Here is a 57,183-nt window from a genome sequence, read left to right on the forward strand (position 1 = left end):
GTCGAGATCGAGGCGACCGGCATGACCGTACGCGCATCCGACTACGGCAGCTTCACCCGTGCGCTGCCCCGGATCGCCCTGGCCGAGGGCATCCGGATCCGCCACCTGCTGCCGTCCGACGAGTCCCTGGAGAGCGTCTTCTCCTACCTGCTGGAGGCATGATGTCCACGGTCGCCTACATCACCGCCCGCGGCCTGCTCGGCCGCCGCCGGGTGCTCATCCTGCTGCCGCTTCCGTTACTGCTGGTGGGACTCGCGCTCATCTGTCGGGCGTACGACGTAGACCCGTCGCAATGGGGCCAGCCGGTAGTGGTCGGCCTGGGCCTGGCGGTGATGCTTCCGGTCATCGCCCTGATCATCGGCACCGGCGTCCTGGGCTCCGAGGTCGACGACGGCACGATCGTGCACATCCTCACCAAGCCGCTGCCTCGCCGCGACATCATCCTGGCCAAGCTGCTCGTAGCGGCCGGGGTCAGCACGGTCGCCTCGGCCGTACCCCTGTTCGTGGTCGGGCTCCTGGCCGACGGCGTCCAGTTCGGCCTGGCCCTGGCAACGGCCGCCGCGGCCGGCGCGGTCGCCTACTCGGCCCTGTTCCTGCTGCTGAGCCTGCTGACCCGCCGCCCGGTCCTGCTGGGCCTGGTCTACATCCTGGTGTGGGAGGGCCTGCTGGGCCGCTTCGTGAGCGGCACCCGAGTCCTCTCGATCCAGCAGTACATCATCACCATCGCCGACAAAATGGCCCCCACCGACATGCTCCCCGGCAAGGTCTCCCTGACCGTAGCCATCGTGATGAGCCTGATCTTCGCCATCGGCGGAACCCTCTACGCCATCAACCGCCTGGCCTCCTTCAGCATGGCCGGCGAAACCAGCTGATCGACGATCATCCCGCGGTCGAGGGTTCCACCGGAGCCCTCGACCGCATTCCCATGACTAGTGTCATGCGACTAGACTCCCCGCTGTGGGCGACGCATTCGGGCGGGACGACCCGCCCGACAACGCCCCCGGCATGATCGGCCTTGACGACGCTGTCCAGGCCGCCACGAGGCCGCGAACGACGCGCTCGTCGATCCCAACGGCCTCGATGCCTTCACCGGCGCCGTTCCGGCTGGGGTCAGTGCCAACCTCTGCGAGGCCCCGGTCGGCCTCGGCGGCGAGGCCGGGCATCCGTTCGAGCTCACCCTGCGTCTCGCACCCTCCCGGCCACTAGAAACACGCCAGCTGCGAGCGATCCACTTCCGTCGCGATCATCTGCCGGTCCTCGCCTCCGCCGCCCAGGAACTGCGTGAGCGAGTGCCGGAAGAGGGGCCATGGTGGCCGGCAATGTCGTCCCGCTACGCCCTGGCCATGCGGGCACACCAGGAGATGTTGCCGGTGTCCGTGCGAGGCGATCTGGGCCGGCGCGGGACGCGCTTGTTCCTGATGAATCCGGCCGCCTTCCGAATCACTCCAGGCCAAGACTGAGGCGCGCGGCGCGCCGGGCGCAAATATTGTCGTACCCCGCCGATAGGCTCCTGGCATCACCAGATCTTGTGGTGGTGACCGTTGATATCCACTACCTGTCGTGTCGGGGGAAGTCATGAAAATCGCCGAATCTGCCGTGATCCGGGCCGTTCCGCGCATGCGGGCGGGCTACACGATGGAGGTCCGGCTCGGCGCCGAGACGGCCACGCTGACCGCCGGCGCCCTGCCGGACGGTCGGCTGGGCGAGGTCGCGCTCCGGAGCGGCAAACACGGCTCGACCCTGGCCGGGTTGACCGACGCTTTCTCGACTGCGGTCACGGTGGCGCTGGGTCACGGGGCGCCGCTCGGGGTGATCGCCGAAGAGTTACGCGGCGCCCGGTTCGCACCGTCGGGCCACACCGATGACCACGAGATCGCGACCACTTCGTCGGTAGTGGACTACGTGGCGAGACGACTGACAGCCGACTTTCCGCTGGATTAGCGGCGCAGCGTGCGACGTCCCGGCGGCCCGCCCACCGGCCCAGCCCAACCCCAGCCCACCCCAGCCCAACCCACCAGCCCAACCCACCAGCCCAACCCACCGGAGCCAGGCCGACCCCACCGGCCCAGCCGACCGGGCCAGCCTGGCCCCTCCAGCCCACCCCAGTCGTGCGACGCAGCTGCGGCTCCCACTCCCCGGAGGAGGAGCGGCCGACCACGTCATCCAGCTCAACGCAGGCGCAAATCCGATATAGGCGACCATTTAGGCAGCCTCAAACCCCACTCCGAGAGATTTTGTGGACCTGCTGTTCCGCTGAAACCGCAAATCGACACCTCCGAGCGAAGCGACGGCCAGCGAGCACGCCGGACACTCAAGACCGCCGCCGCACTCAGGCACAAACTCCCCAAATCGGAAAACGAAGCCCCGGCCCAAGCAGGCCGAGGCTTCGTGAGAAACGGAGGGACTATGGCGTAACGGACACCTGGAAGATCGGGAGGCGGCCCAGTTTGCGGTAGGCGTTCAGGGCGGCCGGGGTGCTGTCCACCGAGGAGTCCTGGCCCTTCTGGTTGTGTGGGGTCTCGAACTGGACCATGGCCCTGATCTTCGGGAAGCGGCGCAGTTCGTGGCCCAGGCGGCGGTAGAAGTCGGCCTTGTACGTGGTGTTCTTGCGGGACGACCAGACGCCCCACTCGGCCAGCATCAGGGGCTTGCCGGGGTGCTTGGTGACGGCCCAGGTGTAGAAGCCGGGCCAGCTCCGTTTGCCCTCGATGCGGCGGTTGAAGACCTGGGCGAAGTTGCCGTGGCCGTAGCCGGGGTCGCTGTAGGCGTACGTGTCGAGGCCGATCCAGTCGACCACGTCGTCGCCGGGGTACATGGAGTTGAACCAGCTCTGGGTGGCGTGCCGGTGGTACGCCATGTGCACCAGGACCGAGACGATGTTGGTGGCGCCCTTCGCCCGCAGGCGCTTGATCACGTGGCGGTACATGCCGGCGTAGTCGCGAGCGGTGTAGCCGGAGCCGGCCTTCTCGCGTACGTCGTTCTCGCCCTCGTGGTGCACGGCTAGGAAGAACTGCTCGCGGTAGTTCTTCCGGATGTGCGCGGCCAGCCGGTCCAGGAAGGCATCGGTGCGCCGGTCGCCGCGGGCGATCGCGGCCCAGGTGGCGGCCTCGGGCTTCCAGTTCAGGAAGAGGATGCGCTTCTTGCCGGACTGGCGCGCGATGGCGATCTCCTCCGGCGTCGGGAACAGCTGCCGGAGGCCGCCGTGGTAGGCGTGGTAAATCGCCTGGGTGCGCCCGGTCTTGCGCTCGAACGCGGCCAGCGCACCCGCCCCGCGGCTCTCGGTGTGCGCGCCGGGCGCCACGCCCCAGAGGATTCCGCAGGTCGGCACGAGTTTGCGGCCGGTCCGGCACTTCCCGCGCCGCGACATGCCGTCCGCCGCCAGCGCCACCCCGATGTCGGTCGGGCTGAGTGCGATGCGCGGGGCCACCCCATTATTTGCGCCGTACGGGGCGGCCGACGCGCTCCCGGCGACCGTGGGCCCGGTGATCGCAGCCGCGGCAGACGATGCGCCCGGCACCGCGGAACTCGGCAGCGACCGTGCCTGCGCGTCCGGTCCGTCCCCGCGCGGCGTGCCTAACCCCGGCAGATTCGGCGAGGTGAGCACCGGCAGCGACACGGTCGGATCACCGGCCGGCCCCATCGGAAGTCCCATCTGGTCCACGCCCCCGGTCCAGGCCCAGGCGAGCGTGGTCGCCACAGACAGGACAAAGGCCGTAGGCACGGCGGCGATGCGAACGAGGCGGTTCCGGCGCGGGCTTCGACTCACGAGGAGCCAGTATTGTGACTTTAATCCGTTTTGTCTAATACCCGACGCGGATAAATCCAAACAAATCGCCAAAATTTGACGCCCGCTTGGACGAGCCCAGAAGGCGAAGGCACCAACGGGAGGCCGGGGGTTGGGCCGGGGAACGCAGCAGCCCGACCTCAGGCGGGTGGGCGGCGCCATGCCGAACCAGCGCGGACACCCCTGGGCGGGACCTGTTGCGAGCCGCACGGCGGTTGGCCACGGGAAGGCCCCGGCACGGGAAGGCGCCGGCACGGGAAGGCACCCACACGAAGCGGCATCGGCACGAGGCGGGCGTGGCGCCGCAAGTGACCGGCACGAGGCGGGCGTGGCGCCGCAAGTGACCGGGGCGGGATGGTGGGTGGCGGACCGCCGGGACGGGGTGGGGCGATCGCTGGGATGAGGCGACGGGTCGGATCTATGGATGACGCGCGGGACTGCTGACGAATCAGTGGCGGGGACGGTGGGTGGCCGCGGGAAGCGTGGGTGGGCCGCGGCCGGTGCGTGGACGGGATACCCGGCTCGACCTCGATCAGCGGGGCTGCGAAACTGTCCCCTAGTCGGCCGCAGGGGGATACGAAAGTGAATGGTTCGGTGCTGCCCGAGGATGTGCTGCGTGACGCACCGACGTACACGCCGCACCCGCACGAGCTCGCGGACCTCGACCTTCTGCTGTCCGGAGCCTATGCGCCGCTCACCGGGTTTCTCGGGCGGGCCGATCTGACCTCACTCCGCCGGCGGGGGCAGCTGGCCGACGGGACGCCGTGGCCGGTGCCGGTCACTTTGGAGGTTCCCGCCGAGCTGGCCACCGCGCTGGTGCTCGACGATCCGCTGCACCGGACGATCATCCTGACCGATCCGGAGGGGGCGCCGGTCGCGGCCCTCGAGGTCAGTGACGCCTGGCAGGCCGGGGAGCGCACCTACGGCGTGGGTGGCACGGTTCGCCGGATGGGTGACGGCGGGCACGGGCCGTTCCAGCGGCTGCGGCGCAACCCGGAAGAGGTTCGGGCGCTGCTGCCACCGGGGCGCGTGCTCGGGGTGATCGCCGACCGGCCGCTGCACCGACCACAACTGGCGCAGATCGCGCACGCCGCGCGTACGCTCGCTGCTCATCTTTTGATTTTGATTCCGGTCAGTGGGCCGGGGCCGGACGGATTGCCGCCGGAGGCCCTGGTGCGGTCCGTCTTCTCGGCGCGGGATCGGATGCCGCCGGCGACCGTGGTGGCCGTTTCGCTGCTGCCTCGCGGGGACGAGATGCGCGACGCGATGCTCCGGGCTCGGGTGGCCGCGGCGTACGGCGTCACCCATGTTCTTTCCACCGGCGACATGCTCTCCGGTGGCGGGCTGCGGGTGCTGGTGCCGCGCGAACTCGCCTATGACAACCGGGACGGGCAGTGGCGCTGGCGCGACGACATCCCGCCGCGCAACCGGCGGCTGGCCATGTCCGCGGCCGAGATCAACGACCTGCTGGACCGTGGTTTCCCGCTGCCGGAGTGGCACACGCCGCCGGCCGTCGCCAAGGAACTGGTGCGCGCCCGCCCGCCCCGCCGGCACCGCGGCCTGGTCGTCTTCTTCACCGGCTTCTCCGGCTCCGGCAAGTCGACCATCGCCCGCGGGCTGGCCGATTCGCTGCGGGAGTCGGGCGAGCGCACCATCACCCTGCTCGACGGCGACGTGGTCCGCCGGGAGTTGTCCGCGGGCCTGGGCTTCAGCAAGGCGGACCGGGACCGCAACGTGCGCCGGATCGGCTGGGTCGCCGCCGAGGTAGGCCGGCACCGGGGCATGGCCGTCGCCTGCCCGATCGCGCCCTACGAGAACGCCCGGGCCGCGGTCCGCGCGATGGCGCAGGACGCCGGCGCCGGTTTTGTGCTGGTGCACGTGAACACCCCGCTCGAGGTCTGCGAGCAGCGTGACCGCAAGGGCCTGTACGCCCGGGCCCGGGCCGGCCAGCTGCGCGGAATGACCGGCATCGATGACCCGTACGAGGAGCCGGCGGACGCCGAGCTGACCATCGACACCACCACCATGACGGTGCCGGAGGCGATCGAGCTCGTGCTGGCCTACCTGGTGGAGAACGGCTGGGTGGAGCCCAAACTGACCTAAACCCATCACGAAGGCGGGCTTGGGCCGTTACCCCGTAGGGGCGAAACGCCCGATTGCCAACCCCGAAAGGCCCGCCGACCGATGGAACCGTCTCGCCCTGCGGATGTCTCGCACTATCTCGGCGTGTTCCGCCGGCACTGGTGGATCGCACTGATCGCGACGGGTGCCGGTCTGGCCGCGGGCGCGGCGCTGACCAGCGCACTGCCCAAGGTGTACGAGTCGTCGACCGCGGTCCTGGTGCAGGCTCTCGACCAGGACACGAACGCGCAGGGCGGCCGGACCAAGGGCTCAGTCAACCTGGACACCGAGGCGCAGCTGGTCGGCTCGGGCGCGGTCGCCACCAAGGCCGCCGCGCTGCTGCGATCCGCACGCTCGCCGATCGACCTGGCCAAGGACGTCAAGGTCGAGGTGCCGGCGAACACCACCGTTCTGGTGATCACGTTCAAGGCCGGTTCGCCGCAGGAGGCACAGTCCGGTTCGCATGCGTTCGCCGAGGCGTACCTGCGCAACCGCGAGGAGACCGCCCAGCACGGCCTGGACCAGCAGATCAAGACGCTGACCACCAAGATCAAACAGCTCACCACGACGCTGACCGGGATCAACGGCCGGCTGTCGCGGGCGGTCAAGGGCAGCCCGGACGAGAGCAACCTGCAGAGCCTGCGCAACAACTCGCAGAACCAGCTGAACGGGCTGACCGGCCGGCTGAACGAGCTGACCACCACGACCGTGGGCGCCGGCAGCATCATCAGCGACGCCCGGCTGCCGGACACCCCGGTGAGCCCGAACGGGATGATCAACCTGGCCACCGGCGGGATGATCGGCCTGCTGCTCGGGGTCGGTGCGGCGTTCGTCCGGGAACGGTTCGACCGGCGGCTGCGGTCCGCCGCCGACGTGCGCGACCGGGGCCGGGTGAACGTGCTGGCGGCGCTGGACGAGCGCACCACGCCGCACTTCGACGACGTGCTACAGCCGTACGGCGCCGGCGGCCGGGTCTTCAACCGGCTGCGCAACGAGATCCTCGCGACGCTGCGGCCGAGCGACCAGGTGATCGTGGTGACCGGTACCAGCCGCGGGTCGGCCGCCACCCTGGTGGCCGCGAACCTGGCCGCCGCGCTGGCCCGCACCGGCAGCGACGTCGTGCTGATCGGCGCGCACCTGCCGGACAGCGTGGTGGACGCCGCGCCGCTGGCCCGGATGCTCGGTGTCTCGGCCGTACCGGGTCTGTCCGACCTGCTGGCCGGCCGGGTCGGCCTGGCCCGCGCGATCCAGCGCACCCCGCGCATCCCGTCGCTGCGGGTGATCACCACGGGTGGTGCCGCCACCGCGGCCGGGCTGATGCAGTCGCAGCGGCTCAAGGACACCCTGGAGGCACTGCGCCGGCAGGGCGGGTACGTGGTGATCGAGGCGCCGTCGACCAGCAGCAGCGCCGACGCGCAGAGCCTGGCCAGCCTCGCTGACGCGGCCATCCTCGCGGTCGAGCTGCGCAAGTCGCGCCGCCCGGCCCTGTTGGACGCGGCCGAGCAGTTGCAGCGGGTCGGCACCCCGCTGCTCGGCGCGGTCGTGCTGCCCCGGCTGTCGCACCTGCCGATCGTCGACGTGAGCGCGCCGGCCGTGACGCTGACCGCGGACTCCAACAAGATCACCGATGCCGACCTGACCCAGCCGATGCGCTTTCCGACGAACACGGTTTCCTCCAAGGAGGCCAAGGCGCGGGAGAAGGCGCTCAACGAGAAAACCGCCCCGAACGCGCAGGTGCGTCCCCGTTCCGCGGAGTCGAGTGACGAGATCACCGCGGTGCTCGACATGTCGGGCATGAAGGACACGGCGAACTCGGAGGGCGACGGGAAGTGACCGTTGCTCCGGCCCTCCCCCGGACCGGCCCGGCACACGGCACCCGTAAGCCCACCACGCTGCCGGCCTGGCCGGTGGCGAGCATCCTGGCCTTCTATCCGCTGTGGTGGGCGCTCGGGCTGGGCGTCCTGATCTTCGCGGCGATGGCCGTGCCGATGCTGTTCCTGCTGCTCCGGCGGCGGGCGGCCGGTCGGCCGCTGCGCCTGCCGCCCGGGTTCGGCTGGTGGGCGCTGTTCCTGGTGGCGGTCGTGGTCAGCATCGGTGCGCTGGGTGCCGACCCGCCGGGGACGGTGGCCGAGCACGCCACCGACCGGCTCACCGCGGTCGCGTACAAGCTCATCATGTATTTGGCTTTGACGGTTCTGCTGGTCTACGCCGGCAACCTCACCGAGGTGGAACTGCCCCGGCGGCGCCTGGTCAAGCTGCTCGGCTGGATGTTCGTGGTGACCGTGGCCGGCGGCGTGCTGGGCATGGTGGCCGGCACGTTCGAGTTCACCTCGCCGGTTGAGATGCTGTTGCCGCCGGGGGTGCGCAACAAGGGCTTCGTGCAGTCGCTGGTGCACCCGTACGCCGCTCAGATCATGGACCTCGTCGGCGGCGAGAAGCCCCGCCCGGCCGCGCCCTGGGGGTACACCAACACCTGGGGGAACAACTTCTGCCTGCTGCTCGGCTGGATGGTGGTGGCCGCCTGGCGGAGCGGCCGGGGGAAGTACAAGTTCGCGGCCGTGATCTGCCTGCTGGTCTCGATCGCGCCCGCCGTGGTCTCGCTCAACCGCGGCCTGTGGATCGGGCTCGGCGTGCTGGTGATCTATGTGGCCGCCCGCTACGTGCTGGCCGGCAAGCTCTGGATCATCGGCGTGGTCACAGTGGCCGCCGCCATGCTCACGGTCGCGCTGGTGGCCACCCCGCTCGGCGGCGTGATCAGCGCCCGGCTGGACAACGGCAAGTCGAACGGGGTGCGCTCGTTCCTGGTCGACCGGGCGCTGGACGGCTTCACCGGCTCACCGGTGATCGGCTACGGCGGCACCCGCAGCACCCTGGGCGGCCGCAACTCGATCGCGGTCGGCGAGAGCGCGGGCTGCGAGCGCTGCGGCAACTTCACCGTCGGCGGCAACGGCCAGCTGTGGCAGTTGCTGTACGCACACGGCACCGTCGGCACGGTCGGCTACCTCGGCTTCTTCGCGTACGGGCTGTGGCGGTTCCGCCGGGACCGGTCGCCGATCGGGGTGGCCGGCAGCGCCGCGCTGGTCACCTCGTTCTCCGCCATGCTCTGGTACAACTCGCTGGTCACCCCTCTGGCCTTCATGGTTCTGGCGTTTGCGCTGCTCTGGCGCAACTCGATCGAGGGGAACGAACCCACAACATGAGCCCGGTGAAAACCGCACCGGCCGAGCTGACGGCCGGGGACGCGGCACTTCGTACCCAGTACCTCAACGAGGTGCTCGAGCTGCTCTACCCGGCGCCGTGCCGCACCAACGGCGCGCCGGGCACACCGATCGCCGAATACCTGGTGGTGCCGGACGCCCGCCGGCCGCGCCTGCTGGTGCCGGCCGGTTCCCGGCGGGTGGCCGCGGCCGCGGTCCGCCGGTACGCCGAGCCGCAGTCCCGCGCCGCCAAGCTGAAGCGGGACGCGGTGGTCGCCGCGGTGCGCACCGGTGCGTCCGCGGTGCTGCTGCGGGACCGGATCCGGGTCACCGGCCCGTATTCGGCCAGCATCGACGGCTTCCTCAGCGAGGTGCTGGGCCGGGAGCTTTCGGTCAGCGTCCACATCGGCCCGGCCCGGGCCAACCGCAAGCCGGTGGTCCAGCTGATCGGTCCCGAGGGCGACACGTTCGGCTTCGGCAAGCTCGGCACCGGCCCGCTCACCCAGCGGCTGGTCAAGGCCGAGACCGCGGCGCTGACCGCGCTGGGCGGCAGCGGGCTGACCAGGCTGACCGTGCCCCGCGTGCTGTTCGCCGGCGAGTGGCGCGGTCTGCAGGTGCTGATCCAGTCGGCGCTGCCGGTGTGGCTGCCCCGGGCGCCGCTGACCCAGCGCCGGCTGGTGGCCGCCATGCTCGACATCGCCGGCTGCTGCGGATACACCAACGGCACCGTGGAGAACAGCGCGTACTGGCACGAGCTGCGCGCCCGGCTCGGCGCGGTGGGCGACCGGCCCGAGGCGGCCGGCCTGGCCGCGGCCGCGGAACTGCTGGTCAAGCACGCCGGCGACACGGTGTTCCGGTACGGCGCCTGGCACGGCGACTGGGCGCCCTGGAACATGGCGAACCTGGCCGACGCGCTGCTGGTCTGGGACTGGGAGCGGTTCGCCACCGGGGTGCCGATGGGCTTCGACGCGGTCCACCACGAGCTGCAGAAGCGGATCCAGTCGACCGGCGACGCCAAGGACGCGGTCGAGCAGACCGTGCGCCGGGCCGGCGAGTTGCTGGGCCCGTTCGGGGTGCCGCCGGAGGGCCGCGAGGTCACCGCGCTGCTCTACCTGGTCGACCTGGCCGTCCGTTACCTGACCGACCGCCAGGCCGAGGCCGGCGCGCGGCTGGGCGTGCTCGGCACCTGGCTGCTGCCGGTGCTGATCCGCCGGGTCGAGGAGCTCTGAGGAGAGCCAGATGAACGTGCGCAACCTGCCGGCCCCGATGAAACGGGTCGTGCACCTGGGCACCCGCTCGTACGGCCGGCTGACCGCCCCGGGGCGGATGACCCCTTCGTTCCTGATCTGCGGCGGCCAGCGCTGCGGCACCACCTCGATGTACCGGGCGCTGGCCGCGCACCCGGTGGTGCTCAAGGCCGTGCTGCACAAGGGCGTGCACTACTTCGACACGTCGTACGACCGGGGGTTGGACTGGTACCGGGCGCATTTCCCGCTGAACCGCAGCGCCGACAAGGTCTCCGAGCGGTACGGCGTGACGGCGCAGACCTTCGAGTCGAGCCCGTACTACATGTACCACCCGCAGGCGGCCGCCCGGATCGCCCGCGACCTGCCCCAGGCCCGGCTCGTGGTGCTCGTGCGCGACCCGGTGGAGCGGGCCTACTCGCAGCACCACCACGAGGTGGCCCGCGGCTTCGAGCCGGAACGCGACTTCGGCGGCGCGCTGGCCCTGGAAGCGGCCCGGCTGCACCGGCAGGAGGAGCGGCTGGCCGAGGACCCGTCCTACTACAGCTTCGCCCACCAGCACCACGCCTACCGGGCCCGCGGCGAGTACGCCCGCTACCTGAACGTGATGGCCCAGCACGTGGGCCGGGACCGGATCCACGTGGTGGAGAGCGAGCGGTTCTTCAGCGAGCCCGAGGACGTGTACGACGAGGTCTGCAACTTCCTCGGCCTGCCGACCTACCTCGAACGGCCGCCGTTCGAGCGGCACAACGCCCGGCCCCGGCAGAGCGACATGGACGCGGGCCTGCGCCGTGAGCTGACCAACCATTACCTGCCGCACGACGAGGCGCTGGCCCGGTGGCTGGGCCGGATGCCGGTCTGGCGCAGTACATGACGGAGGTCCTCGAGCGCCGGGCGGTCGAGAAGACGGCGCGCGGCGGCCTGGCGAACATGGCCGGTTCGGCGCTGGCCGGCGGCACCGGCGTGGTGGTCACCTGGATCGCGGCCCGCTCGCTCGGCGCCGAGCAGGCCGGCGCGTTCTTCGCGGCCACCGCGGCGTTCGTGCTGACCGGCGGCCTGGCCAAGCTCGGCACCCAGACCGGCCTGGTGTACTGGCCGGCCCGGCTGCGCACCACCGGCCGGGCCCACCTGCTGGGTGCCTGCCTGCGCACCGGGCTGCTGCCGGTGCTGGTGCTGTCGGTGCTGCTGGCCGCGCTGATGTGGCTGGCCGCGCCGCAGATCGCGGCGGCCACCGCGCGGGAGTCGCCGGCCGTGGTGGGCGCGCACACCGCGGGCATCCGGATGCTGGCGGTCTTCCTGCCGTTGCAGGCGCTCACCGATGCGCTGCTGACCGCGACCCGGGGTTACCGGGCGATGCGGCCGACCGTGCTCTACGACCGGGTCCTGCGCAGCGCGTTACAGCTGGTGCTGGTGGCCTGGGCCGGAGTCGCGGCGGGCTCGCTGGCGATGTTCGCGTGCGCGTGGGCGGCGCCCTATCTGCCGGTGACGGTGCTGGCGGCGTACGCACTCCGCAAGGTCTATCGCGCGGGCAAACCGGCCGGAGTGACCACCCACCCAGCCGAACGGCGCGCGCTGCGCCGCGAGTTCTGGCAGTTCACCGGGCCGCGCGCGCTGGCCAGCGTCGCCCAACTGGCGCTGCAGCGGGTGGACGTGCTGCTGGTGGCGCTGCTGGGCGGGCTGGCACCGGCCGCCGTCTACGCGGTCGCCGGCCGGTTCGTGGTGCTGATCCAGTTCGCCAACCAGGGCGTCTCGCAGTCGGTGCAGCCGCGACTGGCCGAGGCGCTGGCCGCCGGCGATCTCGCGGCGGCCAAGCGGCTCTATCAGACCGCGACCGGGTGGCTGGTGCTGGTGACCTGGCCGATCTGCCTGCTGGTGATCGTGTTCGCGCCGGTCTACCTGCGGCTGTTCGGCGCCGGGTACGCGGCCGGCGCGCCGGTGGTCCTGGTGCTGGCCGGCGCCATGCTGGTGGCGACCGGCTGCGGCATGGTCGACATGGTCCTCGCGATGGCCGGCCGAACCTCGTGGAACCTGGTCAACGTGCTGCTCGCGCTCGCCGTCACGGTGGCGCTCGACGTGCTGCTCATCCCCCGCCTCGGCGCGCTCGGCGCGGCCCTGGGGCTGGCCGGCGCGCTGCTGGTCAACAACCTGCTGCCGCTGATCCAGGTGGGCCGCTCGGCCGGCCTGCACCCGTTCGGGCCCGGCACCCGGGCCGCGGCGCTGCTGTCGGTGACCTGCTTCGGCGTACTTCCGCACGTGGCCGGACCGGCCATGGGGCTCGCACTCGGCGGCCCCGCCTTCCTGGCCGGGGCGTGGCTGTTGCGCGACCGGCTCGCGCTGAAGGCCTTCACATCATCAAGGAGGACAAGTTGACCACCGACTACAGCAAGGTGTTCCAGGACGCCGGCGCGGTCGACAAGTACGAGCACGTCACGTACGCGCCGGACAGCTACGCGTCGCAGATCAACCAGCGGCAGCGTGACTATCTGCGCACGCTGGTACGACGCGAGTTCGGCCCGCGGGCGCCGGTGCAGCACGACTTCGCCTGCGGCACCGGCCGGGCTATCCGCACCCTGCACGGTCTGGTCCGGGAGGCGCACGGCTACGACACCTCGGCCGAGATGATGGCCAAGGCGGCCGAGGTCGGCTCGCACGCGACCTGGCACCAGGTAGCGGTCGACGGCCCGGTCCCGGAGCCGGTCGAGGCCGGCCACCCGGCGATCGTGACCATGTTCCGGCTGCTGCTCAACGTCGACGAGGCGGTGCGCGACCGCGCGCTGGCGTTCGCCGCCAAGGTGCTGCCGACGCACGCGTCCGGCCTGCTGGTGGTGGAGAACCACGGCAACGCCGGCTCGCTGCGGCACCTGGGGGCCCGCCGGCACCGGGACGACCGCTGGTTCGCCGAACTGTCGCACGAGCAGGTGGACCGGCTGATGGCCCGGCACGGCTTCGAGGTGGTGGAGCGGCGCGGCTTCTCGATGATCACGCCGTCGCTGCACGGCAACCCGATCGCCCGGGCCGCCGACGCGGCAGTGCGCAAGCTGCCCGGCAGCGACGGGTACGCGGTGAACGTGCTGTACACGGCGCGCCGGGCTCATGCGTAAGGCAGCAGCTCTCGTCCTGGTAACGACGCTGACGCTGGCCGGCTGCTCGTTCGGTAAGGAGAAGGAGAAGCCGGCCCCGAAGCCGTCGCCCAACCTGACCGCACCGCCGCCGGCCGTGGCGATCCACTCCGGACCGTTCAAGGCCGGACCGTTCAAGGCACCGAAGAAGGGCGCGTACGTGGGCGCCTGGATCAAGCCGGACGAGCTGACCCACGTGGGCCGGCTCGCCGCGGTGCAGGGCCTGGAGTCGGAACTCGGCCGGTCGTTGCACATCGTCAACACCTACCGGCGGTTCGAGCAGATGGTCGGCACGCCCTCGGACAAGGAGTTCCTGGCCCAGGGCGCGACACTGATGGTCAGTTGGGCCACCGGCGACAACCGGTCCATCCTGGACGGCGAGCACGACGACCTGATCCGCAAGCAGGCCCGGGCGATCCGCAAGGTGCACCGCCCGGTGCTGCTCCGGATGCGCTGGGAGATGGACCGGCCCAACCTGCGGGCCACCATGTGGTCCGGCGCCGACTACATCGCGGCCTGGAAGTACGTCCGGGAGATCTTCCGGCAGGAGCGGGTCAAGAACGTCTCCTGGGTGTGGTGCCCGACCGCCGAGGGCTTCATCCGCGGCGACGCACCGGGGTTCTACCCGGGCGACGACCAGGTGGACTGGACCTGCGTGGACGTCTACGCCGGCGAGCGGTTCGCGCCGATCGCCGAGCTGATGGGCCCGTTCCTGCAGTGGGCCGCGCAGCGTCCGAAGCCGATCGTGGTGGGCGAGTTCGGGGTCGCCAAGGCGTGGGGCTCGGCCGGGCGGGCCGCCTGGTTGCGCGACGCGGCCCGCACGTTCAAGGCGAACCCGCAGATCAAGGCGGTCGTCTACTTCGAGTCCGACCCCGAGGGCAACGGTCCCACCAAGCAGTTCCAGCTCACCGGCGACAAGCCGGCGTTCAAGGCGTTCCACAAGCTGGTGCGGGACCCGTACTTCAACCCGTGATCGGCTGCAGGAACTCGAGCCGGTTGCCGTGCGCATCGTGGGTGTAGAGCCGCCGGTGCCCGGGGAAGTGGGGATCCCACTCGACCGGGTATCCGGCGGCTTCGAGCGTGCCGGCCAAAAGATCAAGATCAGGCACGAGTACGCCCGGATGCGCCTTCTTTTCTGCGGTGAACCCGGCCACCGGGGCCAGATGGATCTCCCAACCACCGCCGCGGAACCAGCAGCCCCCGCGGGCGGCGAGGACCGGCGGCTTGGGCAACTCGGTCATGCCGAGGACGCCTCGGTAGAAGGCCCGGGCTTCGTCCTCGCCGCCCGGCGGGATCAAAATCTGAACGTGGTGCAACATCCCTTTACAGTACGCGCGTACGGTTAGCGGCGCGCTGCCCGGGGGCCCGAGCCAGCAGGCGTAGCGCGTACGGGGCGTCGTGCCGCAGATAGCGTCCGGCCAGCCGGCGCGGCTCGGTGCCCAGCCGGTGCGCCCACTCCAGGCCGGTGCGCTGCATCCAGCGCGGCGCCCGGTCGACGTCGCCGGCCACGAAGTTGACCGCGGCGCCGCAGCCGACGAACCAGGCCCGCGGCAGGAACGGCCGGATCCGGGCGATCACGTCCTCCTGCTTGGGGAAGCCGAGCCCCACGAAGACCAGGTCCGGGTCGGCGTCGATCACCTTGGTGCAGAGATCCGCGTACGCCGCCGGATCGCGCTCGAACCCGAAGTCGGGACAGAACGTGCCGGCCACCCGCAGGCCCGGGCACTCCCGGGTGAGCCGGTCGGCGGCCCGGGTGGCGCCGTCCGACTCGCCCCGGCGGCCGGGCGCCCCGCCGATCACGAAGATGGACCGGCCGTCGCGGCCCAGGCCGGCCGAGAGCGACCAGATCAGGCTGCTGCCGGCCACCCGCTCCGGCAGCGGGGTGCCGCCCAGCTTGCTGGCCCAGATCAGCGGCATGCCGTCGGCCACGATCAGATCGGCGTCCGCAAGGTGCCGGCGGGTCTCCGGCTCGGCCTGCGCCCGCCGCAGGATGTCGATGTTCGGGGTGATGATCCGGCCGCCCCGGCCGTCGGCGAGCGCGTTGCGCACCACGGCCACCACCTCCGCCTCGGTGATCCGGTCGATGCCGGTGCCGTCCAGCTGCACCCGGTCGAACGCCTCAATGGTCACCCAACGCCTCCTTCACGGTCTTTCGCTCGTTATAGGAGCGAAACGAGCGAAGGTAGGCCAAAGTGGCACGGGCGTTATTTCTGGGTGGATTAGGACGTAGTGGGACAACCCTCGTCGAACGTCTGCTCGGCGAGCTTCCCGGCGTGTGCGCGCTCGGCGAGGTCGTTCACCTCTGGCAGCGCGACATCCGCGATGACGAGCGCTGCGGCTGCGGCGCGCGCTTCTCGCAGTGCACGTTCTGGCGCCGGGTGGGCGCGCTGGCGTTCGGCGGCTGGCACAACGTGGACGTCGACCGGGTGCACTACCTGCAGGCCGCGGTCGAGCGCACCCGGCACATCCCCCGGCTGGCCACCGCCGTCGAGGCGCCCGAGGAGGTGCACGAGTACGCCGAGTACTACACCCGGGTCTACGCCGCCGCGGCCGAGGTGTCCGGCGCCCGGCTGGTGGTCGACTCGTCCAAGCACTCGGCGCTGGCCCACGTGCTGCGCTGGTCGAGCGACCTCGACCTGCGCGTGCTGCACGTGGTCCGGGACGCGCGCGGGGTGGCGTACTCGTGGACCAAGACGGTGCAGCGCCCGGAGGCCGACGGCTCCGACGAGATGACCCGCTACTCTCCCGGCCGCTCGGCGCTGCTGTGGAACGCGCACAACGCGGCGTTCGGCCTGCTCGCCCGCCGCGGCGTGGCGGTGCACCGGATCCGGTACGAGGAGTTCCTGGCCGACCCGCGGGCCGCCCTCACCACGATCGCCGAGTTCGCCGGCGTGCCGCTGGGCGACGGCGACCTGGACTTCCTCCAGCCGGACCACGCCGACCTGCGGATCGGGCACAGCGCGGCCGGCAACCCGATGCGCTTCACGGTCGGCCGGCTGCCGCTGCGCCGCGACGACGCGTGGGTGCGTGCCCTGCCCTCCCGCCAGCGCCGGCTCGTCGGCACGGTGTGCGGCCCGATGCTGCGCGCCTATGGATACCCACTCTCCGCCCCGGAGGCGAAATGAACTGGCCGTCGGTCGGCGTCGTCATCCCCACCCGCAACCGGCCCGAACTGGTCCGCAAGGCCATCGCGTCGGTCCGCGACCAGCGCTATCCGGGCGAGCTCAAGATCCTGGTGGTGTACGACCAGACCGAGCCCGACTACCTGCTGGCCTCCACCGAGGACGTGCAGGTGCTGGTGCTCACCAACTGGCGCACCTCGGGCCTGGCCGGCGCCCGCAACACCGGCATCCTGGCGCTCGACACCGAGTACGTGGCGTTCTGCGACGACGACGACCAGTGGCTGCCGGACAAGCTGCGCCGCCAGGTCGCCGCGCTGCTGGCCGAGCCGGACTCGGAGTTCGCCACGTGTGCGATCGAGGTGGAGTACGAGGGCCGGTGCACGCCGCGCCTGGCCGGACGCAGCCGGGTCACGGTCGGCGAACTGGCCCGCTCCCGGATGGCCATGCTGCACTCGTCGTCGTTCCTGATCCGGCGCGAGGCGCTGACCGCGGACGCCGTCGGACTGGTCGCCGAGGACGCGCCGGGCAGCCAGAACGAGGACTGGGACCTGCTGCTGCGGGCCGCCCGCCGGGCACCGATCGTGCACCTGGACGAGCCGCTGGTCCGGGTGCTGTGGGGCCGCAGTTCGCACTACGCGTACGAGTACGCCACCAAGATCTCGTCACTGCGCTGGATGATGCAACGGCACCCGGAGATCAGCGGCTGCCGGCCCGGCGCGGCCCGGGTCTACGGCCAGTTGGCCTGCTGGTCGGCAGCCAGCGGCAACCGCAGCCAGGCGTGGCAGTTCAGCAAGGAGGCGGTGCGGGCGAACTGGAAGGAACCGCGCACCGCGATCGCGCTGGCCGCCATGACCGGCGCGGTCAAGGTGGAAAATGTGCTCTCCGCCCTGCACAAGCGGGGGCGAGGTATCTAACCTCACTCTTTTCAGCACACCCGAGCACGAGGTAATGTTCGGGAGTGTTCGAATTAGTGCGGATCGTTTACTGGTTGGGCAAGCTCTGATGCTGGCCCAGCAACGTCAGGCGGCCATCCTCGACCGGGTCCGGGCCGCCGGTGGCGTCCGGGTCAGCGAGTTGGCCTCCGAGTACGGCGTGTCCGACATGACGATCCGCCGTGACCTCGAGTCGCTGGCCGATCGCGGCCTCCTGGCGAAGGTACACGGCGGCGCCACCACGGTCAGCCCCGGTTCGGCACACGAGCCCGGATTCGCCGCCAAGTCGGTGCGCCAGCGCGGGGAGAAGGCCGCCATGGCGATGCGCGCCGCGTCCATGGTCTCGCCCGGCGACGCGATCGCGCTGTCCGCCGGCACCACCACGGCCGGGCTGGCCCAGCGGCTGGTCGACGTGCCGTCGCTGACCGTGGTGACCAACTCGATCCCGGTCGCCGACATCTTCTACCGCGCCGGACGGCCCGACCAGACCGTGGTGCTGACCGGCGGCACGCGTACCCCCTCGGACGCCCTGGTCGGCCCGGTCGCGGCCGCCGCGATCGGCACCCTGCACCTGGACGTGCTGTTCCTGGGCGTGCACGGGATGAGCGAGCGGGCCGGATACACCACCCCCAACCTGATGGAGGCCGACGTGAACCGGGCCCTGGTCGAGGCGGCCGAGCGCCTGGTGGTGCTGGCCGACCACACCAAGTGGGGCACGGTCGGCATCTCCTCGATCGTGCCGCTGGAACGGGCCGACGTGCTGATCACCGACGACGGCCTGGACGAGCAGGCCCGCGCGCTGCTCGAGGAGACGGTGCCGGAACTCGTGGTGGTGAGCGGACAGTGACGATCCGGAACCGCACCGCGATCCGGCTGTCGGACGGCCGCGAACTCGTCTACTTCGACGAATCCACCGCCGGGCACCGGGCGGACTACCCGGACACCAGGCAGCTGCCCCCGCCGCCGCCGGCCTCCCAGTTGCGCTACGACCCGTTGGTCGACGAGTGGGTGGCGGTGGCCGCGCACCGGCAGACCCGCACGTTCCTGCCGCCCAGCGACGCGTGTCCGCTGTGTCCGTCCACGTCGGCCTTCGCCAGCGAGATCCCGGCGCCGGACTACGACGTGGTGGTGTTCGAAAACCAGTTCCCGTCGTTCAGCGATCGGATCAAGCCCGACGAGATCACCGCCCTGACAGACCTGGTTCCGGTACGCCCGGGCGTGGGCCGCTGCGAGGTGGTGTGCTTCACCAGCGACCACAACAGCGCGTTCGGCGCACTGCCACCGGCGCGGGTGCGCACCGTGGTCGACGCGCTGGCCGACCGGACCGCCGAGATGTCCGCGATTCCCGGGGTCACGCAGGTCTTCCCGTTCGAGAACCGCGGTGTCGAGATCGGCGTGACGCTGCACCACCCGCACGGCCAGATCTACGCGTACCCGACCGTGCCGCCGCGCACCCGGGCCCTGCTGGCGGCGGCCGCTGCCTATCGCGCCCGCACCGGCAACGACCTCTACACCGACGTGCTGGCCGCCGAGCGGCGCGACGGCGCCCGGGTGGTCGGAACCAACGAACACTGGACCGCCTACGTGCCGGCCGCGGCCCGCTGGCCGTACGAGATCCAGATCGCCCCGCACCGCAAGGTGCCCGACCTGCCGGCACTGTCCGATCCGGAGCGGGACGCGTTCGGCCCGCTCTACCTCGACGTCCTGCGCCGGTTCGACGCGCTGTTCGGCAAGCCGATGCCGTACATCTCGGCCTGGCACCAGGCGGTCGTCGGCGAGGGCCGCGACCTGGGCTACCTGCACCTCCAGCTGTTCAGCATCCGGCGGGCCGCCGACAAGCTGAAATACCTCGCGGGCTCGGAGTCCGCAATGGGCGTTTTCGTCAACGACATCGTGCCGGAACGGGCGGCGCAGACCCTGCGGGAGATTCTGTAGGTTCGAATCATGAGCGGTTTCGCGTGGTCCAACATGTTCGTCGCGCCCGAGGAGGACCCGCGCACCGACGGCGGTTTCGTCGGCGAGCGCGACACTCTGGTCGGTTATCTCCGCGACCAGCGGCTCACGCTGGAGCTCAAATGCGCGGGCCTCGACAACGACCAGCTGGCCCGGCGCTCGGTCGAGCCGTCAAAGTTGTCCCTGCTGGGCCTGATCCGACACATGACCGACGTGGAACGCAACTGGTTCCGCATCCGCCTGGCCGGCAACAGGGTCCAGCGCATCTACCGCACCGAGGAAAACCGAGACGCCGACTTCGACGGCGCGGTGCCCGACGACGAGGTGGTCAAGGCCGCCTTCGCCGCCTGGAAAACCGAAATCGAGTACGCCGAGGAATTCGTCGACACCATCGACGACCTGGGCCACGAGGGCCCCGAAGGCGACGCGGTCCGCGAGGTCCTGATCCACATGATCGAGGAATACGCCCGCCACAACGGCCACGCCGACCTGCTACGCGAGCGCATAGACGGCCGCATCGGCCAGTAACACCCCGCCCCGGCCACCCGCACACCGCGCCAACCACGCAGCGCGGCCCAGCAGACAGTCCAGCCCGGCGCGTATGCAGGCACATTCCGGACAAAGGTCGGTCCTGCACGAGCTATGAGCGGCCGCATCCGCGCGCTCGTCGTTCTAGGCATCTACCCGAATTGCCAGTCAACCGCGGGATGGGCTCGACACCTCCCTCAGATCTGGTGGACCTGATGCCACCGACCAACGGCAACTCGACAATCTCCACGCGCAGCCGCCCGATATAAGGGAAATATCATGGTTAGGGCGCGCCCGGTGGAGGCGTGGCCGCCCCAAGGCGGTCGTCCCACTGTCCGAAATGTATGGCTCTGCGGGACGATGGCGCATCTTGGAGGCAGGACCGGCTGCGGTCTCCCGACCAACAAGGCGGAAGTGGCGCCCCGCGGCCAAAGGGGGCGAAAGCGGCACCTGTCACCGCCAACCTCGTCACCGCTGACCCCGTCACCGCCGGCCCGTCACGGCCGACCCCGTCACGGCCAGACCGACGCCCAGGCCGACCATCGTCAGGCCCGCGGCGCCGCCGACCGCGTCCAGGCGGCGGGGTGAGCGGGCGAACCACGTGCGCACCGCGCCGGCCGCCACCGACCATACCGAGTCCATCGCCAGGCCGATCGCCGCCACCACGGCGCCCAGCACCACCATCTGCGCGGTCACGTGGCGGGCCGCCGGGTCGACGAACTGGGGCAGGACCGCGGCGAAGAACACGATTGTCTTGGGGTTGGTGAGGTTGACCAGGAAGCCCTCGATCACCGTTCGCCGGTCGCCGAGCGGGGCGGCCGGCGCGTCCAAGGCCTCGCGCAACTGCCGGCGGTGCCGGATCGCCTGGATGCCCAGGTAGACCAGGTAGGCCGCGCCGGCCAGCTGGATCGCGGTGTAGACCGCGGCGGAGGCCTGCACCACCGCGCCCACGCCGACCGCCACCGCTACGGACAGGACCAGCGAGCCGAGCGCGCCGCCGATCACCGTGGCCAGTGCGGCCCGGCGGCCGTAGGCCAGTGCCCGGCTCACCGCGAACAGAACCGACGGGCCGGGGATCACGATGAGCACGAACGCCGCCAGCGCGAAGGCGGCCAGATGATCGAGGGGCGGCATGGGGCCAAGTTATGGGGGCGGGGGGCCCGGGACAAGGCCCCCCGCAGGGAAGGGACTGGCCGCCACCGAAGCCGGGAATTACCGACCGGCGCCCGGGACAAGGCAGCCGGAAGGTGGGCGAACACCCTCGCCGGCGCGGCCGTCATCCGTTTCGCTCTAAGAAACGACGGCCATTTCCACTGGTTACGGAAATAAACATGCGATTTGCCGCATGAGCTCAAAGTCCGACGACCAGTTCGCGGTGCTCGCGGAGGAAGTCCACGATCGGCGCCGGGGCCTTGTCCGGCGAGCCGGCCGCGAACGGTGGTGCCGGGTCGTACTCGATGCCCAGTTGGATGGTCTGCGCCGCCTCGGCACCGGCGATCCGGCCGGCCAGGTCGAGGGCCAGGTCGATGCCGGCCGAGACGCCGGCCGCGGTGGCGTACTTGCCGTCGACCACCACCCGGTCGGGCACCGGCACCGCACCGAAGCTGGGCAGGCGATCCAGGGTCATCCAGTGCGAGGTGGCCCGGCGGCCGGTGAGCAGGCCGGCCGCGGCCAGCACGAGTGAGCCGACGCAGACCGAGGTGGTCCAGGTGCTGGTGGCGTCGGCGGCGCGCAGCCAGTCGTGGACCGGGCCGGGCTCGATCGGCGGCCGGTATCCACCCGGCACCAGCACCAGGTCGGCGGCCGGCGCCTCGGCCAGCGACGCGGCGGCGACCAGCAACTGGTGGCCGGTGTCGGTGCGGACCGGACCGGCGCGCTCGGCGACGAAGTGCACCTCGGCACCGGGCAGGCGACCGAGCACCTCGTAGGGGCCGACCGCGTCGAGCGCAGTCACGGAGTCGTACAGGATGATGTTGATTTTCACGATTTTGACCTTTCCGGGAACGAGAAACTAGAAGCGGCGGCGGTACTCGGCCGGGCCCACGCCCACGGCCTGCAGGAAGGCGCGGCGCATCGCCTCGGGGGTGCCGTAACCGGCGCGGCGGGCCACCTCGGCGATCCCGTCGCTGGTGTCCTCGAGCAGGCGGCGGGCGGTCTCCAGGCGCACCTGGTCGACGTAGCGGCCGGGCGGGACGCCGACCTCGGCCGCGAACGCGCGGGTGAACTGACGGGGCGACAGGTTGGCGTGAGCGGCGAGCGCGGCGACCGACAGATCGGTCTCCGGGTGCTCGGCGATCAGGCGCTGCACCTCGCGCAGCGGCTCACGGTGCGCCACCTGGGCGGACAACTGGGCGCTGAACTGCTTTTGGCCGCCGGAGCGGCGCAGGTACATGACCAGGCCGCGGGCGACGCCGAGCGCGACGTTCCGGCCGCGGTCCTCCTCGACCAGGGCCAGCGCCAGGTCGATGCCCGCGGTGACGCCGGCCGAGGTGGCGATCCGGCCGTCCCGCACGAAGATCGGGTCGGGGTCGACCGCGACCTTGGGGTGCCGGCCGGCCAGCGTGTCGCAGTACATCCAGTGCGTGGTGGCCTTCCGGTCGTCGAGCAGGCCCGCCTCGGCCAGCAGGAACGCTCCGGTGCACACCGACATGATCCGGGCCGGGCGGTGGGCGTGCGCGCGCAGCCAGGCCACCACCGCGGGCTGCGGTTGCCGGGTGCCGTGGCCGCCCGGCACCACCAGGGTGTCCACGGTCGGCTCCGCGAGCGCCTCGTCGGGCGTCAGGCGCAGGCCGCTGGACGTGCGGACGGCCGCGCCGCCGATGCTGGCGGTGGTGACGCGGTAACCGCGGGCGTAGTGGAAGACCTCGAGCGGTCCGGTGACGTCGAGGCTCTGCACCCCGTCGAAGAGGACGATCTGCACGTGGTGGTCGGCCATGCATCGATCGTCGGGCCGGCACGGTCATGACCGCAACGACGAAGATCCCACCTTTCCGGCCATGCGCGGGAAAGGTGGGATCTCGGTGAAGATCAGGCGAGCTTGCGCGCCAGGTTTTCGTCCAGGGCGTTCATGAACTCGTCGGTGGTCAGCCAGGGGGCGTCGCGCGAGATCAGCAGCGCCAGGTCCTTGGTCATCTGGCCGCCCTCGACGGTCTCGACACAGACCTTTTCCAGCGTCTCAGCGAACTCGGTGACCGCCGCGTTGTTGTCGAGCTTGCCGCGGTGCTTGAGGCCGCCGGTCCAGGCGAAGATCGAGGCGATCGGGTTGGTCGAGGTCTTCTCGCCCTTCTGCCACTGCCGGTAGTGCCGGGTGACCGTGCCGTGCGCGGCCTCGGCCTCGACGGTCTGGCCGTCCGGCGTCATCAGCACCGAGGTCATCAGCCCGAGCGAGCCGAAGCCCTGGGCCACGGTGTCGGATTGCACGTCACCGTCGTAGTTCTTGCAGGCCCAGACGTAACCGCCCTCCCACTTGAGCGCGGCCGCGACCATGTCGTCGATGAGCCGGTGCTCGTAGGTCAGCCCCGCCGCCTTGAACTGGTCGGCGAACTCGCTCTCGAAGATCTCCGCAAAAAGATCTTTAAAGCGTCCGTCGTACGCCTTCAGGATCGTGTTCTTGGTGGACAGGTAGACCGGGTAGTTCCGCGCCAGGCCGTACCGGAACGAGGCCCGCGCGAAGTCCCGGATCGACTCGTCGAAGTTGTACATGCCCATGCCGATGCCGCCGGCTGGGAAGTCGGCCACGTGGAACTCGATCGGCTCGGAGCCGTCCTCCGGCGTGAAGGTCATGGTGAACTTGCCGGCCTTGGGCGCCACGAAGTCGGTCGCCTTGTACTGGTCGCCGTGCGCGTGCCGGCCGATGATGATCGGCTTGGTCCAGCCCGGTACGAGCCGCGGCACGTTCGACATGATGATCGGCTCGCGGAACACCACGCCGCCGAGGATGTTCCGGATCGTCCCGTTCGGCGACCGCCACATCTTCTTGAGGCCGAACTCCTCGACCCGCGCCTCGTCGGGCGTGATGGTGGCGCACTTGACGCCGACGCCGTGCTGCTTGATGGCGTTGGCCGCGTCGATCGTCACCTGGTCGTCGGTCTCGTCGCGGTGCTGGATCGACAGGTCGTAATACTCGAGCGGGACATCGAGGTAGGGCAGGATCAGCTGCTCCCGGATCTGCTTCCAGATGATCCGGGTCATCTCGTCGCCGTCGAGCTCCACGACCGGGTTTGTGACCTTGATTTTCGCCATCGGCCGGCGCTCCTCTCCCGAAACCATGCTTAGCAGTACGAGCGTACTGCCCGGACCCCGAAGATCGTCGGCCGACCCCGACCTGGTGTTACCCGGAACGCTGATGCGTGTTATCACCCGGGTCGGCGTGATCGCGCGGCGGAGCTATCGGCGCCCGCCGATCCGGGAGCGGCCACCTTGCGGTTGGTGGCGGCCGCCGCCCGTACCGGCAAAGAATTTAGAGGTTGGCGACGTCCGCCTGCTTGGCCCGGACCGCCTCGGCCGCCTCCTTGAGGCCGGCCAGCTCGGTGTCGGTCAGCTTGTCCTCGACCACGTGCCTGATGCCGGTGGCGCCGATCGCGGCCTCCACGCCGAGGTAGACGCCGGAGATGCCGTATTCGCCGTCGACCCAGGCGCAGACCGGCAGGACCGCGCCGGAGTCCTCGACTACGGCCTTGGCCATCCGGGCCGCGGCGGCCGACGGGGCGTAGTAGGCCGAACCGGTCTTGAGCAGGGCCACCACCTCGGCGCCGCCGTTACGGGTGCGGACCACCAACTCCTCGATCTTATCGGCCGGGAGCAGCTCGCTCAGCGGCTTGCCGTCGACCGTGCAGCGGGACGGGACCGGCACCATGGTGTCGCCGTGCGAGCCGAGGGTGAGCGCCTTGACGCTCTTGACCGGCACCGCGAGGGTCTCGGCGATCGAGTTGGTGAAGCGGGCCGTGTCGAGCACGCCGGCCTGTCCGAACACGCGGTTCTTGGGGAACTGGGTGGCGAGCTGGGCCAGCGCGGTCATCTCGTCGACCGGGTTGGACACCACGATGACCACGGCGTTCGGGGCGTATTTGGCGATGTTCTCGGCGACCTGGCGGACGATCTTGGCGTTGACCTCGAGCAGGTCCATCCGGCTCATGCCGGGCTTGCGCGGCAGGCCGGCGGTGACGACCACCACGTCGGAGCCCTCGATGGCCTCGTAGCCTTCGCCGTTCGTGCCGGTGGTGACGCCGACGACCTTGGTCTCGAAGCCCTCGATCGGGCGCGACTGGTTGAGGTCGAGGGCCAAGCCGGCCGGCTTGCCGTCGATGATGTCGGTGAGCACGACGGTGTCGAAGATGTCGTACTCGGCCAGCCGCTGTGCGGTCGTCGACCCGTAGAAACCGGCGCCTACGACGGTTACCTTCTTGCCCATAACCACTCCTTTTTGGCCGACCGTATCAGCCGGTTAACGACGTATTACCGGGCGGTCACGTCAACGCGAGCTAAGCCACTCCGCGCGCTCCACCACGTTTGTCAGCAGCATCGCCCGGGTCATCGGTCCGACGCCGCCGGGCACCGGCACCAGGGCACCGGCCACCTCGCGGACGTCGGCGGCCACGTCGCCGGTGTAGTGGCCCTTGCCGTTGCCGCCGGCCACCCGGGTGATGCCGACGTCGACCACGGTGGCCCCCGGTTTGACCATATCCGCGGTGATGAGGCCGGGCACGCCGACCGCGGCCACCACGATGTCGGCGCGCCGAGTGTGCGCGGCCAGGTCGCGGGTGCCCGTGTGGCACAGCGTGACGGTGGCGTTCTCCGAGCGGCGGGTGAGCAGCAGGCCGAGCGGGCGGCCCACGGTGGTGCCCCGGCCCACCACGGTGACCTCGGCGCCCTTGAGCGCGATGTCGTTGAGGCGGAGCAGGTGGACGATGCCGCGCGGGGTGCACGGCAGCGGGCCGGGGAAGCCCAGCACCAGCCGGCCCAGGTTGACCGGGTGCAGGCCGTCGGCGTCCTTGTCGGGGTCGATCAGCTCGAGGACGCGGCCGGTGTCCAGGTGACCGGGCAACGGCAGCTGGACGATGTAGCCGTGGCAGGCGTCGTCCTCGTTCAACTCGGCGAGCACCGCCTCGACGTGCTCCTGCGCGGCGTCGGCGGGCAGGTCGTGGCGGATCGAGCCGATGCCGACCTCGGCGCAGTCGCGGTGCTTGCCCGCCACGTAGGCCCGAGAGCCCGGGTCGTCGCCCACCAGAACGGTGCCGAGTCCGACCCCGGCCAGGTTTTTCACCCGCGCCCGCAGGTCGTCCTTGACCGCCGCCGCGGCGGCCTTGCCGTCCAGGATCCGTGCCGACACGCGACGCCCTCTCAGCCCGAAACGATGGCCCCGTACGCCGTGGCGAACAGCGCCGCCTGCGCCAGGTCGATCTTGGCGCCGCGCAGGTCGACCTCGCGGAACGCCACCCCGCCGAGGTCGGCGCCGCGCAGGTCGGCACCGTTGAGCACGGTGTCCTTGAGCCGCGCCGCGGACAGGTCGGCGTTGCGCAGGTCGGCCCGGGTCAGGTCGGCGCCGGTAAGGTCCGCCTCCCGCAACCGTAGGCCGCCGAGCTTGGCCGCGGTGAGGTTCTGCCCGCGCAGCGACACGAAACCCCAGTCGCCGCCGTCCACGGTCAGCGGTCGCAGCCCGCAGTCGACGAACTGGCTGCCGGTCAGCTTGCACCCGGTCAACGTGGCGTCGAAGAACGAGCAACGCTCCAGCGTCGACTGCAGGATCGCCACCCGGTCGAGGGTGGCCGCGTTGAACCGGGTGTTGCCGAACGTGCAGTGGGTGAACGCACACCCGGTGATCTGCGCCTCCGACCAGTCGACGTCGTGGAAGGCACAGTCCTCGTAGCGCACCCCGGTGACCTCCTCGAGCGCCCAGTCGGCGCCCGAGAAGGTCTGGTTCTGCACCAGGGTTTCCATCAGTGGAAGAAGTGCCGGGTGCCGGTCAGGTAGACGGTGAGGCCCGCCTTTTCGGCCGCCTCGATCACCAGGCTGTCCCGGATCGAGCCGCCCGGCTGCACCACCGCGGTGATCCCGGCCGCGATCAGCACCTCGAGGCCGTCCGGGAACGGGAAGTACGCGTCCGAGGCGGCCACGCTGCCCTTGGCCCGCTCGGCACCGGCCCGGTCGACCGCCAGCCTGGCCGCGTCGACCCGGTTGACCTGGCCCATCCCGACGCCCACGGTGGCGCCCTCGTGGGCCAGCAGGATCGCGTTGCTCTTGACGCCGCGGATCGCCCGCCAGGCGAACGCGAGATCGGCCAGCACCTCGGCGGACGCCGGAGTGCCGGTGGCCAGGGTCCAGCCGGACGGGTCGTCGCCGGGCGCGTCGATCCGGTCGGCCATCTGCACCAGCACGCCGCCGCCGATCTGCTTGATCTCGGCCGGCGCCGGCGCCCACGCGGGGGCCACCAGGACCCGCAGGTTCTTCTTTTCGCGCAGCACGTCGAGCGCGCCGTCGGCGAACCCGGGCGCGACGATCACCTCGGTGAAGATCTCGGCGACCTGCCGGGCCAGCTCGACGCTGACCTCCTGGTTGACCGCGATCACGCCGCCGAACGCGGACGCCGGGTCGCAGGCGTGCGCCTTGCGGTGCGCCTCGGCCACGTCGGCGCCGACCGCGAGGCCGCACGGGTTGGCGTGCTTGATGATCGCCACGCACGGCTCGGTGAAGTCGTTGGCGCTGCGCCAGGCCGCGTCCGCGTCGACGTAGTTGTTGTACGACATCTCCTTGCCGTGCAGCTGCTCGGCCTGGGCCAGCCCGACCGGCGCGCCCGGGTCGACATAGAGCGCGGCCTCCTGGTGCGGGTTCTCGCCGTACCGCAGGGTGTTCTGCCGCTGGAGCGCCATCCCGGCGAACTCCGGCCACTCGGCCGGGGCCAGGGTGGTGGCGCACCAGTTGGCGACCGCCACGTCGTACTCGGCGATGTCGGCGAAAGCCCGCGCCGCGAGCACCTTGCGCTGGGCCAGCGTGAAACCGCCGCGTTCCAGAGCATCCAAGATCAGGGGGTACGCCTCGACGGCCGTGACGACGGCAAGCGACTGATGGTTCTTGGCCGCGGCCCGGACCATGGCGGGACCACCGATGTCGATCTTTTCGACGCACTCGTCCTCACTGGCGACCGCGGCAACCGTCTCGACGAACGGGTAGAGGTTGCTCACCAGCAGGTCGAACGGCTCGATCTCGAGCTCGCGCAGCTGGGCCGCGTGGGAATCCAGGCGCAGGTCGGCGAGCAGGCCGGCGTGCACCCGCGGGTGCAGCGTCTTGACCCGGCCGTCGAGGCACTCGGGGAAGCCGGTCAGCTCCTCCACCCGGCCCACCGGGATGCCGGCTGCCTCGACCGTGGACGCGGTCGACCCGGTGGAGACGATCTGCACCCCGGCGGCGTGCAGCGCCCGGGCCAGCTCGACAAGGCCGGTCTTGTCCCACACGCTCAGCAGCGCCCGGCGGATCGGGCGACGGCCCTCGCTCATCTGATACGTACCTTCCTGTTTTCGATGGTCCAGCCGTGGCGGACCAGGCGGCCGACGGCGTCGACCAGCTGGGTGCGCTCGGCCACCTTGATCCGCTCGGTGAGCGTCTCCTCCGTGTCGTCGTCGAGCACGGGGACGGCCACCTGGGCGATGATCGGGCCGGTGTCGATGCCGGCATCGACGAAGAAGAGGGTGGCGCCGGCCACCTTGACGCCGTACGCGAGCGCGTCGCGCGGGCCGTGAATGCCGGGAAAGGACGGCAGCAGCGCGTTGTGCGTGTTGATGTACCGGTCGCCGAACGCCGCCAGGAACGCCGGGCCGACCAGCTTGAGGAAGCCGGCCGAGACAACGAGGTCGGGCTTGTGCTCGGCGACGTGGGCGGTGAGGGCCGCGTCCCAGTCGTCACGTGTCTCGTACGCCTTCAGCGAGTCCACAAATGTGGGTACGCCCGCGGCGGCCGCGCGGTCGAGACCGGCGATGCCGTCCCGATCGGCGCCCACCGCGACGACCTGGGCGCCGTAGCCCGGGTCGGCGCTCGCGTCGAGCAGAGCTTGCAGGTTGCTGCCCGATCCGGAGACGAGGACGACCAGGCGGGCAGGCGCTAGGTCGGTCACCGGTGCACCCTATCGCCGCGGCGGCGGCAGCCCGACAACGGGCTACCTGGCCGGGCACACGAAATACCTGATCATCGACTACGCTCCCGGTCCCTAGGAATCTGTCGATATTTCGCTGTGCAAGCAGCTCAACCTGAAGGATGAAAGCGTGACTACGCCTCCGAACTACGGCCCGCCTCCGAACTACGGCCCGCCGGCCGGCCAGCCGGCCGGCGGACAGAACACCCAGGGCCTGGTGGGCATGATCCTCGGAATCATCGCGATCCCGCTGGCCTGCTGCCCGTACCTGGGCATCATCGTCGGCATCGTCGGCGGGGTCTTCAGCTGGCTCGGCCTCAAGAAGGCGAACGAGGGTCTGGCGAGCAACGGCGGCCAGGCCAAGGCCGGCCTGATCTGCTCGGGTGTCGGTGTCGTGCTGGGCATCCTGATCCTGATCCTGTCGTTCAGCCTGTCCCAGCTCGATTGGCAGACCTACCTCGAGAACAACAGCACCAACTGAGTTCTCCCCGGGCCGGCCCGTCAGTTCTTGCGGGCCGGCCCAAAAGCACGTCCCGCGGCCGCACCGGCGGCCGCCGCCCCCGCCACCACCGCGGTGGCGACCAGCCCGACCTGCCACGGATCCGGCCCGATGGTGGCCAGCCGGCCGTCGCCCAGCGGCCCGCCGGAGAGCCGGCAGAGCACCCCCAGCGCGACACCGGCCACCGGACCGGCGAGCACTCCCCCGCCGAGCAGCAGCGACCACGGCGTGGCCGGCTTCTCGCCCGGTGCCGCCGCCGGCATCCCGCGGTTCACCCGCATGGTCAGCAGCCAGCCGGCCGCCATGGCCGCCAGCACCGGAACCGCCAGCAGGGCCGCGCCCGCCGCCCCCATCGGCCCGTTCGGCAGCCCGGCCAGCAGCGGCAAGGTCGGTAGTGGCCCGACGGTGACCTCGGTGAGCCGGATGGCCGAGCCGGTGCCCAGCGCAAATCCCGGCCCGAGCAGATAGGCGGCGGCCCAGACCGCGGCGTTGGCCCCGTAGGACAGGCTGAGCAGCGTAATCCCGGCCTGCCCCGCCACTCCGGTGCGGAACGCGGAGATGGTGTCGGCCGCCTGCCCGCCGCCGAGGGCAACGGACAGCCCGGTGACCGCGGCCCCCGAGGCCAGGATGAAAAGTGTCGCGATGAGACCGGTACGCACACCGGCCCGCAGCGCAACCGGCGTCCGGCGGGCCAGCACACTCAGCGCGTCGGTGCCGCGCAGCGCCCCCACCAGCCCGCCGGCCAGCCCGATCACAAAGAAATTGATCGCCGCCTGGGCCGGCGCCACATCGGTGCCCCGCCCGTCCACCCCGAGCGCAGCCATCGACCCGAGCAGCGAGTAGGTCAACGCAATAGCGAACGCGACCAGCAGTGCGGACCCGGTGGACCCGTTACGCCGGGCCCCGATCGCCCGCGTGACATGCAGCCCGGCCCGGTTGAGCCGCCAGCCGACCAGCATGGTGAGCAACAGCGGTGCCAGCCCCAGCGCCCCGATCGACGTCCCGATCGGAACCCCGTGCCCGAGCAGCCACCCGGCCAGCCCCGCATGCGCGGCACCAGCGAGCCCGCCCTGCCCCTCCAGGGTCCGAGCCAGCCCGATCACAGCAGCAACGGGAACATAGGACAGAGCCGCAGCCCACACCGTCGCGAACCCCACCGCAACCGGCAACGGCGCCCGCCGCGCCGGCCCGGGCGGCCGGCGCTGACTGGGCACCCGGACGGTAGGCCGGTCCCCCAGCACCTTGTCATCAACCAGCACGGTGGGCCGCCCACCCGAGCCCGGCCCGGAGATGGCCTCGGTGGACCGGTCCATGCCACCGGACGAGGCCGCCCGATCCGCCTTGCCACCCTCAGCCCGGATGGCCTGCGTCGGCCGCTCCACCCCGCCCTCACCGCGCCGCCGGCCCTCACCGCGCAGCCCAGCATCCCCGCGCACCCCCTCTTCGCCGTGTCGCCCCTCTTCGCCACGCCGCCCGCCCTGACCGGATTTATCGGATTTGTCGGGTGGGCCCGATGAGGGGGCGGGGAGAGGTTCGGTGTGGCGGTCGAGCGGGACCGTCTCGCGGGCGGCGAAGGCCGCCTCGGCTACCGCGAACGGGTCTTCCGAGTCGTCGGGACGGTCGGGTGGGGTGGGCATCGTCGCCTACTTTTGCACGACGGAGGGGCTGCGGCGACGCAGATACGGCGGCGCGCCGCCATTCGGGTCACCTGGGCCCGGGTGGCGGCGCGCCGTCATTGCTCGTACCGGAATCAGCTCATGACCTGGCGCATGAGCCGCGCGGTCTCGCTCGGGGTCTTGCCGACCTTGACGCCGGCGGCCTCGAGGGCCACCTTCTTGGCGTCGGCGGTGCCGGCCGAGCCCGAGATGATCGCGCCGGCGTGGCCCATGGTCTTGCCGGGCGGGGCGGTGAAGCCGGCGATGTAGCCGACCACCGGCTTGGTCACGTTGGCCTTGATGAACTCGGCCGCCCGCTCCTCGGCGTCGCCGCCGATCTCGCCGATCATCACGATCGCGTCGGTGTCCGGGTCTTCCTGGAACGCCTTCAGCGCGTCGATGTGGGTGGTGCCGATGACCGGGTCGCCGCCGATGCCCACGCAGCTCGAGAAGCCGATGTCGCGCAGCTCGTACATCAGCTGGTAGGTCAGCGTGCCGCTCTTGCTGACCAGGCCGATCCGGCCGGCCGGCGTGATGTCGGCCGGGATGATGCCGGCGTTGGACGCGCCCGGCGAGGCGATGCCGGGGCAGTTCGGGCCGATGATCCGGGTCTTCTGCCCCCGGTCGACGTTGTACGCCCAGAAGGCCGCCGAGTCCTGCACCGGCACGCCCTCGGTGATCACCACGGCGAGCGCGATCTCGGCGTCGATCGCCTCGACCACCGCGGCCTTGGTGAACGCCGGCGGGACGAAGATGACCGACACGTCGGCGCCGGTCTCCTTGATCGCCTCGGCCACCGACGCGAAGACCGGCAGCTCGGTGCCGTCGAAGTCAACCTTCGTGCCGGCCTTGCGCGGGTTGACCCCGCCGACCACGTTGGTGCCCGCGGCGAGCATCCGCCGGGTGTGCTTCGAGCCCTCGGCACCGGTCATGCCCTGGACGATGACCTTGGAGTCCTTGGTAAGCCAGATAGCCATTACGTCACTTCCCCGCAGCCGCGAGCTCGGCGGCCCGCTCGGCCGCTCCGTCCATCGTGTCCACCCGCTCCACCAGCGGGTTGTTCGCTCCGTCGAGGATGGCGCGGCCGGCCTCGGCGTTGTTGCCGTCAAGGCGGACCACGAGCGGCTTGGACACGCTCTCGCCGCGCTCGCCGAGCAGGGCGAGGGCCTGGACGATGCCGTTGGCCACCTCGTCGCAGGCGGTGATGCCGCCGAAGACGTTCACGAAGACCGACTTGACCGCCGGGTCGCCGAGCACGATCTCGAGGCCGTTCGCCATCACCTGGGCGCTGGCGCCGCCGCCGATGTCGAGGAAGTTGGCCGGCTTGACCCCGCCGTGCTTCTCACCCGCGTACGCCACCACGTCGAGGGTCGACATGACCAGGCCGGCGCCGTTGCCGATGATGCCGACCTCGCCGTCCAGCTTGACGTAGTTGAGGTTCTTGGCCTTGGCCGCCTGCTCCAGCGGGTCGACCGCGGACTGGTCGACCAGCGCCTCGTGGTCCGGGTGCCGGAACGACGCGTTCTCGTCCAGCGTGATCTTGGCGTCCAGGCAGAGCACCCGGCCGTCACCGACCTTGGCCAGCGGGTTGACCTCGACGAGCGTGGCGTCCTCGGCCACGAACGCCTGCCAGAGCTTCACCGCGATGTCGACGACGTGCTCGCTGACCTCGGCCGGGAACTTGGCGGCGGTCACGATCTCGCGGGCCTTGGCCTCGTCGACGCCCTTGACGGCGTCGATCGCGATCTTGGCAACCCGGTCCGGCTGCTCCTCGGCGACCGTCTCGATCTCCATGCCGCCGGCCACGCTCGCGATGCACAGGAACGTACGGTTGGCGCGGTCGAGCAGGTAGGAGAAGTAGTACTCCTCCTGGATGTCGGCCGTCTCGGCCAGCATCACCTTGTGGACCGTGTGGCCCTTGATGTCCATGCCCAGGATGTCGGTGGCCCGAGCCTGCGCCTCGTCGGCGCCGTCGGCCAGCTTGACGCCGCCGGCCTTGCCCCGGCCGCCGACCTTGACCTGGGCCTTCACGACGACCTTGCCGCCGAGCCGCTCCGCGATCGCGCGGGCCTCCTGCGGGGTCTCCGCGACACCGCCGCCCAGCACGGGCAGTCCGTGCCGTTCGAACAGGTCCCGCCCCTGATACTCGAACAGGTCCACGTGTCTCCTTTCGCTCGCGACGCCAAGCACCGGCAAGCCACACCGCCCGCGTCCCGACCTGTGTGCGCGCCGGGTCCGCCGAGGCGCCGCCAGCGTGAAGAATGTCCGGCCCGAAGGGGCCCTCTTCGCAGACTAGCGACCCTGAGGAGCAGCCCGTAGCCGCGGGTGCGCGGTGTGCAAGACCGCACACGTACGCCGTACTCAAAAAGCTGTCCGCGCTCGCGTAACCCGCCCCGGAGGGCGTCGTTGAGAGTGGTGTCGGAGCGCTACGGCGAACCGAATGCGAGCGGCCGATGCCCTGTCGGTCGAGGGGTGGCGGCGGGGCATCGTGCATAGAGAGGCCGGACGTGTGAGGGGTGCGTCCGGCCTCTCCCCTTGCCGTTACGCGACCGGCGAACTCACATTGGCGCGTACCCATTGGATGATGGATGCCGTGGTGGCTCCCGGGGTGAAAATCTTGGCAACCCCCAGTGCCTCCAATTCGGCAATGTCGTCGGCCGGAATGATGCCGCCGCCGAATACCACGATGTCATCTGCATCACGTTCCGCTAGCAGTTCGATTACGCGGCGGAACAATGTCATGTGCGCCCCGGACAGAACGGACAAACCGATCGCGTCCGCGTCCTCCTGAATGGCCGTGCCGACGATCTGCTCCGGCGTCTGGTGCAGACCGGTGTAGACCACTTCCATACCCGCGTCACGCAGCGCGCGGGCCACCACCTTGGCGCCACGGTCGTGCCCGTCCAGCCCCGGTTTGGCGACGACCACCCTGATCCGTGCTTCCATCCGACCCTCCGCGTCCCGGAACACCGTTGTCCTGAACGAACGGTAACCCGCGCGAGGGGGCCGGGGTAGTCGGCTTCCGCTAACAGAGATCACCAAGAGTGACCGAAAATGTATTCTGCGTCACCTGACTTTGCGTTTCTTAGATAATCACAGAGAGTGGGCAACGAAGCTGTTCGAAAAAGGTAACGAATTCGGACATTCTCTCCTGAATGCGGACCGGTAACTGTCACGGAATTGGCGCTTCGACTTGTGGCGCGGCGGCCGTTTCGTTACCGTGGCCCACGGCTGTCAACCGGTTAACCCCGAACCGGCAGCCAGGACGGGCACCGAACGGCCGGAAATTCGGCCGGTGACCGCCACCGTATTACCACCGATGGAGGGTTAGTTCGTGCGCCAGCGCTTGTCGTCTGAGCCCGACCGGTATCGCGGCCGTCGTCGCGTACCTACCCCACCTCGCAGTCGTTATGCCGTCGTCGTCACCTCCGCCTTCATGGGCGCTGGTGTGGTGGCCCTCGGCGCCGCGTCCAACCTGCCGGACATCAAGGCTCCGAACGCCGAGGCGCTGCGCGGCCTGGAGAGCGCCAACGTCTCCGAGGCGATCGCCCAGCGCGAGTCCGACGACAAGGCCGCCTCGCGTAATGAGAACCGCGAAGCCGTCAGCAAAGAGAAGGTCAGCGCCGAGGAAGCCGCGCGCGACGTCTGGCTGCTGCCGCTCGACGATTACGTCTTCACCTCCGCGTACGGCGTCCGCTGGGGCAAACTGCACGCCGGCGTCGACCTGGCCGCCCGCGAGGGCACCCCGTACAAGGCGATCCACGCCGGCACGGTGATCAAGGCCGGCTACGACGGTGGCTACGGCTACTCGATCACGGTCAAGAACGACGACGGCACCGAGGTCATCTACGCCCACTCCCGTCGCGTCCTGGTCAAGGCCGGCGACCAGGTGAAGGCCGGCCAGATGATCGGCGAGGTCGGCAGCACCGGCGCCTCGTTCGGCACGCACCTGCACATCGAGGTGCACAGCAAGGGCAACCCGGTCGACCCGATCCCGTTCCTCCGCCAGCGCGGCGTCGACATCAAGCTCCAGGTCGAGTCGGTGTACGCCGGCATGGCGGCCAACGCCTCCTGACCCCGCTTTCCCTCAGGCCCGGCCGCACCGGGCCGACGATCATGACGTGTCAGGTCGTCATCGCACCGGTCGTCACCGCCGCGTGCACGCCGCGCGCCATCGCGCCCCACTCCCCCAGAACCGCCGCACGCTCCTGCTCAGCAGCACGATGGGCGCCGCCCTCCTGACCGGCGTGGCCGGCGGCACCACCGCAGCCGCCCAGTCGGACATTCCCGCGCTGCTCGCACCAGGCCCAACCGATGCACCCGCGCCCCACCGCGCCCTCGCGTCGCCCGATTTATCCGGCTCCAACCTTGCGCCCGCTTCGCGCGGTGGGGGTAGAGAAACCAGCTCGGGAGGGGAAACCGGCGCGGGAAGCGGAACCGGCTCGGGAGGACGGGAAGGTTCGCGAGGAAGGCACGGCGCGGGAGTGGGGAGCGGTTCAGGGGCTTTGGCCAACGGAGCTGGTCTGCCCGCTGAAACCGTTCGGCTCAAGGCGCCCGCCAGCCGCCGCGCCCCAGGACAATGGGTCCACCCCAACCCGACGGCGACCGTCACGTCCTGTTTCGGGCCGCGGTGGGGACGGGAGCACCAAGGCGTCGACCTCGCCGCGCCCGCGGGCACACCGATCGTGGCGACCGGCACCGGCGTCGTGGTGCGGGCCGGCGTCGAGGGTGGGTACGGCAATGCCGTGCTGATCGACCACGGCGACGGATACCGCACGCACTACGGCCACCTCGCGGCGATCGGCGTGGTGGCCGGGCAGCGGGTCCGGGCCGGGCAGCCGGTCGGACACGAGGGGTCGACCGGGCACTCGACCGGGCCCCATCTGCACTTCGAGGTGCGTCAGGGGCCCTACCAGGACCCGGTGGAACCGACCGCCTGGCTGCGTGCGCGCGGGGTCGACATCCGCGGGTGTTAAATCTTTTCGATCGGGGCGTGGCGCATGATCAGCCACATCACCTGGTCGCCGAAGTCGATCTGGGCTCGAGCGCCGGGGCCCTGGCCCTCGACCGCGACGACGCGGCCCAGGCCGTAGCGCTGATGGTTGACCCGGTCGCCGACCGCGACCTTGGGGGCCTGCGGCAACTCGCTGGCGGTGGCCAGTTTGCTGGCGTCGATGCCCAGGCGGCTGGCCAGTTGCTGGGCCTTGGGCGTGCCGCCCGCGAAGCCGCCGCCGCGGGCCCGGTCACCGCCGCCCCGGCCACCCACGCCGCCGCCCGTACCGGACCAGGACGTGTAGGAACCGGCCGTGCGCTCCCAGCGGATCAGCTCGGGGGGCAACTCGTCGGTGAAGCGGGACGGTGGGTTGTATTGTGGCTGGCCCCAGGCACCCCGGGTGACCGCGCGGGACAGGTAGAGCCGCTGGCGGGCCCGGGTGATGCCGACGTACGCGAGGCGGCGCTCCTCCTCGAGTTCGGTGTTGTCGCTCATGGCGCGCATGTGCGGGAACACGCCGTCCTCTAGGCCGGTGAGGAAGACCACCGGGAACTCCAGGCCCTTCGCCGTGTGCAGGGTCATCAGGGTGACGACGCCCTGGTTTTCCGGGTCGTCGTCGGGCAGCTGGTCGGCGTCGGCGACCAGCGCCACCTGCTCGAGGAAGCCGGCCAGCGTGGCCGCCTGCGGCGCGTCCTCCTCGGCCTGGGCCTCCACCCGTTCGGTGTACTCCCGGGCGACGCTGACGAGTTCCTGGAGGTTTTCGACCCGGCCCTGGTCTTGCGGGTCGAGGCTCTCCTCCAGCTCGCTGAGCAGGCCGGACCGCTGGAGCACGGCCTCGAGCACCTCCTCGGGCGGCGCCGTCTCGGCGATCACCCGCAGGTCGTCGAGCATGTGCACGAAGTCGGCGATCGCGTTGGCCGAGCGGGCCGCGATGCCGGGCGCGTCCTTGGCGTGCCGCAGCGCCTGGCCGAACGAGATGCGGTCGCGGGCCGACAGGGCCTCGACGCACGCCTCGGCACGGTCGCCGATGCCGCGTTTCGGGGTGTTGAGCACCCGGCGGATGCTGACCGTGTCGTCGTCGTTGACCAGGGCGCGCAGGTACGCCAGGGCGTCCCGGACCTCTTTGCGCTCGTAGAAACGCACCCCGCCGACCACCTTGTAGGGCAGGCCGACCCGGATGAACACCTCCTCGAACACCCGGGACTGGGCGTTGGTGCGATAGAAGACGGCCACGTCGCCGGGACGGACGTTTTCGCGGTCGTGCAGCCGGTCGATCTCGCGGGCCACCCAGTCGGCCTCGGCGTGCTCGGTGTCGGCCACGTATCCGACGATCTGCTCGCCCTGGCCCTGGTCGCTCCACAGCCGTTTGGGCTTGCGCGACGTGTTGCGGTCGATCACCGCGTTGGCGGCGGTCAGGATCGTCTGCGTGGAGCGGTAGTTCTGCTCGAGCAGAATGGTGCGGGCATCCGGGTAGTCGCGTTCGAACTCCAGGATGTTGCGGATGGTGGCGCCGCGGAACGCGTAGATCGACTGGTCGGCGTCGCCCACCACGCACAGCTCGCCCGGTGGCACGTCGCCCCCCGGCTGCCCGACCAGCTCGCGGACCAGCATGTATTGCGCGTGGTTGGTGTCCTGGTATTCGTCGACAAGCACGTGCCGGAAACGTCGGCGGTACGCCTCGGCGACGTGCGGATGCGACTGGAACAGGTGCACCGTGGCCATGATGATGTCGTCGAAGTCGAGCGCGTGCGCCTCGCGCAGGCGGCGCTGATAGAGCTCGTACGCCTCGGCGACCGCCCGCTCGGTGGGGCCCTTGGCCTTGTCCTTGAACTCCTCGGGCTCGACCAGCTCGTTTTTCAGGTTGGACACCTGGGCCGCCAGGCCGCGCGGGGTGTACCGCTTGGGGTCGAGGTCGAGCTCGCGGACCACCAGCTGCATGAGCCGGCGCGAGTCGTCGGCGTCGTAGATCGAGAACGAGCTCTTGAGGCCGGCGTGCTCGTGTTCGGCGCGCAGGATGCGCACGCAGGCGGAGTGGAACGTCGACACCCACATCAGCCGGGCGCGCGGGCCGACCAGGTGGGCGACCCGCTCCTTCATCTCGCCGGCCGCCTTGTTGGTGAAGGTGATCGCGATGATCTCGCCGGGGTGCACATGGCGTTCGCCGAGCAGGTAGGCGATGCGGTGGGTCAGCACCCGGGTCTTGCCGGAGCCGGCGCCGGCCACGATCAGCAGCGGCGTGCCGGAGTGGGTGACCGCGTCGCGCTGTGGGCCGTTGAGCCCGGTCAGCAGGGCCTCGGTGTCGAACCGGCGGGCCTTGCGGGCCGGATCGGACGGGGCCGGCTGAGACCGGGCCGGATCGGACGGGGGCGCCTCCCGGACCGCGGGCATGGCGAACAGGGCGTTGTTCTGGGGTTCGGAGGTAGCTCGCATCGCGGTGGCAAGTCTAGGCCCACCCCCCGACAAGAATCGGGGACTGTGCGGCGGCGCGGAATCTGTTTGAATCGGCCGACAGGGGCCGAGGGGGCGCGGTGCTCGATGTCACAGTCACGCACGACGGAGTCCGGCGGATCTGCGGCGCCATCCTGGCCGTGGTCCTGGGAGTCAGCGCGGTCTCGGCGTTCTCCGGACCCGGCGAGGACGACCCGGATCAGGTGATCGCGGCCGGTGCGGTCGCGGCCGGCCCGCCCGCGCCGCTCGAACAGGTCCGCCAGATACTGCACAAACAGGCCGCCGCCCTCGGGCGTGGCGACCGGGCCGGCTGGCTGGCCCCGGTGGCGCCCGCCCTGCACGGCCGCTACCTCGGTCTTTACCGGACACTGCGGGCCCTGCGGGTGACCACAGTGGAATACCGGATCACCGGCGGCCGGCTGCCGGCCCTGGCCGTCGAGCTGGCGTACTGCTTCACGGCCTGCACCAATGACCGGCCGAGCATCGCGCAGACCCTGACTTTCGAGCGCAGCGGTACCGCGTACCGGCTCATCAAACTCACCAAGCCGCAGCGCCCCACCAAGCTGCAACCCACCCCCTGGGAGTCGGGCGACCTGGTGGTGGCACAGGGCCGGCGGGTCACGGTCGCGGCCCCGAAGGTCCTGGCCGGGCGGCTGGCCGAGGTGGTGCGGATCGCCGACGAGGCCGCCACGATCGATGACCGCTACGCCGCCCTGGCCGGCAACCGGCAGGCTCGCTACCGGATCTTTCTGGCGTCGGAAAAGCAATGGCGGATCTGGTACGGCGGAAAGGGGACCGACTGGGCAGCGGGGTACATGCAGCCGCTCGCCGGTGCCGGCGCCGACGTGGTGATCCACCTGAACCGGATCCGGAACCGGGCCGCGCTGCGCGAGGTAATCCAGCACGAACTGGGCCACGTCGCCACGATCGGCGGCGTGCAGCCGGGCGTGCACGACATGTGGCTGGTGGAGGGCGTCGCCGAGTACATCGGGATGCGACCGCGCGCGGCCGGTCAGACGTACAACCTCTCGGTTTTGCGCAGGCCCACCCGGCTGGCCGTGCCCCCGCTGCGCGACGGCGCCGGAAAGGCCGAGGTGGCGGCGTTCTACGCGCACGGGCACTTCGCGGTCGAGTGCCTGGTCACCAAGTTCGGCGAAGCCCGGGCCATGGAGTTCGTCCGGCTTAGACTGCGACTGGGGAACACGCTCGAGGTGGCCGCGCGCAGCGTCTTCGGCCGCAGCTTCGCGAGCGTCGAACAGACCTGCGTCGATCGGCTCCGCCAGCAAGCCGGCCAGTAGGTCGGCCAGCAGGTCGGATAGCCGATCAGCAATCGACTTGTCACCTGCAGGAGGTAGCGCTCACCTGCATCGATAGCTCAGGCTGTGCTGCGTTGGTTGACCCTTAATCCGATCGGGAGACCGAATACCATGGACAGTCCGCGATTCCGCGGCCGGTCGGTGCTGCGCCATCTCGCCGCACCAGCCCTGGCTCTGGCCGTCGTCATCACCCTGCCGGCGGCCCGCACCCCGTCGACTCCGGCCACCGACGCCCCGCCGGCCGAGTTCACGCCGGTCAGCGTGTCGTACGGGCAGCCGCACGGCGGTTCCGTCCAGGGCCAGTTCCTCAGCTACAACGACTTCCACGGTGCGATCGACCCGCCGAGCGGCAGCGGTGCCGTGGTCAACGCCTCCGGCACCAGCACCCCGGCCGGCGGCGTGGAATACCTGGCCACGTACCTCAAAAAGCTCCGCGCCGAGGCGAAGGCAGCGGGCGCGACCACCCTCACGGTCGGCGCCGGTGACCTGATCGGTGCCACCCCGCTGGTCAGCGCCGCGTTCCACGACGAGCCGACGATCGAGCTGATGAACCAGGTCGGCCTGCAGATCAGCTCGGTGGGCAACCACGAGTTCGACGAGGGCGTGACCGAACTGCTGCGCATCCAGCGCGGCGGCTGCCACCCGACGGACGGCTGCCAGGACGGCGACCCGTACCGCGGTGCCAAGTTCACCTATCTCGCGGCCAACACCATCGACAAGAAGACCGGCCTGCCGATCCTCCCGCCGGTCGACATCAAGATCGTGAACGGCGTGCCGGTGGGCTTCGTCGGCATGACGCTGGAGGGCACGCCGAGCATCGTCAACCCGGCCGGCATCGCCAGCGTGCGCTTCACCGACGAGGTGGAGACCGCGAACAAGTGGGGCAACCTGCTGAAGCTGTTCGGCGTCAAGGCCCAGGTGCTGCTGCTGCACGAGGGCGGCCAGCAGGGCACGGCCACACCCACGCCGGGCGTCTCGGCCTGCCACAACTTCTCCGGCCCGGTGGTCGACATCGTGAAGGGCCTGAACCCCGAGTTCGGCCTCGTGGTGTCCGGTCACACGCACCGGTTCTACACCTGCAGCCTGCCCAACCGGTCCGGCGCCGACACCGTGGTCACCAGCGCCGGCAACAACGGCCAGATCATCACCGACGTCGACTACACGCTGAACCAGCGCACCGGCCGCTGGGCCGGCATCTCGGCCCGCAACGTGATCGTCGAGAACGGCGTGCCGGACGGCAGCGGCGGCTGGCAGCGCGACGCCGCCGGCGTCTACCTCAAGAACCCCGACACGGTCGACCCGGACGCCAAGAGGATCGCCGACAAGTACCGCACCGCCGTGGCCCCGATCGCGAACCGCGTGGTCGGCGCCATCACGGCCGACATCACCCGGACGGCCACCGCCGCCGGTGAGTCGCCCCTCGGTGACGTGATCGCCGATGGCCAGCTGGCCTACACGAGCGGCGCCGGCGCCCAGATCGCGCTGATGAACCCGGGCGGCATCCGCGCCGACTTCGACGCCGAGGCGTCCGCGGGCGGCGAGGCCAACGGCCAGGTCACGTACGGCGAGGCGTTCACGGTCCAGCCGTTCAACAACCTGGTGGTCACCCAGACGTTCACCGGCGCGCAGCTCCGGGACGTCCTGGAGCAGCAGTTCGTCGGGCACAAGGGCCAGACCACGCAGCGCATCCTGCAGGTCTCCGCGGGCCTGACCTACACCTGGAGCGCCTCGGCGGCGGCCGGTTCCAAGGTCACCAACCTGGCCCTGAACGGCACCCCGATCGACCCGGCCGCGACCTACCGGGTCACCACCAACGACTTCCTGGCCAACGGCGGCGACGGGTTCTCGACGCTGACCGCCGGCACCGACCGGGTGACCGCGCCGGGCTTCGACGTGGACGCGCTGATCGCCTACCTGGGCGGTCCCGCCTCCCCGGTGGCGCCCGGTCCGGCCAACCGGATCAGCACGACGGCGTGAGAAAGTTCGCCCGGTCCGTCTCACGGATCGGGCGGTTTTCTTGCGGTTGGGTTCGAGGCGGGGGCATACTCGGCTCGTGATTCAGCAGACGCGATTTTTTTACTACGGCACCGGAGGTCCGGCAGCCGTAGGCCGCGTCTGAACGACAGACCTACTTCGAGCCCCGGGCTTCCCAGCCCGGGGCTTGATGCTGCCCGGGCCGGGTCGACCGGGGCGCAAGCACCCGAGGAGCACGAAATGACCGCCGACGTGGTGGACCAGACGACCGGAGCCGGGGAGCCCTTGGCGGCCGACGAGATCCGCGGCATGCGCGAGCGGATCGACGAGATCGACCAGGCCATCATCGACCTGTGGCTGGAGCGAGCCCGGCTCTCCCAGACGGTGGGCAAGACCCGGATGGCCAGCGGCGGCACCCGGCTGGTGCTGTCCCGCGAGCGCGAGATCGTCGACCGCTTCCGGTCCGCCCTGGGCCCGGACGGCACCCAGATCGCCCTGATGATCCTGCGGGCGGGGCGCGGGCCGCTCTAGCCAGCCCGGGTTGGTCAGCCCACCAGCGCGATCTGGTAGATGTCCACCTTCTGGAAGAGATCCATCGTGACGTTCGAGACCCGCGTCGAGTGGGCGAACACGTTCTGCCCGAACCGCAGCGGCAGCACCGGCATCTCGTCGGCCAGGATGTCCTCGGCCTGCTGCCACTTCTGCTGCGCGGCGGCCGCGGTCGGGGCCTCGGCACCCTCGCGCACCAGGCTGTCGAACGCCGTGTTGCTCCAGCCGTAGTAGTTGGAGGAGCCGTCGGTGGTGTAGAGCTGGGCGAGGAAGTTTTCCATCAGCGGGTAGTCCATGGTCCACGCCAGCCGGATCAGCCCGACATCTTCCTGCTTGCGCACCTTGCCGAGCAGTCCGGCGAAGGTGGGCTCGGTGACACCCTTGCACTCCACACCCAGCGACGCCGTGATCTGGGCACACATCACGTCGACCCAGGCCTGATGTCCACCATCCACGTTGTACGCAATGGTGATGCTGGGCGGGCCGCCGGCCTGGGTGTAGAGCTCGCGGGCCTTGGTGGGGTTGTACTCGCAGTACTCGCCGCAGGAGTTCTCGCGGTAGCCGGCCACCACCGGGGACACGAACGACGTCGCCGGCGTCTCGGCACCCTTGAAGATCGTGTCGGTCATCTCCTGGCGGTTGACGGCCATCGAAATCGCGCGACGGACCTCCTTCTTCTGGAAATCTTTCTGGTACGCGGGGAAGCCGACGAACGCGAACGCCGAACTCGGACTCTGCTGGACGCGATCACCCAGTTCGTCCGCGGCGGTGTCCAGTTTGTCCAGCGGCAGCCTGGTCTCGACGTCCAGGTCGCCGGCCTTCAGATCCTCGTACTGCGCGTTCAGACCCTTGTAAATCTTCCACGTGATGCCGTCGACCTTGGGCGCCGTGCCCTTGAAGCCGGGCACCTTCTCCACCTGGATCTGTTTGCCACGCTCCCAGGCGCCGCGCATCTTGAACGGCCCGTTGCCGATCGGCGCGTCACCGAAACCCGGTGCCAGCGCGCCGTCCGGACCGAACGCCGCCTTCGGCAGCGGATAGAACGCGTCCGACGCCAGCACCGACTGCCAACCGGTGAACCCGGACGACAGCGTCACTGTGAACGAGAGGTCGTTGACCTTCTTGAGGCCGCGCAGCTTGCCGGCCCGGGGAGCCGGCGCCTCCTGCGGTCCCTCGCCGTCCGGGTCGACCGACTGCATCTCGGCGTAGCCGTCGATCCGGCTGAAGAAGTACGACGCCAACTGCCCGTTCGGCTTGTACGCACCGTAGTTCCACGCGTTGAGGTAATTGTCCGCGGTGACCGGTTCGCCGTTGCTGAAGGTGAAGCCGGGGCGCAGCTTGATCGTCCAGACCTTGTTGGCCTTGTCGCGCGTGATCGACTCGGCGGCCACCGGGTAGGGCTGGCTCTTGTCGTCGAACCGGACCAGCGGATAGAACAGCGACGCCAGCACCTGCGAGCCGTTGGACTCGGTGGTGTTGGCCGGGATCAGGCTGTCCGGCTCGACGATGCCGATCGAGATCGAGTTGGGCAGTGCCTGGTCGTCGTCGGAGTCGCCGGTGCAACCAGCCGCCAACAAGGAGATGGCGGCCACGCCGGCCGCCATCTTCCAAGAGCCTTTCCCGGGCATGGGGAGAATCTCCTTCAAGGGCTCACGGGGGATGTGTGAGTCGCTCTATTCAGCCCGATAGTAACCACGCCCGCGGAAAACCTCCGGACTCGATCAGACCAGTCGCCGGTCGGCCGCCCATCGTGACAGCTCGTAACGGTTGCTCATCTGCAGTTTGCGCAGAACGTTGGAGACGTGCGTCTCAACCGTCTTGATCGAGATGAACAGCTCCTTGGCGATCTCCTTGTACGCGTAGCCGCGGGCGAGCAGCCGCAGCACCTCGCGCTCTCGGTTCGTCAGCTGGTCGAGCTCGGGGTCGGCCACCGGTACGTCCGGGCGGGAGGCGAACGCGTCCAGCACGAACCCGGCCAGCCGGGGGCTGAACACCGCGTCGCCGTCGGCCACCCGCTTGATCGCGGCGGCCAGCTCGTCGGGCGAGATGGTCTTGGTGACGTAGCCGCGGGCGCCGGCCCGGATCAGGCCGATCACGTCCTCGGCGGCGTCCGACACCGAGAGCGCCAGGAAGCGGACGTGCGGGTGACTGCGGCGCATGGCGTCCAGCACGGCGCGGCCACCGCCGTCCGGCATGTGCACGTCGAGCAGCACCACGTCCGGCTCGAGGGCGGCGATCTTGCTGACCGCCTCGGCCACCGTGCTGGCCTCGCCCACCACGTCCACGTGCACGCCCAGTTCGGCGCGCACCCCGGCGCGGAACATGGCGTGGTCGTCGACCAGGAAGACGGCGAGCCGGCGACCCTCCGACGACGTCGATTCGGTCATCGCACTGTCTCCTTCCCGGTGGTCACGACATTGTCCCGTGAGGTCGGCAGCATGAGCCGCACCTCGGTGCCCTCCCCGGGCGTGCTGCGGATCTCGGCCCGCCCGCCGTGGCGTTTCATCCGGCCGATGATCGAGCCTCGCACCCCGTGCCGGGACTCCTCCACGCCGGACAGCTCGAAACCGGCGCCACGATCGCGGACGAAGACGCTGAGTTCGTCGTCCTCCACCTCGGCGTACAGCGAGACGGTCTGCACGCCGGCGTGCCGGGCCGCGTTCACCAGGGCCTCGCGGGCCGCCGCGACCAGCGCCGCCACCCGTTCGTCGCACGGGGTGTCGCCCACCACCACGGTCTCCACGGTGATCGCGTACGTGTCCTCGACCTCGGCAGCCGCCTGCTCGAGGGCGGCGGCAAAGCGCTCGGTCGGCGAGGCGGTCGGCTTGTAGAGCCAGTTGCGCAGGCTGCGCTCCTGGCCGCGGGCCAGCCGCTGCACCTCTTTGATGTCGGCCGAGTTGCGCTGGATCAGCGCGAGCGTGTGCAGCACCTGGTCGTGGATCATGGCGGCCAGTTCGGCGCGCTCCTGCTCGCGGATCCGGCCCTCGCGCTCGGCGCGCAACTGGTTGAACATCCGGTAGAGCAGCGGCGCGGCCACCACGCCCACCCCGAGCAGGCCCACCAGCGCGAAGATCACGCCGTTGAACACCGAGGTGAGCGACTCGGCCGGGGCGTACACCGCGACCAGGCCGATGATGCCGGTGGCCACCAGCACGCCGCCGCCGATGAAGCGGAGCAGAAAGAACCGCCGGTCGCTCTCGGCCACCACCGCGGCCAGCCACGGGGTCTGCGGCAGGTTGCCGGCCCACTGGCCGCGCCGGGACGGGTCGGACTGGTGCCAGATGATGCCGGCGCCAACCGCGACCACCGCGATCAGCCAGCCCACCGGCCCGGCCACGCTGTCCTTGAAGACCAGCGCCTGGAGCAGAATGACACCGAGTCCGATCGCACCGAACGGCAGCAGCATGGCCAGATCGCGGCGCGGCGGCTGGCCGTCGGTGGGAATCTGTTGCGGCAGCACGGCCCAGAACGCGGCGTAGAGGAGCAGGCCCAGGCCGCTGAAGCTGAGGAGCACGACGAGCGCGATGCGAACCGCCAGCAGCGGCACACCCAGATGCTCCGCCAGGCCGGCCGCGACCCCGGCGATGATCCGGTGGTCCCGCGGCCGGTACAACCGGCGTGTGGGTGGGTTGACTGCGGTGGTGATGGCTCCTCCTCGGTCGGTCCTCCGATCGTCACACGTCCGGAGGCCCGCGGCCACGGGGAACTTCCCCCGGTATCCGGCCCCCAGGATCTCAGGGTGGGCTCAGGGTCGGTGCCGGAAGCGCCTCGGGTGGGTGGGCGGCCAGGATCGATGACATGAACGACGAAGCTGCCGAATCGCGGGGCCCGTCCGGTCCGTCGCAGGACGTGCCGGCGACTTCCGAGCCCGCCGCCAAGACCGCTCCTCCGGCTCCCGGGCCGGACCCGACCCCCACCGACTCCTCCGCTTCGTCTGCTTCGCCGGCTTCCTCCGGTTCGCCGTCGGCGGAGCCGCCGACCGAGGAGATTCCGCCGGCTTGGACGCCGCCTCCCGCCGGGTCCCCTGGTCCCTCTTTCTCCAAAGACCAGCTCGTACGCCCGAAGGAGGGCCGGTACGTCGCGGGCGTCTGCGCCGCGCTGGCCCGGGCCACCAACACCGACCCGGTGCTGTGGCGGGTCCTGGTCACCGTGCTGGCCATCATGACCGGCGTGGGCCTGCTGCTCTACCTGATCGGCTGGCTGGTCATCCCGGGCGAGGGCGACCGCGTCTCGCCGATCGAGTCGCTGCTCGGCAAGGGCCGTTCCGGCATGTCGCGGATGTCGATCATCCTGCTCGCGGCCGGCGCGGTGATCTCGTTCGCCTTCATCGTGAACGACGGGATGCGGGCCAGCCTGCTCGCGGCCGCCGTGATCGTGGGCGCGATCCTGCTGATCAAGCGGGGCGGGCCGCAGCGCACCGAGGCCGCCGCCTTTCCGCCGCCCGGAACCGCGCCCGGCGAGCCGGCCACGGCACAGTTCGGGGCGGGTTACCCCCCGCCGGGCTACACCGCGCCGGGTTTTGCTGGGCCGGGCTTCTCTGGGCCGGGCTTCTCTGGGCCGGGCTTCCCTGGGCCGGCCGCGACCGCACCGCCCTCGGAACCGGTGACCAAGGCCGACCCGCTGATCCCATCGGCACCTCCGGTCCCGCCGATGCCGCCGATGGCACCGCCGAGCGGCTACCGGCCGCCGTTCGCGCCGCACGGCCCGTGGGGTGGCCCGGCGCACCAGCCGGTCGCGCCGCCGCAGCCACCCCGCCCGCCGGCGCCGCCGAAACCGCCGCGCGAGCGCTCCAAGCTGGGCCGGCTCACCTTCTTCGGGGTGATCATGGTGCTCGGCGTGATGGCCGCGATCGACATGGCCGGTGCCAGCATCGCGGTGTCCGCCTACTTCGCGGCCGCGCTGGTCACGATCGCGCTCGGGCTCATCGTGGGCGCCTGGTTCGGCCGGGCCCGCGGGCTGATCTTCCTGGCCCTCCTCACCTCGATCGGCCTGCTGGTCTCGACCGGTGCCGAGCGCTGGGGCGGTGAGCTGGGCAACAGTGTCTACCGCCCGCAGACCGCCGGCGCGGTGGCCGACCGCTACGACTTCACGGTCGGCAACGCCACCCTCGACCTGCGCGACGTCGACTTCGCCAACCAGACGCAGGACGTCACGCTGACCATGAAGGTGGGCCAGATCCGGGTGCTGCTCCCGCCGAACGTCGACGCCACCGCCGACCTCGACCTGCAGAACGGCCGGGCGATGGTCTTCGGCAAGGAGTTCGAGAGCGGCGAGGCGATCAGTGAGTCGCTGTCCGACCAGGGCCTGGACGGCGCCGGTGGCGGCACGCTCAAGCTCAACCTGCAGATGGACACGGGCAACGTGGAGGTGATCCGGTGAAGCCGCACCGCACCGACGGGGTTTCGCTGAGCTTCGGGCTGATCTTCCTGCTGATCGCGCTCTGGTGGGCGCTGTCCCGGGTCGTCACCCTGCACCTGCCGGCCGTCGGCTGGGTGGTGGCCGGTGGCCTGATCGCCTTCGGGGTGATCGGCCTGCTCGGCGCGATCCGTTCCGGCCGTCGTCCCGCCCCGGCGCCGGTGGTCGAGCGGCCGGCCGAGCCGGAGATCCCCGGCGACCTGCCGCCCGAGATGCACGCCTCGATCGTCCGGGAACTCCTCGAGGAGCCCGGCGAGCGGTTCCGCCAGGAGCACCCGGACCTGACCACGGAGCCGACGCAGAAGAAGGACTGAGCACGTCAACTGGTGGATGGTTGCGCCGCCCGCGGGGAACCTGCCCGCGGGCGGCGCAATATGCTCGGGTCATGACCCCGTACCCCGCCGTGTCCAAGGCTCCCATCGTCGGCATCGGCAGCACGGCCGCTCGCGCCCTGACCGCCGAGTTCGCCCGGCACAACGAGGCCACCTCCGCGCTCGTGATCGGCGCCGACCACGCCTCGCTGGTGGTCGCCGCAGCGGTCGAGGCGCTGCTGCCCGGCGACATGCTGACCCTGGTGGCCGGCGAACGCAGCACCGCCGAACTGCTCCGCGACCACATCAGCGGGCTGGGCAGCTGGATCGCCGACCGGGTCAAGGTGGTCGACACCGTCGACGAGGCCCAGCCGGCCGACGTGGTGATCGTCGGGGAACCGGTCACCGGCACCGCTCAGGACGTCCGTACGCTGCTAGACCGCCTCGGCAAGTACGTGACCGAGGGTGGCGTCGTCACGCTCGCCACGCCCGCTCTGCCCGGGCGCACCGGCGGTGCCGCGGCCGAGTTGTTCCGGCAGGGCGCGCTGTTCGGGGTGGGCTCCGACCTGGTGGTCCGCAACCAGCCGCCGCTGCGCGTGCACAGGCTGCGGTTCACCGCGGCCGACCCGCGGGCGGCAGCCGGCCTGGCACCCGCGTACCGGCCGTCCAGCGTCCCGGTCACCCGGGGCATGCACATCGACTCGAACGGCGTGGCCGCGGCCGGCATCGCGCTCGGCCTGGCCGCGCTGGCCCGCACCGCCCGGCCGCACTCCCGGCTGTGGCTGCTCCCGGCGCTGGCCGCCGCGCCGGTGGCCGCGTTCTTCCGCGACCCCGAGCGGGTCGTCCCGGCCGATCCGGACGCGGTCGTGGCGGCCGCCGACGGCAAGGTGCTGTCGGTCGAGCGGATGACCGACGAGCGCTTCGGGCCGGGCGAGTTCCTGCGCATCGCGGTGTTCCTGTCGGTGCTCGACGTGCACGTCAACCGGGTGCCGGTGGCCGGCCGGGTGACCGACTACTTCGTCGAGGACGGCGGCTACGCGAACGCGATGACCGCGGCGGCCGAGCACAACGTGGCGGCGTACACGGTCCTGGACACCGAGCGCGGCACCGTGGTGGTGGCCCAGCGCACCGGCCTGATCGCCCGCCGGATCGTGCAGCGGGTGCCGGTCGGCACGCTGGTGGCCCGCGGCGAGCGGATGGGCCTGATCCGGTTCGGCTCGCGTACCGACGTCTACCTGCCGGCCGACCGCGCCGAGCCGCTGGTCACCGTGAACGACAAGGTGATCGGCGGAGCCTCGGTGATCGCCCGCTGGCGCTGACCGGCACGAAAAGGGCCGCCCCGTGGGGGGCGGCCCTTTCGCTTGCTCAGGGGTGGATCAGGCGCGCCTGGCGCGGGCCCACATGACCGGGCCGCTCAGTAGGTACGCCGCGACGATCACCACGAACGTGAGACGCGCGTCGACCAGGGCACCGACGGCCGGCAGCAGCCACATCCACGGCGGGAGCTTCACGAGGCGGGCCAGCTTCGCGTACGGGAAGCTGGAAACCATCGCGAAGGCGAGCAGCGCGACGCCGCCGAGCAGGGCAAAGCCGGGCAGCGGCAGGCCGATCAGCACGGTCACGGCGAGCACCGCGGCCGCCATGGTCGTCGGCACGCCGGAGAAGAACTTGCCGTCCTTGGGTGAGACGTTGAAGCGGGCCAGCCGGATCGCGGCACAGCCGGCCACCAGCACGCAGGCCACCGCGGCGGCCGGGGTGGGCACGGTGTGCGCCAGCGAGGCGTACACGACCACGGGCGCGGCCAGACCGAAGGAGCACATGTCGGCCAGCGAGTCCATCTGGGCGCCGAACGGGCTGGACACGCCCAGCCGGCGGGCCAGGGCACCGTCCAGGCCGTCGAAGGCCACGCAGGCAACCAGGCAACCGGCCGCGGCGCGGATGTCGCCGGCCATGGCCAGGAAGATCGCCAGCAGGCCGAGGCCGAGACTGGCCAGGGTGCACGCGTTGACCAGGGCAAAACCGACACGCCGAGCAGTGGTGTGCTCGCCCGGGAGCAGCGAGACGCCCTCCGCCTCGACCACCGAGGCGACGATGGCGGGAGCGGCCAGATGTGCTCCACCGGGGGCATTCCGGGTCGGGTGCAGCTCGGCGCCGGTGTAGATCACCTCAGCCCGGGTGGCCGTGGCGGCCCGCCCGGACTCGGCGGAACGGCGGCCCACCCGCACCAACAGGGCCTGCCGCGCCAGGGTTCCTCCGCGACGCAGACGGCCTGCCCAACGGCGTCCGGCAGGACGGGGACTATCCGTCGTGCGATGCCGGCGCCAAGGGGTACTCGGCACGTGTCTCCTCCATGGGATCGGTCTGCCCACCTGCACCTTTGCGGTGGGTTATGGCCCCGTAGCCCGCCGCACACGCGGACCCCGGTTTTTCGGGGTTACACCATTGCACAGCCGGACGACCTTGGCGATAGATCGACCGACCACCGGTGTAACCGGCGTTGATCCGGTGTTGTTCCGGGCGGGCAGAGGGATCAAGCGCTGCGCACCCTCTCCTTGTGATGAGTTTAACTCGCTCGCTCATCATCGATTCGATCTATGGCGTCCCGGGCCGAGTCGGTCAGCTCGAGCGCCGCCGCCTCCTCCCGGGTGAACCAGCCGGCCGCGGCGGTGGATCCACCCGCGGCCTCGCTCACTACCGGTTCTGTCGGCACATCCACGAAAACCCTGAACAGCGCCCGGATCACGTGCCAGTCGACCGGCACCCCCTCGGGCCCGACGGCCGCCGGGTTGTGGTGGTGCTCGACCCGGAGCAGAGTCGTCACCCGGCCGCGCTGCGATGTCTCCTCGGCCAGTTCCCGGGTCAGCGCCTCCTCAGCGGTCTCACCGTGGTCGGTGCCACCACCCGGCAGATGCCACCGTCCAGAACCGGGATACCCGCTGGCGATCCGAGTAAGCAGGACGCGCCCCGCCGGGTCGGTAACCACCCCATAGGCCCCGAAGCGCTGGTGGCGCTTCACCTCGTTTTCATGAGGCATATCTGCCTTGTCGGCCAGTTCGGCGGTGGACGGGACCTCCAGCGCAACCGCCGTGAAGTGCATCAACGGTTGCTTCTCGACCTCGTCCGGCGCGAGCCACTCGACCAGGTCGGTGGTGCCCTCCGCCTCGTTGCGCAGGGCGCCGCCCTCGACCGACACCCGGTAGAGGATGCGGTCGGTGTGCTCCAGGTTGTCGTCCGGCAGCCGGAACACATCCGCGACGACCGTGTGCAGGGCGTCGACGCGTACGGACAGACCGGTCTCCTCGCCGAACTCCCGGACCACCGCATCCGCCGGATGCTCGCCCTGGTCGACGCCGCCGCCCGGCAGGGTCCAGAGGCCGGGGAACGCGCTGAGCTCCGAGTTCCGGGCGAGCAGCACCCGCCCGGACGCGTCCCGGCAGATTCCGTACGCCCCGACCCGCCTGATCTTCACCCGCTCAGCGTAGTGAGCCTCGCTCGCTGGAGTGCCTCGGCGGTCACCTCGGTCAGGTGGTCCTCGGGCAGCGCCAGCACGGCGCGCAGCGGCATCCAGCGGGCCTCGGAGGTGGAACCGCCCACGTCCTTGACCGCCACCTCGGTGGGCTTGTCGACCACGACGCGGTAGAACGCGCGTACGCCGTGCCAGTCGATCGGGTAGCCCTCCGGGCCCAGTGACGCGGCGTCACGGTGGCTGGCCACACCCAGTAGTTCGATGAGCCGGCCCTCCTGACCGGTCTCCTCGACCAGCTCGCGGATCAGCGCGGTGCCGGGCTGCTCGCCGTAGTCGGTGCCGCCGCCGGGCAGGTGCCAGCGGCCCTCGCCCGGGTAGCCGGGTGCGATCCGGGTGAGCAGCAGGCTGTTCTCCTGGGCGTCGGTGGCGATCGCGTATGCCGCGAACCGCTGCGCCCGGTGCAGCCCGTCCGGCCCGGGATAGGCGTAGAACGACGGGAAGTCGGGCGCCTCCTCCGGCCGCAGGTCGGCCGACGCGGCGCCGAAGCCGAGCGCGGCCGCCGTGAACGGCCGGAGTTTCAGCTTTTCCGCCTCCTCGGGGGCGTGCCAGCGGGCCAGGTCGGTCGGGTGGCCGACGCGGTCCACCAGGTTGCCGCCGCGGATCGACACGCTGTAGATCAGGCGGTCGGTGTGGATGGTCACGCCGCGGTGCGGCATGGAGCGCATGTCGGCCACGACCTCACGGAGCCCGGTGACCGCGACCGACAGTCCGGTCTCGGCCGCCGTTTCGCGGACGACGGTGTGGTTGGGGTCCTCCCCATGGTCGACTGCGCCGCCGGGGAGCGACCAGACGCCGGGGGTGCCGGAACGGCTCGAGGCACGAACGAGCAGAACGCGGCCTTTGTCGTCGGTGGCGACGGCGTAGGCGGCGATCCGGCGGAGCGGTTCAAGTGCGGGGGTCACGGGCGGCATTCTGCCCGGATTATTTTAACTCCAGAAAACGTCTGTCAGATTCCTGACAGGGGGATGACGCCGCGTAACCGCAGATCAGAGCGTTGACGCACACACGGAGCACCCGGGCGGTTACCCGTCGTGTCGGTAATATCCGATCTTGTGGGGGACCGAATTCAGGGTCGTATCGGGGCAGTCACCGAGGTCGCCGAGCCCTCGCGGCGGCCAGCATGGAGGCATGACTGAAGCACCCTACCGCCGCCTCCTCCGCCCACTCGACGACCGCATCGTGGCCGGCGTCTGTAGCGGGATCGGCCGCTACTTCGGCGTCGACCCGGTGCTGATCCGGGTCGCGTTCGCCATCTTTGCCGTGGTCACCTGGGGCACGGCGCTGATCGCGTACCCGGTCATCTGGTTCTTGATGCCCGAGGAGCCGCCGGCCACGCCACCCGCACCGACCCCCACCTGGTACCAGCCGCCGACCGTCTGATCACTCCCACTCGATGGTGCCCGGCGGCTTGCTGGTCACGTCGAGGACCACCCGGTTGATCTCGCGGACCTCGTTGGTGATCCGGGTGCTGATCCGGGCGATCACGTCGTACGGCAGACGGGACCAGTCGGCGGTCATGGCGTCCTCGCTGGAGACCGGCCGCAGCACCACCGGGTGGCCGTAGGTGCGGCCGTCGCCCTGCACACCCACGCTGCGCACGTCGGCGAGCAGCACCACCGGGAACTGCCAGACGTCGCGGTCGAGCCCGGCCGCGGTCAGCTCCTCGCGGGCGATCAGGTCGGCCGCGCGCAGGATGTCGAGACGCTCGCGGTCGACCGCGCCGATGATCCGGATGGCCAGGCCGGGGCCGGGGAACGGGTGCCGCTGCACCATCTCCTCGGGCAGGCCCAGCTCGGCGCCGAGCGCGCGCACCTCGTCCTTGAACAGGGTGCGCAGCGGCTCGATCAGGGCGAACTGGAGGTCGTCGGGCAGGCCGCCGACGTTGTGGTGCGACTTGATGTTGGCGGTGCCGGTGCCGCCGCCGGACTCGACCACGTCCGGGTAGAGCGTGCCCTGCACCAGGAACTCGATGTGCCGCTCGGCGTCCAGCTCGCGGGCCGCGGCCTCGAAGGTCCGGATGAACTCCCGGCCGATGATCTTGCGTTTCTGCTCGGGGTCGGTCACCCCGGCCAGATGGCCCAGGAACGTGTCGGCGGCGTCCACCACCTTGAGCCGGATGCCGGTGGCCGCCACGTAGTCCTTTTCGACCTGCTCGGCCTCGCCCGCGCGGAGCAGGCCGTGATCGACGAAGACGCAGGTCAGCTGGTCGCCGACGGCCTTGTGAACGAGCGCCGCGGCGACCGCCGAGTCGACGCCGCCGGACAGCCCGCACAGCACCTGCTTGTCGCCGACCTTGGCCCGGATCGCGGCCACCTGCTCGTCGATGATGTTGGACGACGTCCAGGTGGGCTCGATGCCGGCGATGTCGTAGAGGAAGCGGCGCAGCATCTCCTGGCCCTGCTCGGTGTGCGCCACCTCGGGGTGGAACTGCACGCCGGCCCGGCGGGCGGTGAGATCCTCGAACGCGGCGACCGGCGCGCCCGGTGTGGAGGCGGTGACCGCGAAGCCCTGCGGCGCCACCGCGACGCTGTCGCCGTGGCTCATCCACACCGGCAGGTCGGCGGGCAGGTCACGCAGCAGGGTGCCACCCTGGGCGGACAGAACGGTACGTCCGTACTCCCGCGCGCCGGTGTGCGCGACCGTGCCGCCGAGCGCCTGTGCCATGGCCTGGAAGCCGTAGCAGATGCCGAAGACCGGCACCTCGTTGTCGAACAGCGCCGCGTCGAGGCCGGGCGCGCCCTCCTCGTAGACGCTGGACGGACCGCCGGACAGGATGATCGCCGCCGGGTCCTTGGCGAGCATCTCGGCGACCGGCATCGAGTGCGGCACGATCTCCGAGTAGACCCGCGCCTCGCGGACGCGGCGGGCGATCAGCTGGGCATACTGGGCGCCGAAGTCGACGACGAGGACGGGACGCGGAGTACTCACCCGGCGAAGTTTAGGCGGCGCGCACGACCCGCCAGTTACCGGCCTTGTCGTACCCGCGAACCTGCACAGAACGGTTCGTCCTGGGCACCCGGAACTGCCGGAGATATCCGGCATGGCGTGCGACGACCTTGCCGTTGACCAGCAGTTCCAGCTTGGCGATGCCGGACGAGTCGGTGGCCCGGGCAGTCACGTGGCGGCCGCGCTTGGCGATCTTGATGGCCGGAGCGGTGTTGTCGACGCGGACCGTCCGGCGGGTGGCGGCGACGTTGCCGGCCCGGTCGACGGCTCGCAATTCCAAAGACATGGTTCCGGTACGCGGTGCGGTCTGCCAGCGGAAGGCGTAGGGCGGGACGGTGTCCGTGCCGATCAGCCGGCTCCCCGCGTACAGCTGGACCTTGGAAACCCCGCGCTGATCCGCAGCCGACGCAGTGACCGTGACCACCCCCCGCCCGATCGTGGGGGTGGCCCCGAAGACCACCGCCGGCCGGCTCGTGTCCCCGGTGACCGGCAGCTTGGCCAGGCCACCCAGCGCATCGACCCGCCCCTTGACCGCGCCGGCCAGCAGCGCCGACCGGACCTCGGCCGACGTCGGAACCGGCGAGGTGGCGGCGAGCAGACCGGCCACACCGGTCACGAACGGGGTGGCCGACGAGGTGCCGCAGTACTGGCTGACGACGCCGGCGAGGTTCTGCGCCGGGTTGCAGCCGGGCGCGGTGAGATCGACCCAGTCGGCGCCGTAGTTGGACCACGGGTAGCGGGCGCCGGACGGGTTCACACCACCCACCGCGACGACCGCCGGGATCGCGGCCGGATAGTGCGGCTTGGGCGAACCCTGGTTGCCGGCCGCCGCCACCACGAGCGCACCCTTGCCGGTCGCGTACGCGACCGCGTCCCGCAGCAGCTGACTGTCATCCCCGCCGCCGAGCGAGAGGTTGAGGACGTCGGCGCCCCGGTCGGCGGCGTAGCGAATGCCCTCGGCGATGTCGCTGTAGCTGCCGCTGCCACCCTTGCCGAGCACCTTGACCGGCAGGATGCGGCAGTACCAGCAGACGCCCGCAACGCCGACCCTGTTGTTGCCGCCGGCGGCGATGACACCGGCCGCCATGGTGCCGTGCCCGTTGTCGTCGGTGGCGTCGGCGTCGTCGTTGACGAAGTCGTAGCCGGGAAGCATCCGCGGCGCCAGGTCGGGCAGCCGGCTGACACCGGTGTCGATCACGGCGATGGTGACGGCCGCGGAGCCCCGGGTGGCCGACCAGGCCTCGTTGACCCTGGTCATGGCGATGCCCCACTGGCCGGCGTAGCCGGGGTCGTTCGGGCGGATGGCGGCGGCCTGAGCGACGTGGTCGGGCTCGACGTAGGCGACGCCGGGATCGGCGAGGAGAGTACGGGTGGCGGCGGCCGCCTCCCGGGCGGGCACCTCGATGGCGACGGCCTCGGCCTCGCTGAGCGCCGTGGTGGTGATCGGCTCGATGCGGTCGAGGGCGGCGGCGGGCGCCGTGCCGTGGCGGAGTCCGACGATCAGGGTGGCGGGCTCGGCGGCGGCGGTGGCGGCGGGCGGCGGGGTGAGTCCGAATGCCACCGTGCCGGCCACGAAGCCGGCGGCCAGGTTGCGGAACCGCATGACGGAGCCCCCAACATTCAAGGAGCGGGCCAGGTTTGGCCGGCTCCCCTCACGTTCGGTTGGCGGTCAGACGATTCCGGTCATTTTCGGGTGCAGTGCGGTTGGCCGGCGGTAGCGCCGGTTGGCCCCCGTCCTGCGGTCCGCATTCCAGGACAGGCCCACGAACGCGGGCGCGGGGCGCGAGAGCACCATTTGGTACACCCGATTCTTCGGCTGCCTCTGACCCATAGCTGGGCATTGAGCTGGATGGTTGCCTTGATCTACTGTTCCGCCGTGCGGAACCGAAGGATTCTCTGGTGGATTGTCGGCGCGTGCGTGGTCGTGCTACTGGGCGGCGGCGGCATCGCGATCGCCGTCACGTCCGGCTCCGGCGACGGCAAACCAGACGCGTCCGGCTCCACGCCCGCCCAGCCCGGCCCGCTGGCCACCAGCGCGGCTCCGCCGCCGCCCTCGCCGGGTGCCGACATCACCGGCCCGCTCGACCTGGTGCTCATCGGGGTTGACACCCGGGTGTCGATCCCGGACTGGGAACCGCACGCCGACACCGTCATGCTGCTGCACGTCGAGGCCGACCTGAAGTCGGCCTATCTGTACTCGCTGCCGCGCGACCTGCGGGTCAAGATGCCGAAGTACGCCAAGGCCGGGTTCGGCGGCGGCACGTACAAGCTCACCGAGGCGATGAGCCGCGGCTCGCGGGTGCCGGGCAGCAAGAAGCACAGCGTCGAGCAGGGCTATGAGCTGCTCACCAGGTCGCTCAGCTCGTACACCGGGATCGAGGAGTTCCAGGCCGGCGCGATCCTCAACTTCGGCGGCCTGGCGAAGCTGGT

General features: G+C 70.8%; 52 protein-coding genes (2 of these 52 running past the window's edge). 27 read left to right on the top strand and 25 right to left on the bottom strand.

What is annotated here, in order from left to right:
* The 3 genes from Ari01nite_RS17160 to Ari01nite_RS17170 all read left to right on the top strand — a co-directional run.
* A protein-coding gene (locus Ari01nite_RS17160; protein ID WP_203782261.1) for an ABC transporter ATP-binding protein crosses the window boundary here: on the top strand, positions 1-162 show its 3' portion. Its footprint begins 795 nt before the window's first position; the window shows 162 of its 957 coding nt (coding positions 796-957); the start codon falls outside the window, past its left edge; its stop codon occupies positions 160-162.
* A complete protein-coding gene (locus tag Ari01nite_RS17165; protein ID WP_203782262.1) occupies positions 162-872 on the top strand; it encodes an ABC transporter permease in 711 nt (236 codons plus the stop codon). Before Ari01nite_RS17160 ends, Ari01nite_RS17165 begins: the two co-directional genes overlap by 1 nt.
* 703 nt (positions 873-1,575) lie before the next feature.
* Complete coding sequence (locus tag Ari01nite_RS17170; protein ID WP_203782263.1) at positions 1,576-1,941, top strand: TSCPD domain-containing protein; 366 nt, start codon at positions 1,576-1,578, stop codon at positions 1,939-1,941.
* Positions 1,942-2,404: 463 nt separating this feature from the next.
* On the opposite strand, the gene Ari01nite_RS17175 is transcribed toward Ari01nite_RS17170, so the two are convergent.
* A complete protein-coding gene (locus tag Ari01nite_RS17175; protein ID WP_239162808.1) occupies positions 2,405-3,721 on the bottom strand; it encodes a glycoside hydrolase family 26 protein in 1,317 nt (438 codons plus the stop codon).
* A gap of 645 nt (positions 3,722-4,366) precedes the next feature.
* Between Ari01nite_RS17175 and cysC the strand changes: the two genes are divergently transcribed.
* The 8 genes from cysC (at position 4,367) to Ari01nite_RS17215 (ending at position 14,438) form a co-directional block, all read left to right on the top strand.
* Positions 4,367-5,887 carry an adenylyl-sulfate kinase gene (gene cysC / locus Ari01nite_RS17180; protein ID WP_203782265.1) on the top strand — a complete coding sequence of 507 codons (1,521 nt, stop codon included), beginning with the start codon at positions 4,367-4,369 and terminating at the stop codon, positions 5,885-5,887.
* A gap of 123 nt (positions 5,888-6,010) precedes the next feature.
* Positions 6,011-7,738: a GNVR domain-containing protein gene (locus Ari01nite_RS17185; protein ID WP_239162809.1), complete on the top strand. Its 1,728-nt coding sequence runs from the start codon at positions 6,011-6,013 to the stop codon at positions 7,736-7,738.
* Positions 7,735-9,105, top strand: a complete 1,371-nt coding sequence (locus Ari01nite_RS17190; RefSeq protein ID WP_203782267.1) for a hypothetical protein — start codon at positions 7,735-7,737, stop codon at positions 9,103-9,105. The genes Ari01nite_RS17185 and Ari01nite_RS17190 overlap by 4 nt, the downstream gene beginning before the upstream one ends.
* The gene (locus tag Ari01nite_RS17195) at positions 9,102-10,331 is read left to right on the top strand and encodes a hypothetical protein (RefSeq protein WP_203782268.1); all 1,230 of its coding nucleotides are present in this window, start codon (positions 9,102-9,104) and stop codon (positions 10,329-10,331) included. The genes Ari01nite_RS17190 and Ari01nite_RS17195 overlap by 4 nt, the downstream gene beginning before the upstream one ends.
* Before the next feature lie 10 nt (positions 10,332-10,341).
* Positions 10,342-11,220, top strand: a complete 879-nt coding sequence (locus Ari01nite_RS17200; RefSeq protein ID WP_203782269.1) for a sulfotransferase family protein — start codon at positions 10,342-10,344, stop codon at positions 11,218-11,220.
* The gene (locus tag Ari01nite_RS17205; RefSeq protein WP_239162810.1) at positions 11,217-12,716 is read left to right on the top strand and encodes a lipopolysaccharide biosynthesis protein; all 1,500 of its coding nucleotides are present in this window, start codon (positions 11,217-11,219) and stop codon (positions 12,714-12,716) included. Before Ari01nite_RS17200 ends, Ari01nite_RS17205 begins: the two co-directional genes overlap by 4 nt.
* Positions 12,713-13,447: a methyltransferase domain-containing protein gene (locus Ari01nite_RS17210; protein WP_203782270.1), complete on the top strand. Its 735-nt coding sequence runs from the start codon at positions 12,713-12,715 to the stop codon at positions 13,445-13,447. The genes Ari01nite_RS17205 and Ari01nite_RS17210 overlap by 4 nt, the downstream gene beginning before the upstream one ends.
* Positions 13,440-14,438 (top strand): glycoside hydrolase family 26 protein, encoded by a 999-nt coding sequence (locus Ari01nite_RS17215; RefSeq protein WP_203782271.1) that lies wholly within the window; start codon positions 13,440-13,442, stop codon positions 14,436-14,438. The genes Ari01nite_RS17210 and Ari01nite_RS17215 overlap by 8 nt, the downstream gene beginning before the upstream one ends.
* Here the strand turns inward: Ari01nite_RS17215 and Ari01nite_RS17220 are convergent.
* Both Ari01nite_RS17220 and Ari01nite_RS17225 read right to left on the bottom strand, forming a co-directional pair.
* Positions 14,428-14,784: a VOC family protein gene (locus Ari01nite_RS17220; RefSeq protein WP_203782272.1), complete on the bottom strand. Its 357-nt coding sequence runs from the start codon at positions 14,782-14,784 to the stop codon at positions 14,428-14,430. The two genes, Ari01nite_RS17215 and Ari01nite_RS17220, sit on opposite strands and share 11 nt — an antisense overlap.
* 4 nt (positions 14,785-14,788) lie before the next feature.
* Positions 14,789-15,595 carry a WecB/TagA/CpsF family glycosyltransferase gene (locus Ari01nite_RS17225; protein WP_203782273.1) on the bottom strand — a complete coding sequence of 269 codons (807 nt, stop codon included), beginning with the start codon at positions 15,593-15,595 and terminating at the stop codon, positions 14,789-14,791.
* Between the two features lie 62 nt (positions 15,596-15,657).
* On the opposite strand from Ari01nite_RS17225, the gene Ari01nite_RS17230 reads away from it, so the two are divergent.
* The 5 genes from Ari01nite_RS17230 to Ari01nite_RS17250 all read left to right on the top strand — a co-directional run bounded on the left by Ari01nite_RS17230 (position 15,658) and on the right by Ari01nite_RS17250 (position 20,000).
* Positions 15,658-16,590: a sulfotransferase gene (locus Ari01nite_RS17230; protein ID WP_203782274.1), complete on the top strand. Its 933-nt coding sequence runs from the start codon at positions 15,658-15,660 to the stop codon at positions 16,588-16,590.
* Entirely contained in the window at positions 16,587-17,501 is a 915-nt protein-coding gene (locus Ari01nite_RS17235) for a glycosyltransferase family 2 protein (RefSeq protein ID WP_203782275.1), read from the top strand. The genes Ari01nite_RS17230 and Ari01nite_RS17235 overlap by 4 nt, the downstream gene beginning before the upstream one ends.
* 88 nt (positions 17,502-17,589) lie before the next feature.
* Positions 17,590-18,366, top strand: coding sequence for a DeoR/GlpR family DNA-binding transcription regulator (locus Ari01nite_RS17240; RefSeq protein WP_203782276.1), 777 nt, complete (start codon positions 17,590-17,592; stop codon positions 18,364-18,366).
* The gene (galT, locus tag Ari01nite_RS17245) at positions 18,363-19,454 is read left to right on the top strand and encodes a galactose-1-phosphate uridylyltransferase (protein ID WP_203782277.1); all 1,092 of its coding nucleotides are present in this window, start codon (positions 18,363-18,365) and stop codon (positions 19,452-19,454) included. The genes Ari01nite_RS17240 and galT overlap by 4 nt, the downstream gene beginning before the upstream one ends.
* Before the next feature lie 9 nt (positions 19,455-19,463).
* Entirely contained in the window at positions 19,464-20,000 is a 537-nt protein-coding gene (locus Ari01nite_RS17250) for a DinB family protein (protein ID WP_203782278.1), read from the top strand.
* A 483-nt stretch (positions 20,001-20,483) separates the two neighbouring features.
* Here Ari01nite_RS17250 and Ari01nite_RS17255 read toward each other — a convergent pair whose 3' ends face one another.
* The 9 genes from Ari01nite_RS17255 to purN form a co-directional block, all read right to left on the bottom strand.
* The gene (locus Ari01nite_RS17255) at positions 20,484-21,134 is read right to left on the bottom strand and encodes a LysE family translocator (RefSeq protein ID WP_203782279.1); all 651 of its coding nucleotides are present in this window, start codon (positions 21,132-21,134) and stop codon (positions 20,484-20,486) included.
* A 217-nt stretch (positions 21,135-21,351) separates the two neighbouring features.
* Complete coding sequence (locus Ari01nite_RS17260) at positions 21,352-21,984, bottom strand: DJ-1/PfpI family protein (RefSeq protein ID WP_239162811.1); 633 nt, start codon at positions 21,982-21,984, stop codon at positions 21,352-21,354.
* 27 nt (positions 21,985-22,011) lie between these two features.
* Entirely contained in the window at positions 22,012-22,935 is a 924-nt protein-coding gene (locus Ari01nite_RS17265) for a GlxA family transcriptional regulator (RefSeq protein WP_203782280.1), read from the bottom strand.
* A gap of 92 nt (positions 22,936-23,027) precedes the next feature.
* The gene (locus Ari01nite_RS17270; RefSeq protein WP_203782281.1) at positions 23,028-24,242 is read right to left on the bottom strand and encodes an NADP-dependent isocitrate dehydrogenase; all 1,215 of its coding nucleotides are present in this window, start codon (positions 24,240-24,242) and stop codon (positions 23,028-23,030) included.
* Positions 24,243-24,459: 217 nt separating this feature from the next.
* A complete protein-coding gene (mdh, locus tag Ari01nite_RS17275) occupies positions 24,460-25,410 on the bottom strand; it encodes a malate dehydrogenase (RefSeq protein ID WP_203782282.1) in 951 nt (316 codons plus the stop codon).
* A gap of 60 nt (positions 25,411-25,470) precedes the next feature.
* A complete protein-coding gene (locus Ari01nite_RS17280) occupies positions 25,471-26,328 on the bottom strand; it encodes a bifunctional methylenetetrahydrofolate dehydrogenase/methenyltetrahydrofolate cyclohydrolase (protein ID WP_203782283.1) in 858 nt (285 codons plus the stop codon).
* An 11-nt stretch (positions 26,329-26,339) separates the two neighbouring features.
* Positions 26,340-26,936, bottom strand: a complete 597-nt coding sequence (locus Ari01nite_RS17285; RefSeq protein ID WP_203782284.1) for a pentapeptide repeat-containing protein — start codon at positions 26,934-26,936, stop codon at positions 26,340-26,342.
* Positions 26,936-28,489 carry a bifunctional phosphoribosylaminoimidazolecarboxamide formyltransferase/IMP cyclohydrolase gene (gene purH / locus Ari01nite_RS17290; RefSeq protein ID WP_203782285.1) on the bottom strand — a complete coding sequence of 518 codons (1,554 nt, stop codon included), beginning with the start codon at positions 28,487-28,489 and terminating at the stop codon, positions 26,936-26,938. The genes Ari01nite_RS17285 and purH overlap by 1 nt, the downstream gene beginning before the upstream one ends.
* Complete coding sequence (purN, locus tag Ari01nite_RS17295; RefSeq protein ID WP_203782286.1) at positions 28,486-29,103, bottom strand: phosphoribosylglycinamide formyltransferase; 618 nt, start codon at positions 29,101-29,103, stop codon at positions 28,486-28,488. Before purN ends, purH begins: the two co-directional genes overlap by 4 nt.
* Before the next feature lie 148 nt (positions 29,104-29,251).
* Between purN and Ari01nite_RS17300 the strand changes: the two genes are divergently transcribed.
* The gene (locus Ari01nite_RS17300; RefSeq protein WP_203782287.1) at positions 29,252-29,602 is read left to right on the top strand and encodes a DUF4190 domain-containing protein; all 351 of its coding nucleotides are present in this window, start codon (positions 29,252-29,254) and stop codon (positions 29,600-29,602) included.
* Positions 29,603-29,622: 20 nt separating this feature from the next.
* Here Ari01nite_RS17300 and Ari01nite_RS17305 read toward each other — a convergent pair whose 3' ends face one another.
* From Ari01nite_RS17305 to icmB, 4 genes are all read right to left on the bottom strand, one after another.
* Positions 29,623-31,257 (bottom strand): cell division protein PerM, encoded by a 1,635-nt coding sequence (locus Ari01nite_RS17305; protein WP_239162812.1) that lies wholly within the window; start codon positions 31,255-31,257, stop codon positions 29,623-29,625.
* A 113-nt stretch (positions 31,258-31,370) separates the two neighbouring features.
* The gene (gene sucD / locus Ari01nite_RS17310; protein WP_203782288.1) at positions 31,371-32,252 is read right to left on the bottom strand and encodes a succinate--CoA ligase subunit alpha; all 882 of its coding nucleotides are present in this window, start codon (positions 32,250-32,252) and stop codon (positions 31,371-31,373) included.
* A 4-nt stretch (positions 32,253-32,256) separates the two neighbouring features.
* Entirely contained in the window at positions 32,257-33,435 is a 1,179-nt protein-coding gene (gene sucC / locus Ari01nite_RS17315) for an ADP-forming succinate--CoA ligase subunit beta (protein WP_203782289.1), read from the bottom strand.
* A 381-nt stretch (positions 33,436-33,816) separates the two neighbouring features.
* Positions 33,817-34,221, bottom strand: coding sequence for a coenzyme B12-dependent isobutyryl CoA mutase small subunit (gene icmB, locus Ari01nite_RS17320; protein WP_203782290.1), 405 nt, complete (start codon positions 34,219-34,221; stop codon positions 33,817-33,819).
* A 388-nt stretch (positions 34,222-34,609) separates the two neighbouring features.
* Between icmB and Ari01nite_RS17325 the strand changes: the two genes are divergently transcribed.
* Entirely contained in the window at positions 34,610-35,350 is a 741-nt protein-coding gene (locus Ari01nite_RS17325; protein WP_203782291.1) for a M23 family metallopeptidase, read from the top strand.
* Positions 35,351-35,498: 148 nt separating this feature from the next.
* A complete protein-coding gene (locus Ari01nite_RS50935) occupies positions 35,499-36,251 on the top strand; it encodes a M23 family metallopeptidase (RefSeq protein WP_203782292.1) in 753 nt (250 codons plus the stop codon).
* Here the strand turns inward: Ari01nite_RS50935 and pcrA are convergent.
* Positions 36,248-38,656 carry a DNA helicase PcrA gene (pcrA, locus tag Ari01nite_RS17335; protein WP_203782438.1) on the bottom strand — a complete coding sequence of 803 codons (2,409 nt, stop codon included), beginning with the start codon at positions 38,654-38,656 and terminating at the stop codon, positions 36,248-36,250. The two genes, Ari01nite_RS50935 and pcrA, sit on opposite strands and share 4 nt — an antisense overlap.
* Positions 38,657-38,796: 140 nt before the next feature.
* On the opposite strand from pcrA, the gene Ari01nite_RS17340 reads away from it, so the two are divergent.
* From Ari01nite_RS17340 to Ari01nite_RS17350, 3 genes are all read left to right on the top strand, one after another.
* Positions 38,797-40,014, top strand: coding sequence for a hypothetical protein (locus tag Ari01nite_RS17340; RefSeq protein WP_203782293.1), 1,218 nt, complete (start codon positions 38,797-38,799; stop codon positions 40,012-40,014).
* Positions 40,015-40,218: 204 nt separating this feature from the next.
* Entirely contained in the window at positions 40,219-42,009 is a 1,791-nt protein-coding gene (locus Ari01nite_RS17345) for a bifunctional metallophosphatase/5'-nucleotidase (protein ID WP_498371176.1), read from the top strand.
* Between the two features lie 237 nt (positions 42,010-42,246).
* Positions 42,247-42,537: a chorismate mutase gene (locus Ari01nite_RS17350; RefSeq protein ID WP_203782295.1), complete on the top strand. Its 291-nt coding sequence runs from the start codon at positions 42,247-42,249 to the stop codon at positions 42,535-42,537.
* Between the two features lie 14 nt (positions 42,538-42,551).
* On the opposite strand, the gene Ari01nite_RS17355 is transcribed toward Ari01nite_RS17350, so the two are convergent.
* The 3 genes from Ari01nite_RS17355 to Ari01nite_RS17365 form a co-directional block, all read right to left on the bottom strand.
* Entirely contained in the window at positions 42,552-44,183 is a 1,632-nt protein-coding gene (locus tag Ari01nite_RS17355) for a peptide ABC transporter substrate-binding protein (protein WP_239162815.1), read from the bottom strand.
* 93 nt (positions 44,184-44,276) lie between these two features.
* Positions 44,277-44,942, bottom strand: coding sequence for a response regulator (locus Ari01nite_RS17360; protein WP_203782296.1), 666 nt, complete (start codon positions 44,940-44,942; stop codon positions 44,277-44,279).
* Positions 44,939-46,168: an ATP-binding protein gene (locus tag Ari01nite_RS17365; protein ID WP_203782297.1), complete on the bottom strand. Its 1,230-nt coding sequence runs from the start codon at positions 46,166-46,168 to the stop codon at positions 44,939-44,941. Before Ari01nite_RS17365 ends, Ari01nite_RS17360 begins: the two co-directional genes overlap by 4 nt.
* Positions 46,169-46,353: 185 nt before the next feature.
* Here Ari01nite_RS17365 and Ari01nite_RS17370 point away from each other — a divergent pair, with 185 nt between their 5' ends.
* From Ari01nite_RS17370 to Ari01nite_RS17380, 3 genes are all read left to right on the top strand, one after another.
* Complete coding sequence (locus Ari01nite_RS17370; protein WP_203782298.1) at positions 46,354-47,934, top strand: PspC domain-containing protein; 1,581 nt, start codon at positions 46,354-46,356, stop codon at positions 47,932-47,934.
* On the top strand, positions 47,931-48,284 hold the full coding sequence (locus tag Ari01nite_RS17375; protein ID WP_203782299.1) for a phage holin family protein: 354 nt from the start codon (positions 47,931-47,933) through the stop codon (positions 48,282-48,284). The genes Ari01nite_RS17370 and Ari01nite_RS17375 overlap by 4 nt, the downstream gene beginning before the upstream one ends.
* Before the next feature lie 71 nt (positions 48,285-48,355).
* Complete coding sequence (locus Ari01nite_RS17380; RefSeq protein WP_203782300.1) at positions 48,356-49,600, top strand: phosphatidylserine decarboxylase; 1,245 nt, start codon at positions 48,356-48,358, stop codon at positions 49,598-49,600.
* A gap of 57 nt (positions 49,601-49,657) precedes the next feature.
* Here Ari01nite_RS17380 and Ari01nite_RS17385 read toward each other — a convergent pair whose 3' ends face one another.
* The 3 genes from Ari01nite_RS17385 to Ari01nite_RS17395 form a co-directional block, all read right to left on the bottom strand.
* Positions 49,658-50,620: a CDP-alcohol phosphatidyltransferase family protein gene (locus tag Ari01nite_RS17385; RefSeq protein WP_438872186.1), complete on the bottom strand. Its 963-nt coding sequence runs from the start codon at positions 50,618-50,620 to the stop codon at positions 49,658-49,660.
* Positions 50,621-50,844: 224 nt separating this feature from the next.
* The gene (locus Ari01nite_RS17390; RefSeq protein ID WP_203782301.1) at positions 50,845-51,750 is read right to left on the bottom strand and encodes an NUDIX hydrolase; all 906 of its coding nucleotides are present in this window, start codon (positions 51,748-51,750) and stop codon (positions 50,845-50,847) included.
* On the bottom strand, positions 51,747-52,709 hold the full coding sequence (locus tag Ari01nite_RS17395; RefSeq protein WP_203782302.1) for an NUDIX hydrolase: 963 nt from the start codon (positions 52,707-52,709) through the stop codon (positions 51,747-51,749). Before Ari01nite_RS17395 ends, Ari01nite_RS17390 begins: the two co-directional genes overlap by 4 nt.
* Positions 52,710-52,935: 226 nt before the next feature.
* Here Ari01nite_RS17395 and Ari01nite_RS17400 point away from each other — a divergent pair, with 226 nt between their 5' ends.
* Positions 52,936-53,187 carry a PspC domain-containing protein gene (locus Ari01nite_RS17400; RefSeq protein ID WP_203782303.1) on the top strand — a complete coding sequence of 84 codons (252 nt, stop codon included), beginning with the start codon at positions 52,936-52,938 and terminating at the stop codon, positions 53,185-53,187.
* Here the strand turns inward: Ari01nite_RS17400 and guaA are convergent, their stop codons facing one another.
* Both guaA and Ari01nite_RS17410 read right to left on the bottom strand, forming a co-directional pair.
* A complete protein-coding gene (gene guaA / locus Ari01nite_RS17405; RefSeq protein WP_203782304.1) occupies positions 53,188-54,735 on the bottom strand; it encodes a glutamine-hydrolyzing GMP synthase in 1,548 nt (515 codons plus the stop codon).
* A 10-nt stretch (positions 54,736-54,745) separates the two neighbouring features.
* Entirely contained in the window at positions 54,746-56,356 is a 1,611-nt protein-coding gene (locus Ari01nite_RS17410; RefSeq protein WP_203782305.1) for a S8 family serine peptidase, read from the bottom strand.
* A 273-nt stretch (positions 56,357-56,629) separates the two neighbouring features.
* Between Ari01nite_RS17410 and Ari01nite_RS17415 the strand changes: the two genes are divergently transcribed.
* Positions 56,630-57,183, top strand: partial view of an LCP family protein gene (locus tag Ari01nite_RS17415; protein ID WP_239162816.1) — the 5' portion only. 544 nt of this gene lie beyond the right edge of the window; only the first 554 of its 1,098 coding nucleotides appear in the window; its start codon is at positions 56,630-56,632; its stop codon lies off the right edge, out of view.

It is taken from the genome of Paractinoplanes rishiriensis (assembly GCF_016862375.1).
GTDB classification, from domain to species: Bacteria; Actinomycetota; Actinomycetes; order Mycobacteriales; family Micromonosporaceae; genus Actinoplanes; species Actinoplanes rishiriensis.

Bases quoted from the DNA above. Each gene is read 5' to 3' on its own strand.
- Ari01nite_RS17165 (WP_203782262.1), top strand. From the start codon at position 162: ATGTCCACGGTCGCCTACATCACCGCCCGCGGCCTGCTCGGCCGCCGC.
- Ari01nite_RS17170 (WP_203782263.1), top strand. From the start codon at position 1,576: ATGAAAATCGCCGAATCTGCCGTGATCCGGGCCGTTCCGCGCATGCGG.
- Ari01nite_RS17195 (WP_203782268.1), top strand. From the start codon at position 9,102: ATGAGCCCGGTGAAAACCGCACCGGCCGAGCTGACGGCCGGGGACGCG.
- Ari01nite_RS17200 (WP_203782269.1), top strand. From the start codon at position 10,342: ATGAACGTGCGCAACCTGCCGGCCCCGATGAAACGGGTCGTGCACCTG.
- Ari01nite_RS17205 (WP_239162810.1), top strand. From the start codon at position 11,217: ATGACGGAGGTCCTCGAGCGCCGGGCGGTCGAGAAGACGGCGCGCGGC.
- Ari01nite_RS17215 (WP_203782271.1), top strand. From the start codon at position 13,440: ATGCGTAAGGCAGCAGCTCTCGTCCTGGTAACGACGCTGACGCTGGCC.
- Ari01nite_RS17220 (WP_203782272.1), bottom strand. From the start codon at position 14,784: ATGTTGCACCACGTTCAGATTTTGATCCCGCCGGGCGGCGAGGACGAA.
- Ari01nite_RS17235 (WP_203782275.1), top strand. From the start codon at position 16,587: ATGAACTGGCCGTCGGTCGGCGTCGTCATCCCCACCCGCAACCGGCCC.
- Ari01nite_RS17240 (WP_203782276.1), top strand. From the start codon at position 17,590: ATGCTGGCCCAGCAACGTCAGGCGGCCATCCTCGACCGGGTCCGGGCC.
- Ari01nite_RS17250 (WP_203782278.1), top strand. From the start codon at position 19,464: ATGAGCGGTTTCGCGTGGTCCAACATGTTCGTCGCGCCCGAGGAGGAC.
- Ari01nite_RS17255 (WP_203782279.1), bottom strand. From the start codon at position 21,134: ATGCCGCCCCTCGATCATCTGGCCGCCTTCGCGCTGGCGGCGTTCGTG.
- Ari01nite_RS17265 (WP_203782280.1), bottom strand. From the start codon at position 22,935: ATGGCCGACCACCACGTGCAGATCGTCCTCTTCGACGGGGTGCAGAGC.
- Ari01nite_RS17270 (WP_203782281.1), bottom strand. From the start codon at position 24,242: ATGGCGAAAATCAAGGTCACAAACCCGGTCGTGGAGCTCGACGGCGAC.
- mdh (WP_203782282.1), bottom strand. From the start codon at position 25,410: ATGGGCAAGAAGGTAACCGTCGTAGGCGCCGGTTTCTACGGGTCGACG.
- Ari01nite_RS17285 (WP_203782284.1), bottom strand. From the start codon at position 26,936: ATGGAAACCCTGGTGCAGAACCAGACCTTCTCGGGCGCCGACTGGGCG.
- purH (WP_203782285.1), bottom strand. From the start codon at position 28,489: ATGAGCGAGGGCCGTCGCCCGATCCGCCGGGCGCTGCTGAGCGTGTGG.
- Ari01nite_RS17305 (WP_239162812.1), bottom strand. From the start codon at position 31,257: ATGCCCACCCCACCCGACCGTCCCGACGACTCGGAAGACCCGTTCGCG.
- sucD (WP_203782288.1), bottom strand. From the start codon at position 32,252: ATGGCTATCTGGCTTACCAAGGACTCCAAGGTCATCGTCCAGGGCATG.
- icmB (WP_203782290.1), bottom strand. From the start codon at position 34,221: ATGGAAGCACGGATCAGGGTGGTCGTCGCCAAACCGGGGCTGGACGGG.
- Ari01nite_RS50935 (WP_203782292.1), top strand. From the start codon at position 35,499: ATGGGCGCCGCCCTCCTGACCGGCGTGGCCGGCGGCACCACCGCAGCC.
- pcrA (WP_203782438.1), bottom strand. From the start codon at position 38,656: ATGCCCGCGGTCCGGGAGGCGCCCCCGTCCGATCCGGCCCGGTCTCAG.
- Ari01nite_RS17350 (WP_203782295.1), top strand. From the start codon at position 42,247: ATGACCGCCGACGTGGTGGACCAGACGACCGGAGCCGGGGAGCCCTTG.
- Ari01nite_RS17355 (WP_239162815.1), bottom strand. From the start codon at position 44,183: ATGCCCGGGAAAGGCTCTTGGAAGATGGCGGCCGGCGTGGCCGCCATC.
- Ari01nite_RS17360 (WP_203782296.1), bottom strand. From the start codon at position 44,942: ATGACCGAATCGACGTCGTCGGAGGGTCGCCGGCTCGCCGTCTTCCTG.
- Ari01nite_RS17370 (WP_203782298.1), top strand. From the start codon at position 46,354: ATGAACGACGAAGCTGCCGAATCGCGGGGCCCGTCCGGTCCGTCGCAG.
- Ari01nite_RS17380 (WP_203782300.1), top strand. From the start codon at position 48,356: ATGACCCCGTACCCCGCCGTGTCCAAGGCTCCCATCGTCGGCATCGGC.
- Ari01nite_RS17400 (WP_203782303.1), top strand. From the start codon at position 52,936: ATGACTGAAGCACCCTACCGCCGCCTCCTCCGCCCACTCGACGACCGC.
- Ari01nite_RS17410 (WP_203782305.1), bottom strand. From the start codon at position 56,356: ATGCGGTTCCGCAACCTGGCCGCCGGCTTCGTGGCCGGCACGGTGGCA.